This is a genomic window from Streptomyces sp. NPDC007088, from assembly GCF_042869355.1.
Taxonomy (GTDB): Bacteria; Actinomycetota; Actinomycetes; order Streptomycetales; family Streptomycetaceae; genus Streptomyces.
Genome location: NZ_JBIAFO010000014.1, coordinates 1 through 49,039, shown reverse-complemented (window position 1 = coordinate 49,039; position 49,039 = coordinate 1). Strand labels below are relative to the sequence as shown.

The 49,039-nt window shown below is 72.8% G+C and carries 39 protein-coding genes; 26 read left to right on the top strand and 13 right to left on the bottom strand.

From position 1 onward, the window contains the following. Positions 1-122 precede the first annotated feature (122 nt). Positions 123-1,187: a biotin/lipoate A/B protein ligase family protein gene (locus ACFYMP_RS22175; RefSeq protein WP_388860540.1), complete on the bottom strand. Its 1,065-nt coding sequence runs from the start codon at positions 1,185-1,187 to the stop codon at positions 123-125. Between the two features lie 435 nt (positions 1,188-1,622). On the opposite strand from ACFYMP_RS22175, the gene ACFYMP_RS22170 reads away from it, so the two are divergent. From ACFYMP_RS22170 to ACFYMP_RS22145, 6 genes are all read left to right on the top strand, one after another. Continuing rightward, the gene (locus tag ACFYMP_RS22170) at positions 1,623-3,128 is read left to right on the top strand and encodes an ABC transporter substrate-binding protein (protein WP_388860284.1); all 1,506 of its coding nucleotides are present in this window, start codon (positions 1,623-1,625) and stop codon (positions 3,126-3,128) included. Further along, the gene (locus ACFYMP_RS22165; RefSeq protein ID WP_388860281.1) at positions 3,125-4,078 is read left to right on the top strand and encodes an ABC transporter permease; all 954 of its coding nucleotides are present in this window, start codon (positions 3,125-3,127) and stop codon (positions 4,076-4,078) included. The genes ACFYMP_RS22170 and ACFYMP_RS22165 overlap by 4 nt, the downstream gene beginning before the upstream one ends. After that, positions 4,075-4,965: an ABC transporter permease gene (locus ACFYMP_RS22160; RefSeq protein ID WP_388860278.1), complete on the top strand. Its 891-nt coding sequence runs from the start codon at positions 4,075-4,077 to the stop codon at positions 4,963-4,965. The genes ACFYMP_RS22165 and ACFYMP_RS22160 overlap by 4 nt, the downstream gene beginning before the upstream one ends. Continuing rightward, a complete protein-coding gene (locus tag ACFYMP_RS22155) occupies positions 4,962-6,005 on the top strand; it encodes an ABC transporter ATP-binding protein (RefSeq protein ID WP_388860276.1) in 1,044 nt (347 codons plus the stop codon). The genes ACFYMP_RS22160 and ACFYMP_RS22155 overlap by 4 nt, the downstream gene beginning before the upstream one ends. Positions 6,006-6,051: 46 nt before the next feature. Further along, a complete protein-coding gene (locus tag ACFYMP_RS22150) occupies positions 6,052-7,098 on the top strand; it encodes an ABC transporter ATP-binding protein (protein ID WP_388860273.1) in 1,047 nt (348 codons plus the stop codon). Positions 7,099-7,264: 166 nt separating this feature from the next. Further along, positions 7,265-9,070, top strand: a complete 1,806-nt coding sequence (locus ACFYMP_RS22145) for a gamma-glutamyltransferase family protein (RefSeq protein ID WP_388860270.1) — start codon at positions 7,265-7,267, stop codon at positions 9,068-9,070. A 35-nt stretch (positions 9,071-9,105) separates the two neighbouring features. Here the strand turns inward: ACFYMP_RS22145 and ACFYMP_RS22140 are convergent, their stop codons facing one another. Beyond that, positions 9,106-9,840, bottom strand: coding sequence for a TetR/AcrR family transcriptional regulator (locus ACFYMP_RS22140; protein WP_388860266.1), 735 nt, complete (start codon positions 9,838-9,840; stop codon positions 9,106-9,108). Between the two features lie 128 nt (positions 9,841-9,968). Between ACFYMP_RS22140 and ACFYMP_RS22135 the strand changes: the two genes are divergently transcribed. Both ACFYMP_RS22135 and ACFYMP_RS22130 read left to right on the top strand, forming a co-directional pair. Next, positions 9,969-10,844, top strand: coding sequence for an NmrA family NAD(P)-binding protein (locus ACFYMP_RS22135; protein WP_388860263.1), 876 nt, complete (start codon positions 9,969-9,971; stop codon positions 10,842-10,844). Between the two features lie 141 nt (positions 10,845-10,985). Continuing rightward, complete coding sequence (locus ACFYMP_RS22130; RefSeq protein WP_388860260.1) at positions 10,986-11,897, top strand: inositol monophosphatase family protein; 912 nt, start codon at positions 10,986-10,988, stop codon at positions 11,895-11,897. Between the two features lie 289 nt (positions 11,898-12,186). Here the strand turns inward: ACFYMP_RS22130 and ACFYMP_RS22125 are convergent, their stop codons facing one another. Continuing rightward, positions 12,187-12,609 (bottom strand): winged helix-turn-helix transcriptional regulator, encoded by a 423-nt coding sequence (locus tag ACFYMP_RS22125; RefSeq protein WP_388860257.1) that lies wholly within the window; start codon positions 12,607-12,609, stop codon positions 12,187-12,189. Positions 12,610-12,696: 87 nt separating this feature from the next. Between ACFYMP_RS22125 and ACFYMP_RS22120 the strand changes: the two genes are divergently transcribed. The 3 genes from ACFYMP_RS22120 to ACFYMP_RS22110 all read left to right on the top strand — a co-directional run bounded on the left by ACFYMP_RS22120 (position 12,697) and on the right by ACFYMP_RS22110 (position 15,903). Beyond that, positions 12,697-13,512, top strand: coding sequence for an NAD(P)H-binding protein (locus ACFYMP_RS22120; RefSeq protein ID WP_388860254.1), 816 nt, complete (start codon positions 12,697-12,699; stop codon positions 13,510-13,512). A gap of 286 nt (positions 13,513-13,798) precedes the next feature. Beyond that, on the top strand, positions 13,799-14,371 hold the full coding sequence (locus tag ACFYMP_RS22115) for a GNAT family N-acetyltransferase (RefSeq protein ID WP_388860251.1): 573 nt from the start codon (positions 13,799-13,801) through the stop codon (positions 14,369-14,371). A gap of 104 nt (positions 14,372-14,475) precedes the next feature. Next, positions 14,476-15,903: a phytoene desaturase family protein gene (locus tag ACFYMP_RS22110; protein ID WP_388860248.1), complete on the top strand. Its 1,428-nt coding sequence runs from the start codon at positions 14,476-14,478 to the stop codon at positions 15,901-15,903. 43 nt (positions 15,904-15,946) lie between these two features. On the opposite strand, the gene ACFYMP_RS22105 is transcribed toward ACFYMP_RS22110, so the two are convergent. From ACFYMP_RS22105 to ACFYMP_RS22085, 5 genes are all read right to left on the bottom strand, one after another. Beyond that, positions 15,947-16,846 (bottom strand): LysR family transcriptional regulator, encoded by a 900-nt coding sequence (locus ACFYMP_RS22105; RefSeq protein WP_388860245.1) that lies wholly within the window; start codon positions 16,844-16,846, stop codon positions 15,947-15,949. A gap of 104 nt (positions 16,847-16,950) precedes the next feature. Beyond that, a complete protein-coding gene (locus ACFYMP_RS22100; RefSeq protein ID WP_388860242.1) occupies positions 16,951-18,150 on the bottom strand; it encodes a glycine C-acetyltransferase in 1,200 nt (399 codons plus the stop codon). A 54-nt stretch (positions 18,151-18,204) separates the two neighbouring features. Next, positions 18,205-19,233, bottom strand: coding sequence for an L-threonine 3-dehydrogenase (tdh, locus tag ACFYMP_RS22095; RefSeq protein WP_388860239.1), 1,029 nt, complete (start codon positions 19,231-19,233; stop codon positions 18,205-18,207). 216 nt (positions 19,234-19,449) lie between these two features. Beyond that, positions 19,450-20,016: a GNAT family N-acetyltransferase gene (locus ACFYMP_RS22090; protein ID WP_388860236.1), complete on the bottom strand. Its 567-nt coding sequence runs from the start codon at positions 20,014-20,016 to the stop codon at positions 19,450-19,452. A 114-nt stretch (positions 20,017-20,130) separates the two neighbouring features. Then, on the bottom strand, positions 20,131-21,216 hold the full coding sequence (locus tag ACFYMP_RS22085; protein WP_388860233.1) for a LacI family DNA-binding transcriptional regulator: 1,086 nt from the start codon (positions 21,214-21,216) through the stop codon (positions 20,131-20,133). 506 nt (positions 21,217-21,722) lie between these two features. On the opposite strand from ACFYMP_RS22085, the gene chvE reads away from it, so the two are divergent. The 10 genes from chvE to ACFYMP_RS22035 all read left to right on the top strand — a co-directional run bounded on the left by chvE (position 21,723) and on the right by ACFYMP_RS22035 (position 37,274). Continuing rightward, positions 21,723-22,835, top strand: a complete 1,113-nt coding sequence (gene chvE, locus ACFYMP_RS22080; protein ID WP_388860230.1) for a multiple monosaccharide ABC transporter substrate-binding protein — start codon at positions 21,723-21,725, stop codon at positions 22,833-22,835. 118 nt (positions 22,836-22,953) lie between these two features. Next, positions 22,954-24,540 (top strand): multiple monosaccharide ABC transporter ATP-binding protein, encoded by a 1,587-nt coding sequence (gene mmsA / locus ACFYMP_RS22075; RefSeq protein WP_388860227.1) that lies wholly within the window; start codon positions 22,954-22,956, stop codon positions 24,538-24,540. Then, positions 24,537-25,787, top strand: a complete 1,251-nt coding sequence (gene mmsB / locus ACFYMP_RS22070) for a multiple monosaccharide ABC transporter permease (RefSeq protein ID WP_388860224.1) — start codon at positions 24,537-24,539, stop codon at positions 25,785-25,787. Before mmsA ends, mmsB begins: the two co-directional genes overlap by 4 nt. Positions 25,788-25,927: 140 nt before the next feature. Further along, complete coding sequence (locus ACFYMP_RS22065; protein WP_388860221.1) at positions 25,928-27,640, top strand: ribulokinase; 1,713 nt, start codon at positions 25,928-25,930, stop codon at positions 27,638-27,640. A 65-nt stretch (positions 27,641-27,705) separates the two neighbouring features. Continuing rightward, positions 27,706-29,214, top strand: a complete 1,509-nt coding sequence (gene araA, locus ACFYMP_RS22060) for an L-arabinose isomerase (protein WP_388860218.1) — start codon at positions 27,706-27,708, stop codon at positions 29,212-29,214. A 98-nt stretch (positions 29,215-29,312) separates the two neighbouring features. Next, positions 29,313-30,047 (top strand): L-ribulose-5-phosphate 4-epimerase AraD, encoded by a 735-nt coding sequence (gene araD, locus ACFYMP_RS22055; RefSeq protein WP_388860215.1) that lies wholly within the window; start codon positions 29,313-29,315, stop codon positions 30,045-30,047. Between the two features lie 151 nt (positions 30,048-30,198). Beyond that, positions 30,199-31,197, top strand: coding sequence for a LacI family DNA-binding transcriptional regulator (locus ACFYMP_RS22050; protein ID WP_388860212.1), 999 nt, complete (start codon positions 30,199-30,201; stop codon positions 31,195-31,197). A gap of 377 nt (positions 31,198-31,574) precedes the next feature. Then, positions 31,575-33,740: a ricin-type beta-trefoil lectin domain protein gene (locus ACFYMP_RS22045; protein WP_388860209.1), complete on the top strand. Its 2,166-nt coding sequence runs from the start codon at positions 31,575-31,577 to the stop codon at positions 33,738-33,740. Positions 33,741-33,807: 67 nt separating this feature from the next. Beyond that, positions 33,808-35,715, top strand: coding sequence for a ricin-type beta-trefoil lectin domain protein (locus ACFYMP_RS22040; protein WP_388860206.1), 1,908 nt, complete (start codon positions 33,808-33,810; stop codon positions 35,713-35,715). A 248-nt stretch (positions 35,716-35,963) separates the two neighbouring features. Next, entirely contained in the window at positions 35,964-37,274 is a 1,311-nt protein-coding gene (locus ACFYMP_RS22035; protein WP_388860203.1) for a cation:proton antiporter, read from the top strand. A 179-nt stretch (positions 37,275-37,453) separates the two neighbouring features. On the opposite strand, the gene ACFYMP_RS22030 is transcribed toward ACFYMP_RS22035, so the two are convergent. The 4 genes from ACFYMP_RS22030 to ACFYMP_RS22015 are packed head-to-tail and all read right to left on the bottom strand — an operon-like array spanning position 37,454 to position 42,521. Next, a complete protein-coding gene (locus ACFYMP_RS22030) occupies positions 37,454-38,392 on the bottom strand; it encodes a carbohydrate ABC transporter permease (RefSeq protein WP_388860200.1) in 939 nt (312 codons plus the stop codon). A 2-nt stretch (positions 38,393-38,394) separates the two neighbouring features. Further along, positions 38,395-39,300 (bottom strand): carbohydrate ABC transporter permease, encoded by a 906-nt coding sequence (locus ACFYMP_RS22025; RefSeq protein WP_388860197.1) that lies wholly within the window; start codon positions 39,298-39,300, stop codon positions 38,395-38,397. Positions 39,301-39,324: 24 nt separating this feature from the next. Next, positions 39,325-40,638 (bottom strand): extracellular solute-binding protein, encoded by a 1,314-nt coding sequence (locus ACFYMP_RS22020; RefSeq protein WP_388860195.1) that lies wholly within the window; start codon positions 40,636-40,638, stop codon positions 39,325-39,327. Next, positions 40,638-42,521: a glycoside hydrolase family 2 protein gene (locus ACFYMP_RS22015; RefSeq protein WP_388860193.1), complete on the bottom strand. Its 1,884-nt coding sequence runs from the start codon at positions 42,519-42,521 to the stop codon at positions 40,638-40,640. Before ACFYMP_RS22015 ends, ACFYMP_RS22020 begins: the two co-directional genes overlap by 1 nt. A 589-nt stretch (positions 42,522-43,110) precedes the next feature. Between ACFYMP_RS22015 and ACFYMP_RS22010 the strand changes: the two genes are divergently transcribed. From ACFYMP_RS22010 to ACFYMP_RS21995, 4 genes are all read left to right on the top strand, one after another. After that, complete coding sequence (locus ACFYMP_RS22010) at positions 43,111-43,869, top strand: SGNH/GDSL hydrolase family protein (protein WP_388860190.1); 759 nt, start codon at positions 43,111-43,113, stop codon at positions 43,867-43,869. Between the two features lie 463 nt (positions 43,870-44,332). After that, complete coding sequence (locus ACFYMP_RS22005; protein ID WP_388860537.1) at positions 44,333-45,835, top strand: DNA-3-methyladenine glycosylase 2 family protein; 1,503 nt, start codon at positions 44,333-44,335, stop codon at positions 45,833-45,835. Positions 45,836-45,880: 45 nt separating this feature from the next. After that, positions 45,881-46,417, top strand: coding sequence for a methylated-DNA--[protein]-cysteine S-methyltransferase (locus ACFYMP_RS22000; protein ID WP_388860187.1), 537 nt, complete (start codon positions 45,881-45,883; stop codon positions 46,415-46,417). After that, the gene (locus ACFYMP_RS21995) at positions 46,414-46,938 is read left to right on the top strand and encodes a tetratricopeptide repeat protein (protein ID WP_388860183.1); all 525 of its coding nucleotides are present in this window, start codon (positions 46,414-46,416) and stop codon (positions 46,936-46,938) included. The genes ACFYMP_RS22000 and ACFYMP_RS21995 overlap by 4 nt, the downstream gene beginning before the upstream one ends. Before the next feature lie 39 nt (positions 46,939-46,977). On the opposite strand, the gene ACFYMP_RS21990 is transcribed toward ACFYMP_RS21995, so the two are convergent. Further along, on the bottom strand, positions 46,978-47,523 hold the full coding sequence (locus ACFYMP_RS21990; protein WP_388860180.1) for an NUDIX domain-containing protein: 546 nt from the start codon (positions 47,521-47,523) through the stop codon (positions 46,978-46,980). 259 nt (positions 47,524-47,782) lie between these two features. Between ACFYMP_RS21990 and ACFYMP_RS21985 the strand changes: the two genes are divergently transcribed. Further along, positions 47,783-48,895, top strand: coding sequence for a glycerate kinase (locus tag ACFYMP_RS21985; RefSeq protein ID WP_388860534.1), 1,113 nt, complete (start codon positions 47,783-47,785; stop codon positions 48,893-48,895). Positions 48,896-49,039 lie beyond the last annotated feature (144 nt).

The window sequence follows — 49,039 nt, the reverse complement described above, 5'->3', positions numbered from 1 at the left end:
TTCCTCCCCACCTCCCCGCCGGGCGGGGGGCCGCGGCCCCCCCCGGCCCGGGGGGGCCGGGGGGCCCCGGGGGGGGGTTGGGGGGGGGGGGGGCCCCGGGGCCCCCGGGGGCCCGACGCCGGTTACGGCACCCGGGCCGTCCACTCCTGCGAGTCGAACTTGGTGCGGGCGAGTTCCCGGGCCCTGGCCATCTCCTCCTCGGTGACCTCGCCCTTCGTCAGCCCGTAGCGGCTGCTGAAGGAGGCGATCATGTTCTCGATGACCTGCGCGCGCGGCAGCCCCGTCTGCCGGCGCAGCGGGTCGACGCGCTTCTTGGCGCTCGTGGTGCCCTTGTCGGACAGTTTCTCCCTGCCGATGCGCAGCACCTCGGTCATCTTGTCGGCGTCCATGTCGTACGCCATCGTCACGTGGTGCAGTACGGCAGGGCTGCCGCCCTGGGGCGCGGCGACCCGGCGCTGGGCGGCGCCGGCGATCTTCCCGGCCTCGGTCGCGATGTCGTTGAGCGGCTGGTACCACGCCCTGATGCCCATGTCGCCGAGCGCGGAGAGCACCCAGTCGTCGAGATAGGCGTAGCTGTCGGCGAAGGACAGGCCCTCGACGAGGGCGCTGGGCACCGCCAGCGAGTACGTGATGCTGTTGCCCGCCTCCATGAACATCGCGCCGCCCCCGGTCACCCGGCGCACCACGGTCACTCCGTGCTTCGCGGCCCCCTCGGGGTCCACCTCGTTGCGCAGGGACTGGAAGCTGCCGATGACGACGGCCGGGTCGGACCACTCCCACACGCGCAGCGTGGGCGGCCGGTGCCCGGCGGCCACCTCCTGCGTGATGACCTCGTCCAGCGCCAGGTGCAGGCCGACCGGCTGCGGACCTTCGTGGATGAGCTGCCAGTCGTAGTCGGTCCAGTCGGTCGCTCGCGCGAGGGCGCGGCGCACGGCGATCCCGATGCCCTCCGAGGTGAGCCCGTACATCACGGTGTCCTCGGGCAGCGCCGCGTCGACCAGCGCCGCGAGACCGGCCCCGTCGGTCGAGGCGGGCGCCCCCTCCAGGGCGGCGTTGATCACCTCGATGGCGTCGTCGGGTTCGAGGAAGAAGTCGCCCGCCACCCGGACGTCGCGCAGCCGCCCGGCCTCCGTGCCGAGGTCCACCACCACGAGTTTGCCGCCGGGGACCTTGTACTCACCGTGCACGGCCGTCGCCTCCATCGCTGCGCGCCCGGGGACGGGCGCTTCGGTCATTCCGGACAAGGTCAACGCTATCGCTCGCGCCGTGATTCCTCGTGCCCGGACCGTGGCCGAGCCGTTATCCGGGCCGAGGTGCCGTTTCCGGCGGGCCGGCCGGGGTGTAAGGGCGTTATGCGCGAATTTTATGTGCCGTATACACCTCAATGCCCGAGCCGGTTACGCGCAGTTCACCGAACGGCTCGTCCGGTATACGGACAACCCCCTTGCGGTGCGGACTGTATGCGAAATACGTTCTGCGGTATCCCTGATCAACCCCCTGGCGGGAGGTACTTCCTCGTGCGCCGAACAGCGGTTGCCTGCACGGCAGTTGCCCTGGTGTGCTCCACATTGGCCGGCTGCGGCTCGCTCCGGTCCTCGGCCACCGAGGTCGGGGGCGTCCGGATGACGGACGACCGGCCGGTACGGGACGGCGGCACGCTCACCGTGGCGCTCGCCTCCGACCCGGACAAGCTCGACCCCACCCTGTCCCAGACCCTCGTGGGCCGCACCGTCTTCGCCGGCATGTGCGAGAAGCTCTACGACACCGACGCGAAGGGCAGGATCGTCCCGCAGCTCGCGTCCGCGCCGCCGAGGATCTCGGCGGACGGCAAGGTCGTGACCGTCCCCGTACGCAAGGACGCCCGCTTCAGCGACGGCACCCGGCTCGACGCGCGCGCCGTCGTCACCTCCCTGCTGCGCCACCGCGACCTGGCGGGCTCCGCGCGCGCCACCGAACTCGGCCCCGTGCGCGAGGTCACCGCGACCGGACGCTGGACCGTACGGCTGCGCCTGCGCCAGGCGTACACCCCGCTCGCCTCCGTGCTCGCCGACCGCGCCGGGATGGTCCTGTCGCCCGCCGCGATCAAGAAGTACGGGAAGAACTTCACCAACCACCCCTCCTGCGTGGGCCCCTTCCGCTACGTCGAACGCGTCGGCGGCGACCGCATCGTCCTCGCCAAGGACCCCCGGTACTACGACGCCGACCGCGTGCACCTCGGCAAGGTGATCTACAAGCCCATACCCGACGGCAGCGTCCGGCTGGCCAACCTGCGCTCCGGGGACATCCAGGTCGGCGACCAGATGACCCCCGTCGACGTGCAGAGCGTGCTCACCGAACCCGAACTCCAGCTCTTCAACTCGCCCTCCCTCGGCTACCAGGCGATGGCGGTCAACATCGGCAACACCCAGGGCGTCGGCGAGAAGCCGGGACGCGTGCACACCCCGCTGGGCAGCGACCCGAGGGTCCGCGAGGCGCTCGACCTCTCCCTGGACCGGGACCTCCTCAACAAGGTCGTCTTCCAGGGCATGTACCAGCCCGCGTGCGGACCGATATCCCCGCAGTCCGCGACCGCCCCCGGCGTCGACCCCGGCCAGTGCCCCAAGCGCGACGTCGCGAAGGCGAAACGACTGCTCAAGGAGGCCGGCGTCAAGACCCCCGTCCCTCTCGAACTCAAGGTCTCCACCACCCCGGAGTCCAGCCGTGTCGGCCAGGTCGTCCAGGCCATGGCCAAGGAGGCCGGGTTCAGGGTCACCCTGCGCCCCACCGAGTACGCGACCCTCATCGAGCAGGGCGACGAGGGCGACTACCAGGCGTTCCTGACCGGCTGGTCCGGACGTCTCGACCCCGACGGCAACATCGCCAGCTTCCTCACGACGGCCGGCGCCATGAACGCGTACGGCATCGGCACCCCGTCCATGGACCGCCTCATCGCCCGCGGGCGCACCGAGCCCGACCCGGGGAAGCGGGCCGCGATCTACCGGGACATCGTGCGTGAGGCCACCGCCCAGCGCGGACTCGTCTACCTCTACCGGCAGGAGAACTACGTGGCCGCCCGCAAGGACGTCTCCGGCGTCCACGTCTACGGCGACGGGCTCGTACGGGTCAAGGACGCGGGGTACACCCGATGACCAAGTACCTGCTCCAGCGCCTGGGCCAGTCGCTGATCACGCTCTTCCTCGTCAGCGTCGTCGTCTTCGCCGGAATCCGCGCCCTGCCCGGCGACCCGGCCATCGCCCTGGCCGGCGAGGAACGCAGCCCCAAGGCCCTGGCCGCCGTCCGCGCGGCCTACGGACTCGACGACAACCTCGTGGTCCAGTACGGGCGTTTCCTCGGGCACGCGCTCACCGGAGACCTCGGCACCTCGGCGCGCACCGGGCTCCCGGTGTCCTCCGCGATCGGCGAGGCCCTCCCGGTGACCCTCGAACTCGCCGCGCTGTCCCTGCTGTTCGCGGTCGTCGTCGGCATCGGCGCCGGGGTCGTGGCCGCCGTACGGCGCGGCCGCGTCGAGGAGTGGCTCGCCAACGGCATCGCGCTGCTCGGCCTGTCGATCCCCACCTTCTGGCTCGGCATCGTCCTCGTCCTGGCCTTCGCGATCGCCCTGCCCGTCTTCGCCGCCTCCGGGTTCGTGCCCTTCGCCAGCGATCCGCTCGACAACCTGCGCCGCATGGTGCTGCCCGCGATCGTGCTCGGCTCGGGACTGGCCGCCGTCGTCATGCGGCAGACCCGGGCGGCGATGCTCGACTCGCTGTCCGCCGACTACGTCCGCACCGCCCGTGCCAAGGGACTGGCCAGGCGCCAGATCATCGGCGGCCACGCGCTGCGCAACTCCCTGGTCACCGTCGTCACCGTGCTCGGTCTCCAGCTCGGCCACCTCATCTCGGGCGCCGTCGTCACCGAGCAGATCTTCGTCCTGCCCGGCTTCGGGAAACTCACCATCGACTCCGTCTTCACGCGGGACTACGCGGTCCTGCAAGGCGTGGTGCTGTGCACCTCCGCCGCCTACATCCTCATCAACCTGCTGGTCGACCTCGTGTACTCGGTCATCGACCCGCGTATCCGGCTCGGAGGTGCCCGGTGACCGCAGCAGTGCCCACCGCGAGCGCGGCGGCCCCCGCCAGGCGCCCGCGCACCGGCTCCGGACGGCTGCGCGCCCTGCGCCGCAACCGGCTCGCCCTGACCGGCGGCGTCATCGCGCTCGTCTTCGTCCTCGTCGCCCTGTTCGCCCCGCTCCTGGCACCCTACGACCCGGCGCGGCCCGACTTCGGCAACGCGCTGTCCGCGCCCTCCTGGGCGCACTGGCTGGGCACCGACGACCTCGGGCGCGACCAGCTCTCCCGGGTCTTCTACGGGGCCCGCGCCTCGATGCAGGTCGGGGTCCTCGCCGTCGTCCTCGCCTTCGTCGTCGGGGTCCCGCTCGGACTGCTCTCCGGCTACTACGGGAAGCTCACCGACAGCGTGGTGTCCCGCGTCACCGACACCCTGCTGGCCTTCCCCTTCCTCGTGCTGGCCGTGGGCCTGGCCGCCGTGCTCGGCCCCTCGCTGACCAACGCGACCATCGCCGTGGGCATTTCGCAGATCCCCGCGGTCATCCGCATCACCCGCGCCGAGACGCTGCGCCTCAAGAGCGCCGACTACGTGCACGCCGCGATCGCCAACGGCGGCGGCGACGCCACCGTCCTGGGCCGGCACGTCCTGCCCAACGCGACCTCGGCGCTCATCGTCCAGGCCACCGTGGGCATCCCGACCGCCATCATCGGCGAGGCGCTGCTCAGCTTCCTCGGCCTCGGTGTCCAGCCGCCCGACCCCTCGCTCGGCGTGATGCTCTCCGGCGCCCAGTCCTTCCTCGCGCCCGCGCCCTGGATGGCGGTCTTCCCCGGCCTCGCCATCGTGGCCGCCACCCTCGCGTTCAACCTGCTCGGCGACGGGCTGCGCGACATCCTCGACCCCCGTGGAGCGACCCGATGAGCGAGCACAGCGCCCCCGGCGCCCCGACGAGCGGCCCGGACCGCGCGGGGGCCCCGGCCCCCGCCCTCAGCGTGCGCGACCTGTCCGTGTCCTTTCGCTCCGACACCCGCACCGTGCACGCCGTCGATCAGGTCTCCTACGAAGTCGCACCCGGCGAAGTCCTCGCGATCGTCGGGGAGTCGGGCTGCGGGAAGTCCGTCACCTCCATGGCCGTGATGGGGCTGCTGCCGCCCACCGCGACCGTCACCGGGTCCATCCGGCTGGCCGGGCGGGAACTCGTCGGCGCCCCGGAGAAGGAGCTGACCCGGCTGCGCGGCAAGGACATGGCGATGATCTTCCAGGAGCCCATGACCTCCCTCAATCCGGTCCTCACCGTCGGCCGGCAGATCGGCGAGGTGCTCCGCCGCCACCAGGGCCTGTCGAAGAAGGAGGCCCGCGAGCGGACCGTCGAACTCCTCGACCTCGTCGGCATCCCCGCGCCGCGCCGCCGCGTCGACGAGTACCCGCACCAGCTGTCGGGCGGTATGCGCCAGCGCGTCATGATCGCCATCGCCGTCGCCTGCGACCCGGCCGTCCTGATCGCCGACGAACCCACCACCGCCCTCGACGTCACCGTGCAGGCCGGCATCCTCGAGGTCCTGCGCTCCCTGCGCGAACGCCTGGGCACCGCCGTCGTGCTGATCACCCACGACCTCGGTGTCGTCGCCGACGCCGCCGACCGCGTCCTCGTGATGTACGCGGGCCGGGGTGTCGAGGAAGCACCCGTCCACGAGCTGTACGAGCGGCCGGGCCACCCCTACACCCACGGCCTGCTCGGTGCCGTCCTGCGCCCCGGCGGCGAGGGCAAACGCCGCCTCCCCGAGATCCCCGGCCTCGTGCCGAGCCTGGAGAGCCAGCCCGACGCCTGCACCTTCGCTCCGCGCTGCGCCCGCGCCACCGACACCTGCGCCTCCGGCCGCCCCCGCTTCGAGCAGCTGCGTACCGCGGGCGCCGGACACCTCGCCGCCTGCTGGCACCCGCACGCGGGGGCGGACGCATGACGAGCGACCGCACCCGCCCCACCGTCCCGACCCAGGAGGCCCGGCCGTGAGCACCACCTCGTCCAGCACCGCAGCCAAGGGGCCGGCCCCGGCCGCCACCGGAGCCGTACTCGAAGTGGACGGACTCAAGCGGCACTTCGCCGCCGACAAGGGGGTCGTACGCGCCGTCGACGGGGTGAGCCTGGCCATCGGCCGCGGCGAGGTCCTCGGCCTGGTCGGTGAGTCGGGCAGCGGAAAGTCCACCGTGGGCCGCTGCGTCGTCCGTCTCGACGAGCCCACCGAGGGCACCGTGCGCATCGGCGGGACGGACGTCACCCGCATGTCGCGGCGGGCGCTGCGGCCCCTGCGCGAGAAGTTCCACCTCGTCTTCCAGGACCCCTCCTCCTCGCTCGACCCCCGGATGACCGTCGGGCAGATCATCGCCGAACCCCTGCGGCTGCACGGGATCGCCAGGAAAGACGCGGCCCGCGAACGGGTCGCCGCGCTCCTCGCCCAGGTCGGACTGCGCCCCGAACACGCCGACCGCCACCCGCACGAACTCTCCGGCGGGCAGCGCCAGCGCGTCTCCATCGCCCGCGCGCTGTCCGTCGACCCCGAACTGCTCGTGGCGGACGAACCGACCTCGGCGCTCGACGTGTCCGTGCAGGCCTCCGTGCTGAACCTGCTCGCCGACCTCCAGCGCGAACGCGGCTTCGGCTGCCTGTTCATCACCCACGACCTGGCCGCCGTCGAGTTCCTCGCGGACCGCGTCGCCGTCATGTACCTGGGACAGATCGTGGAGGAGGCGCCCACCGCGGAACTCTTCGCCGATCCCAAACACCCCTACACGCAGGCCCTGTTGTCCGCCGCCCCGGTCCCCGACCCGGTCGACCAGCGCAGCCGCGAGCGCATCGTGCTCAGCGGCGACCTGCCCAGCCCGCTCGCGCCCCCGCCCGGCTGCCGCTTCCACACCCGCTGCCCCGTGGCCGTGGACCGCTGCCGTACGGAGATCCCGGAGGCGCGCACGCTGCCGGACGGCATACGCCGCGTCTCCTGCCACCTCGTGTCCGAGGAGGGCACGGCCCCCGTGGTGGTGGCGGGAGCCGCCCGGTGAGCGCGGGCGGGCCCCGCGCCACCTCCGGAACCGACCTCTCGTCCAGGACACGGTTGACAGCCTCCAGGGTGACCGGCAGGCCGGCGGGGAGAACCAGAACCCCGCCGGCCGCGCGGCCCGGCCCCTTCGCACCTTTCCCAACCGTCAACAGATAGGCTCAGCAGGTATGTTCACCACCCGCCCCACCCTTCAGGGCACCTTCGGGATGGTCTCCTCGACCCACTGGCTCGCCTCCCAGTCGGCCATGGCGGTGCTGGAGGACGGCGGGAACGCCTTCGACGCCGCCGTCGCCGCCGGCTTTGTGCTGCACGTCGTGGAGCCGCACCTCAACGGGCCCGGCGGGGAGGTGCCGATCATCCTCGCCCCGGCCGGCGGCGAGGTGCGTGTCCTCAGCGGCCAGGGGCCGGCGCCCGCCGGGGCGAGCGTCGCCCACTACCGCTCCCTCGGCCTCACGCTCGTGCCCGGCACCGGCCCGCTGGCCGCCGCCGTACCCGGTGCCTTCGACGCCTGGATGACCCTGCTGCGCGACCACGGCACCAAGACCCTCGCCGAGGTGCTGAGATACGCCGTCGGGTACGCCGAGGACGGCCACGCCCCCGTCGAACGCGTAGGAAAGACCGTCGAGACGGTGCGTGCCCTCTTCGAAAAGGAGTGGACCTCCTCCGCCGAGGTCTACCTCAAGGACGGGCGCTCCCCGCGGCCCGGCGAACTCTTCCGCAACCCCGCGCTCGCCGCGACCTGGCGCCGCCTGATCGCCGAGGCCGAGCAGGCCGGCGGCACCGACCGCATCGCGCAGATCGAGGCGGCCCGCACCGTCTGGCGCGAGGGCTTCATAGCCGAGGCGCTGGTCCGCCAGTCCGCCCGGCCCACCCTCGACACGAGCGGAGAGCACCACACGGGGACCCTCACCGCCGACGACCTCGCCGCCCACCGCGCCTCGTACGAGGAACCCGCGCGCCACGAGTGGAACGGGTGGACGGTGTGCAAGGCGGGTGGCTGGAGCCAGGGCCCCGCCTTCCTCCAGCAACTCGCCCTGCTGCCGCCCCAGCTCCCCGCGTACGGCTCGGCCCGCTACGTCCACCGGCTCGTCGAGGGCTGCAAACTCGCCATGGCCGACCGCGAGGCGTGGTACGGGGACGCGCGGGAGGTGCCGCTGGACGCGCTGCTGTCCGAGGAGTACAACAGCGAGCGGCGGTCCCTCATCGGGGAGAGCGCCTCGCGTGAACTGAGGCCGGGCCGTCCCGGGGGGCGTGAGCCGAAGCTGTCCGCGCACGCCCGCGCCGTCGCGGCGGGGGAGCGGGGGCTCCCCGGCCAGGACGGGCCGGTCGCCGGGGCCGGTGAGCCGACCGTCGCGAAGGACGGCACGACGCGCGGCGACACCTGCCACCTCGACATCGTCGACCGCTGGGGCAACATGATCGCCGCCACTCCGAGCGGCGGCTGGCTCCAGTCCAACCCGGTCGTGCCCGAGCTCGGCTTCCCGCTCGGCACCCGGCTCCAGATGGCCTGGCTCGAAGAGGGGCTGCCCAACACCCTCACGCCCGGCCGCCGCCCGCGCACCACCCTCAGCCCCTCGCTCGCGCTGCGCGAGGGCGTGCCGGTACTCGCCTTCGGCACCCCGGGCGGCGACCAGCAGGACCAGTGGCAGCTCCACTTCTTCCTCGCCGTCGCCCTGCGCGAACAGGTGCGCGGCGGGCTCGACCTCCAGGGCGCGATCGACGCGCCCAACTGGCACACCGACGCCTTCCCCGGCTCCTTCTACCCGCGCGCCATGACGCCCGGCAGCCTCACCGTCGAGGAGCGCATGGACGAGGAGACCGTCGCCGAACTGCGCCGCCTGGGCCACGAGGTGACCGTCGGCGAACCGTGGTCGGAGGGCCGGCTGTGCGCGGTGGCCCGCGATCCGCGCACCGGAGTGCTCTCGGCCGCCGCCAACCCGCGCGGCATGCAGGGGTACGCCGTGGGGCGCTGACCCGGCAAAGGACCCGCGGAACGGCGGGGCGCGGGCTACGGCAGGACCGGGCTCGCGCCCCGCTCCCGTTCCCGGGCGACACGGTCGAGCCACTCCGCCAGCAGTCCGCGTTCCGGAGCGCTGAGCGAGGAGACCTCCGGCAGGGCGGCGCGCAGGGCGATCGCCGCGCCCGCGGGGCCGGGGGCGGCAGCGGCCGGGGCGTCGGTCGTGATCGCCGCGATGACCGCCTCGCGCGCCATGACGGACAGCTCCGTGTCCCGCTGGTCCTGCGGCATCGAGATGAGCGAGAGCGTCGTACCGCAGCCCGCCGCGTGGACGAGTCGCGCCGCCCGCTCCTCGGGGACCCGCAGCCGGCCCGCCTCGGCCACGCGACGGATGTGCCCCGCGAGGTGTGCGGCGGCGGCGACCGCCGCGGCCGGCCGCTCCCCGGGGTGCGGCTCGCCGTACATGAGTGAGTACAGCGTCGGGTTGGCGAGCCCGAAGGCGACGTTCAGGTCCCAGCCGTCGCGCAGGTCCTCGACCGGGTCGCCGCTCGGCGCGATGTCCGCCTTGCTGTCGAGATGGGCCTGGAAACCGTGCGCGACGACCGCGTCGAGCAGTCCCCGCTTGTCCCCGAACAGCCGGTAGAGGGTGGGGGCCTGCACGCCCGCGGCGCTGCTCACCGCGCGGGTCGACACGGCCTCCCGGCCTCCCTCGCTCAGCAGCCGGACCGCGGCTTCGACGATACGGGCGCGGTTGCCGTCCGCGACGGTCGTGGCACGAGACTCCATGGTTCCGATGGTAACAAGATACTGTTACCGATTCTCCGGATCGTCCGTTAACGTGGAAGTGTTAGCGATGGAAACGGCGTGCGAAAGCGGCGCCGCGGAATCAGCCGGACCAAGGCCGGGAGGCCCTCATGATCGTCGTCACCACCCCCACCGGCCAGGTCGGCCATCAGGTGCTCGCCTCGCTCGTCGGTGCCGGGGAGGACGTCCGGGTCGTCGTCCGCGACCCCGCCCGCCTCGATCCCGCCCTGCGCGCACACGCCGACGTCGTCGAGGGCTCGCACGACGACCCGGACGTCCTGAAGCGCGCCCTCGCGGGGGCTGAGAGCCTGTTCTGGCTCGTGCCGCCGAACCCGCGCGCGGACGACATCCTGGAGCACTACCTGTCCTTCACCCGTCCGGCCTGCGCGGCGATCACCGGGCAGGGCGTGCGCCGCGTCGTGGCCGTCTCCAGCCTCGGCCGGGGCTACGGCAAGGACGCCGGGCAGCTCACCCCGGCCTTCCGGATGGACGAGCTGATCGAGAGCACCGAGGTGGCCTACCGGAGCCTCGCGATGCCCTTCTACATGGAGAACCTGCTCGGTATGGCCGGGGCGATCCGCGAGCAGGGCGTCTTCTCCCTGCCGAGCCGGGCCGACCGCGTCCTGCCGGTCGTCGCCACTCGCGACATCGCCGACCGCGCCGCGGGCCTGCTGCGTGACGACTCCTGGGGCGGCCAGGAGAGCGTCGTCGTCTCCAGCGCCGACGAACTCACCCCCGACGACCTGGCCGAGGTCATGTCGGAGGTCCTGGAGCGCCCGGTGCGCTACCGGCAGGCCGATGCCGGGACGTACCGGTCCGCGATGGAGCGGTTCGGCACGCCCGCCTGGGCGCAGGGCATGGTCGCCATGGGCGAGGCGCAGAACGACGGGGCCTACGACGCCGAGCTGAACGCCCCGTACACCCCCGCGCCCACGGGCTTTCGCGAGTGGTGCGAGACGGTGCTCAAGCCGGCCGTCACGGGCTGATCCGCCTCTGCGCTGCGCTGATCCGCCTCTGCTTTGAGAGGGGCGAGCGCGCGGGAGACGGAACCAGGAGTTCGGCCACCCGCCACCCGCCCTTCACCGGGGAGCGGGGGGCTGTCAGTGGCGCGTGCTCTCATGGAGGGCATGATCGACGACATGAACGAGAGCGCCGTGACCGCTGGGAACCCCGCGAGCGCCGCGAACGGAGCGAGCGCGCGGAGCGCCGCGGACCGCGTGGCGGCGTTCCTCAAGGACGGCGGCGTGGCGGCGGTGGAGGCGGCCGTCCGGGAGGCGGTGGCCTCGGCCGTCCTGCCGCGGTTCCGGCGGCTCGCGGCCGAGGAGATCAGCGAGAAGTCCGCGCCGCACGACCTCGTGACCGTCGCCGACCGCGAGGCCGAACAACTGCTCACCGAGGCCCTGCCCGCCCTGCTGCCCGGCTCGCGCGTCGTCGGCGAGGAGGCCGTGGCCGCGGACCCCGCGCGCTACGAGGCGCTGCGCGGCCCCGACCCGGTGTGGATCGTGGACCCGGTCGACGGCACCCGGCAGTTCGTGCGGGGCGACACCGGCTTCTGCACCCTGGTCGCGCTCGCGGTGCACGGGGAGGTCCTGGCCTCCTGGACGTACGCCCCGGTCCGCGAGGAGATGGCGATCGCCGTGCGGGGCGGCGGAGCGACGCTCAACGGGCAGCCGCTGACCGCGCCCGCCCCGGACCCGCTCGCCCCACTCGACGTGGCCACCTCCCACCCGGACTACACGACCGACGACCAGAAGCACGCCCTGGCCGGGCTGCGCACCGAAGGCGTCAGGCCCCGCCCCTGCGGTGCGGCCGGACTGGAGTACCTGGCCGTGGCGCGCGGGGAACTCGCCGCCGTCGCCTTCAGCTGGGAGCTGGCCTGGGACCACGCGGCGGGCCTGCTCCTGGTCACCGAGACCGGCGGCGAGCACCGCACCCGCGACGGGGAGCCCTTCCGCGTCACCGGCGGCAACGCGCTGCCCTTCACCGCCGCCCGCGACGCGGCGACCGCCGAGCGGATACGGACCCTGCTCGCCGGATGACCGGCCTGCGGGCCGGGCTCACGGAGCGTCGCGCGGGGAGTTCGGGACCGCCGCTGTCCGGCGACGCGTCGCCAGGGGCGGAGATGGGCCGCGTCCCGGCGGCGACGGGCGTCGACGCCCCGAGGAGCGCACCCGGAAGGGTGAGGCGCGGCCTCGACCGGGCCGTTCAGTTCGCGCGGAGCCCGGCGAGCGGGGCGCTCCCCATACGCTCAGGACGAACACAACTCACGGAACTCCAAACTCGCTTGTGCGGATGTGGCGGTCCGGTAGGCGTTACCGGCTCACCGGCTCACCGGATCTCGTGGTCGGGGTGGTCGACGTCGTAGCTCCGGCGGGCGTGAGCGATGGCGTCCCGGTGCTCCAGTGACCAGTCGGCGAGCGCCCTGACGAGATGGGTGAGGCTCGCGCCCGTATCGGTGAGCCGGTAGTCGACCTGAGCGGGCACCGTCGGATAGACGGTCCGCAGCACCAGGCCGTCCCGCTCCAGCCGGCGCACCGTGAGAGTCAGCATCCGCTGTGAGATCCCGTCGATGGCGCGCTGGAGCTGCCGGAAGCGCCGCGGCCCGTTGGCCAGCTCGACGATGACGAGGACGGACCATTTGTCCCCCACCCGGTCGAGAACATCACGGATACCGCAGTCCGGGTGCTCCGGCTGCCCGCACGGCTCCAGCTCGGCGGTCCCGGCGGTTACCTCGGTGTGCGTCACTGACACGAAACTGCCTCCTTGTGGCCCGGTCGTGGCCGGTTCAGGATCTCACCGTAGTTACGGAAGAGAACCACGACAGGAGACAGAACCGCGATGATCATGGTTACCGGCGCCAACGGACAGCTGGCCTCCCTCACGCTTCAGGCGTTGGCCGAGCGCGAGACACCCGCCGTCGGTGGCAGCCGAACGCCTGCCGACGGGCAGCGCCCCCTCGACTTCGACCACCCCGCGAGCCTGGACCTCACCGGCGTCTCGACCTTGGTCCTCGTCTCGGCGGGGTACGCCGAGGACGATCGGGTGCTCGCTCGTCACCGGGCGGTTGTCGACGCCGCGCTCCGCGACGGTGTCGCTCACGTGGTGTACACCAGCCTGACCGCCTCCGGGGACCACCTCGGGTTCGCGCTCGCGCACAGGGGTACCGAGCGGATGATCCGGGCGAGCGGTCTCGGGTGGACGATTCTGCGTAACGGGCTGTACGCCGAGCTGTTCGGCGCCCTGCTGGCCTGGACGCCGGACGGCCTGGAGTCGGCGTTCGGCCAGGGCGCCCTCTCGGCGGTGGCGCGGGCGGACCTGGCCGCTGCCGCGGCCGTCGTCGCCGGCGACCCGGCTTCGCACGCCGGCCGGACCTACGAGCTGGTCGGCGAACCGGTCACCGCCTCGGACATCGCCGAGCGTCTCACCGTCACGCACCGGACGATCGGGCTCGGGGCGTACCGCGCCCGGCTGCTCGCCGACGACACCCTGCTGCCGTTCCAGCCGCCGATGCTCGCCTCGATCGCCACGAGCGTGCGCCACGGGCTCCTCGGCGACACCGGCCCCGACCTCGCGCGGCTGCTCGGCCGGCCGCTCACCGATCCGCTCACCGTCGCCGCGGACGCCGCTGCCGCGACGCGTCCGGGTGGGCGCTGACGCGGAAGACGCGGCGCGCGACGCGCCCCTGTCCGTCGAGGGGGCCGACGCCTGGCCGAGCGCTGCCGCGTCCGGCCGCACGCGCCGGTCGTCGCGGAGACGGGCGGGTCTCGCGCGGGCGCCTCGAAGGGCGGCAACCACCGTGCCGGCGCGGAGAGTTCCCCTTTCCCCGACCGGCCGCCGACGCCGTTCCGCCGGCCGGCCACGGCGAGCGCGGACGCCGTGGGGAAGGGAAATCCGGACGCCGCGCGCTCCGTCCCGGCCTCGAACACCTAGAGTGCCGCCCATGACTGAAGCAGACGCGTCCCGGGTCCGTCTCGAACCCTGGACGGAGGACGACTTCTGGCTGCTGCGAGCGGCCAACACCCCTGCCATGACCGCGCACCTGGGCGGGCCCGAGAGCGAGGAGAAGCTCCTCAGCCGGCACGCGCGCTACCTCGACCGCTCACAGCCCGGCGGGGTCTTCCGCGTGGTCCGCGCCGACACAGGGGAGACCGCGGGCTCCATCGCCTTCTGGGAGCACACCACCGGGCCCGGGGGCACCGACTCCGTGGACCCCCTCCCCGGGCCCGCCGCCGACGGGGCGGCGGGGCACGTCGTGTGGGAGACCGGCTGGGCGATCCTGCCCGGCCACCAGGGCAGGGGCCTCGCTTCCGAGGCCGCCCGTGCGGTGGCCCGCCACGCCGCCGAGGACGGCCGCCACAGCGAACTGCACGCCTACCCCCGCAGCGATCACCCCGCCTCCAACGCGGTGTGCCGCAAAGCCGGGTTCACCCTCCTGGGCACCGTGTCCACGGAGTACCCCAAGGGCCACTGGGAGGATGCCGAGGACTGGTGCCTGCGGCTGGACACGCTCTGAGCCACCCGGGGGTGCCCCCCGCCCTGCCGCGTCCCCCGGCAGGGCGGCCCGCGGCCGGGCATATCCTGGCGGTCGGAGCCGTCGGCTGACGAAGGAGACCCGAGGTGCCGTCGTTGCTGGACGTGGTCGTCGTCGGAGCCGGACCCAACGGGCTGACCGCCGCGGTCGAACTGGCCCGGCGCGGACGGTCGGTGGCTGTCTTCGAGGCCAAAAGTACGGTCGGCGGCGGCGCCCGCACCGAGGAACTGACCCTCCCCGGCTTCCGCCACGACCCGTGTTCCGCCGCCCACCCGCTCGGCATCAGCTCCCCGGCCTTCCGGGCCCTGCCCCTGGAGCGCTACGGCCTGCGCTGGCTGCACCACGAACTGCCCATGGCCCACCCCTTCCTGGACGGCAGCGCGGCCGTGCTGGCCCGCTCGGTGGGGGAGACGGCCGCCTCCTTCGGCGCGCGCGACGCCGGCGCCTACCGACGTCTGGTGGCCCCGTTCCTCGGTCGCTGGGACAGCCTCCTGCGCGACTTCACGGCGCTGCCCGGCACCGCGCTGCCCCGGGACCCGCTGACGCTCGCGCGCTTCGGTCTCGCCGGGCTGCCGCCCTCCACCGTGCTGCTGCGCCGCTTCCGGGACGAGCGGGCCCGCGCCCTGTTCGCCGGACTCGTCGCCCATGTCATCGCCCCGCTCGGCGGGATCGCCACCGGCGCGGTCGGGCTCGTCTTCGCGCTCGCCGCGCACACCTACGGCTGGCCGGTCGCCCAGGGCGGTTCCCAGGCCGTGCCCGACGCCCTCACCGCGTACCTTGAGGACCTCGGCGGCTCGGTGCACACCGACTACGAGGTCAAGCGCCTCGACGACCTGCCGCCGGCCCGCGCCTACCTCTTCGACACCTCCCCGCACGCCGCCGCCCGCATCGCCGGTCTCGGCCGGGCCTTCGACGGGTACCGGTACGGGGCGGGCGTCTTCAAGGTCGACTACGCGCTCGACGGGCCGGTGCCGTGGACGGCGGAGGAGGCCCGCCGCGCGGGCACCGTGCAGATCGGCGCGGACAGCGCGGAGATCTCCCGGGCCCTGAAGGCGGTGTCCCGCGAGCGCCGCGCCCCCTCGCCGCCCTTCCTCATCACCGTCCAGCCCAGCCTCGCCGACCCCTCGCGGGCGCCCGAGGGCAAGCACGTGTTCTGGGCGTACGGCCACGTCCCGAACGGCTGGGACGGGGATCTCACGGACGCGATCGAACGCCAACTGGAGCGGTTCGCACCCGGGTTCAGGGACCGTGTGCTGGCGCGCGCCACGGCGGGCCCGGCCCTGCTGGCCCAGCGCAACGCGAACTACGTCGGCGGCGACATCGCGTGCGGAGCGGCGAGCGGGCTCCAGCTCCTGCTGCGGCCCCGCGTCTCCGCCCGCCCGTACGCGACCGCCCACCCGGCCGTGTTCCTGTGCTCCTCGGCGACCCCGCCGGGCCCCGGGGTGCACGGCATGTCGGGCCACAACGCGGCACGCGCGGTGTGGAAGGCCCTGCGCGCTTCCGAGGCCCGCTGAGGGGAGCGGCCGTTGAGGAAGTGCCGCTCCCGGGCGCGCCCGCCTACCCCGCCACCTTCCCCAGCGCGTCCAGCACCGGGCGGATCAACGGGTGTTCCTCCGCCCCGCACCGTACGGCGGCGAACACGCGGCGGGTCGGGGCGATGCCGTCCACCGGGCGGACCACGACGTCCGTGAGGTCCATGCCGCGCAGCGCGGAACGCGGTACGAGCGCCACGCCCACCCCCGCCGAGGCCAGCGCGACCACGGCCCGGAAGTCGTCCGACAGGTGCTCCAGCGTCGGCTGGAAGCCGGCGTGCTCGCAGGCCAGCACCACCACGTCGTGGCAGGGGTTGCCCGGGAAGGGCCCGATCCAGGTGTCCCCCGAGAGGTCGGACAGCGGGACGCGGGGCGCGGCGGCCAGCGGATGGGCGAGCGGCAGCACCGCGTCGAAGGGCTCGGCGTACAGCGGGACCCGGGTCAGCCGGGGATCGTCCGCTCCGGGCGCGCCCCGGTACTCCACGGCCACCGCGATGTCCGTCTGCCGGTCCAGGACCATCGGCAGGCTCGCGTCCCCCTCCGCGTCCCGCACCCGTACCCGTATGCCCGCGGCGGTGTCGGCGAGGACGGCGAGGGCGGGGGCGACGACGAGGCCGATACCGGTCGCGAACGAGGTGACGGTCACCGTGCCCGAGGCCCCCGAGCTGTACGCCGCCAGCTCCGCCTCCGCCCGCTCCAGCTGGGCCAGCACCACGTGCGTGTGGGAGAGCAGGATCTCCCCGGCGGGGGTGAGCCGCACCCCGCGCGCCGAGCGTTCCACGAGCCGGTGGCCGGTCTCCTGCTCCAGGGCGCTGAGCTGCTGGGAGACGGCCGAGGGGGTCAGGTAGAGGGCGGCGGCGGCCGACGTCACCGTGCCGTGGTCCGCGACCGCACGCAGGATGTGCAGCCGACGCGCTTCAATCATGGACCGATTGTCCCAAACCGGTCGGTGGTCCCGGCCGGAGGCCGCCCGCGGGAGCCGTGACAGCTGCGGGGCGGCCCCGGCCGGTCCGTGCGGGTGCCTCGGGCTCAGCCCTCGGCGCCCAGCGCCTCGCGGGCCGAGACGAAGGCGTCCACGGCCCGGTCCACGTCCTTCGTCGTGTGCGCGGCGGACAGCTGGACCCGGATGCGGGCCTGGCCCTGCGGAACCACCGGGTACGAGAACGCCGTGACGTAGACGCCGCGCTCCAGCAGCAGCTCCGCCACCCGCCCCGCGACGCTCGCGTCACCGAACATGACGGGCACGATCGCGTGCTCCCCGGGCAGCAGGTCGAAGCCCGCCGCGGTCATCCGCGAACGGAAGCGCTCCGTGTTCGCGATGAGCGCCTCGCGCTGGCCGGAGGCCGACTCCAGGAGGTCGAGCACCTTCAGGGAGGCGCCCGCGATGACCGGCGCGAGGCTGTTGGAGAACAGGTACGGGCGCGAGCGCTGACGCAGCAGCGCGACGATCTCCGCGCGGGCCGCGACGTAGCCGCCCGAGGCCCCGCCGAGCGCCTTGCCGAGGGTCCCGGTGAGGATGTCGACGCGGTCCGTCACGCCGTGCAGTTCCGGGGTGCCGCGCCCGCCGGCGCCGACGAAGCCGACCGCGTGCGAGTCGTCGACCATGACCATCGCGTCGTAGCGCTCGGCGAGGTCGCAGATCTCCGGCAGCGGGGCGAGGTAGCCGTCCATCGAGAACACGCCGTCGGTCACGATCAGCTTCCGGCGCGCGCCGGAGGCGTCCTGGAGCTGCTTCTCCAGGTCGGCCATGTCGCGGTTGGCGTACCGCAGGCGCCGGGCCTTCGACAGGCGGATGCCGTCGATGATCGAGGCGTGGTTGAGCGCGTCGGAGATGACCGCGTCCTCGGCGCCCAGCAGCGTCTCGAAGACCCCGCCGTTCGCGTCGAAGCACGAGGAGTAGAGGATCGTGTCCTCCTGCCCGAGGAAGGCCGACAGCCGCGCCTCCAGTTCCTTGTGCACCTCCTGGGTCCCGCAGATGAACCGCACCGAGGCCATGCCGTAACCCCAGCGGTCCAGGGCCTCGTGCCCGGCGGCGATCACCTCGGGGTGGTCGGCGAGGCCCAGGTAGTTGTTGGCGCAGAAGTTGAGCACCTCACCGGGGCGGCCGCCGCCGGTGACGTCGACGGTCGCCGACTGCGGGGTGCCGATGACCCGCTCGGGCTTGTGCAGACCGGCCGCGGTGATCTCGTCGAGCGTGGCCCGCAGGCTGTCGCGCACGGAGTCGAACATGGAGGTGTCTCCCGGGGTGAAGAGGTGGAAGGAGGGGGCGGGAAGCGGGACGGCTCAGACGGTCCAGTCGAGGATGACCTTGCCGCCCCGGCCGCTCGCCGCGTCCGCGAAGGCGGCCTCGAAGTCGGCGGCCGGGTAGCGGCCGGTGATCACGGGGGACAGGTCGAGCCCACCCTCCAGCAGCACCGACATCGCGTACCAAGTCTCGAACATCTCGCGGCCGTAGATGCCCTTGATCGTGATCATCGAGGTGACGATCCGCGCCCAGTCGACGGCGAAATCCCCGGACGGCAGACCGAGCATGGCGATCTTCCCGCCGTGCGTCATGTTGGCGATCATGTCGCGGGTGGCGGCCGGGTTCCCGGACATCTCCAGGCCCACGTCGAAGCCCTCGCGCAGGCCCAGCTCGCGCTGGCCCTCGGCGATCGAGGACCGCGACACATCGAGCGCGAGGTCCACGCCGACCTTGCGGGCCAGCGCGAGCCGCTCCTCGCTCACGTCGGTGACCACGACGTTGCGGGCCCCGGCGTGCTTGGCGACGGCCGCCGCCATGAGGCCGATCGGTCCCGCGCCCGTGATCAGGACGTCCTCGCCGACCAGCGGGAAGGACAGCGCGGTGTGCACGGCGTTGCCGAAGGGGTCGAAGATCGCGGCCACGTCCAGGTCGACGGGGGAGCGGTGCACCCACACGTTCGAGGCGGGCAGCACGACGTACTCGGCGAAGCAGCCGTCCCGGCCGACGCCCAGGCCCACGGTCGCCCGGCACAGGTGGCGGCGGCCGGCCAGACAGTTGCGGCAGGTGCCGCACACGAGGTGCCCCTCGCCGCTCACCAGATCGCCGACGGAGACCCCGGAGACGTTCCGGCCCGTCGAGACCACCTCCCCGGCGAACTCGTGGCCCACCACGAGCGGGGCGCGGACGGCCTGCTGGGCCCAGCCGTCCCAGTTGCGGATGTGCAGGTCGGTGCCGCAGATCCCGGTCCTGGACACCTTGATCAGCACGTCGTCGGGGCCGGCCTGCGGCCGGGGCACCTCCACGAGCGAGAGACCCGGCTCCGCCTTCTCCTTGACCAGCGCCTTCACGGGGCGGCTCCTGTTCTGTGCGCCGGGTGCGACGGGGCCGTCGTACCCCGGCAGGGGTGGGGGTGCGGCGGGACCCCGCGCCCGGCCGGGCACGCACCGCCTCTGCGGGCATCCTGCCCACCCACGGGCGCCGGGTCCATCGAGGTTTTCTTAACCGCCCGCGCAGCTTTCCTTCAGACCCCGCGCTGCCGGGCCCCGCCCGCACCCCCGGGCGGGTCAGCGCGGCGGACCCTCGTGCAGGACGCGCTGGAAGAGCCGGTGGTCGCGCCAGGCCCCGTCGATGTGCAGGAACCGCGGGGCGTCGCCGATGACGGAGAACCCGCACTTGGCGAGGACGCGCTGCGATCCGAGGTTGTCGAGCAGCGTCCCGGCCTCCACCCGGTGCAGACCGAGCCCCTCCTTCGCGTACGCGCACGCGAACCGTGCCGCGGCCGAGGCCAGCCCCCGGCCCCCGTACCCCTGGTCGATCCAGTAGCCGAGGTTCGCACTACAGAGCGGGCCGCGCACGATGTGCGACAGCGTCACCGTCCCGACGACCCGTTCCCCGTCCACGAGCACCCAGCCGAACAGCGCGCCCGCCCGCTGCGCGGAGAGCTGGTCGCTCAGCCGCCGGGCCTGGCCGTCGAGGGTGTAGAACTCCTCGTCCCGGTGGGGCTCGAAGGGGCGCAGATAGGCGCGGTTGCGTACGTACGCGTCCAGAAGGGCGCTCGTGTCACCGGGGGCGAGCGGACGTATCCGGATGCCGTCGGCGAGGACGGCCTCTGTGTGGGGCTTGGTCGGCATGGCAGGAGATTACGCTGGTCAGCGCGGCCACCGTCGGGCACGTCGGGTCCGGGGCCGGCAGCGCGGGACGCCCGCGGCAGGTGCGGACCGGCGGCAGCCGCGCAGCCGCCGGGATCAGCCCCCGGCCGGGCGGGTGCTGGCCCTGACGATCAGTCGTGGGGCGACCGTCAGATGTGCCACCTCCTTCGCCCGCCCCTCGATGTGCTCGACGAGCAGGGCGATGCTCCTGCGCCCGATCGCGGTGAAGTCCTGGCGCACCGTGGTGAGCGGCGGCGGGAAGAACCCGGCCTCCGGGATGTCGTCGAAACCGGCGACCGCGACGTCCTCCGGGGTGCGCACCCCCGCCTCGCGGAAGGCCCGCAACACCCCGAGCGCCATCTGGTCGTTCGCGACGAACACCGCCCGCACGGGCACGGCGGCGGGCCCGCCCCGGGGCGCGGGGCCACCGCCGCGAGGTGTCCCCCCGGGCCGTTCCACCAGCCGGGCGAGTGCCTGGCCGGCGCGGTAGCCGGACTGCGGACTCCAGTCGCCGTACAAGGGGTCCATCACCGGGGCGCCCGCCTCCTGGAGGGCCGCGCGCCAGCCCGCGGTCCTCGCCTCGCTCTCCAGCCAGTCCCGCGGGCCCGCGACGTGCCAGACCGTGGGATGGCCGCAGCCCAGCAGGTGAGCGGTCACCAGCCGGGCCCCGCCCGCCTGGTCCACGGACACGCCCGGTAGCGGCAGCCGGTGCCCGCCCTCCACGGTCACCACGGGGAAGGGGGTGCGCAGACCGGCCAGCGCCCGTACGGTCTCGCGCTGCGGGGTGATGGCCACGGCCCCGTCCACCCCCCAGGCGGCGAGGTGCTCGACGGCCTCGGCGAGTGCGGCGCCGTCGGTGGTGCGCAGGGTCACCACCGCCACGAGATAGCCCTGGTCGCGGGCCGCCTCCTGCACCCCGGCGAGCGTCGAGGCGGGTCCGTGCAGGGTGGTGTTGACGGCGATCACCCCGATGGTCCTGGTGCGCCGGGTCACCAGCGCGCGGGCCGCCGGGTTGCGGCGGTAGCCGAGCCGCGCGACGGCCGCGTGCACCTGCTCCCGGGTCGCCTCGCGCACATGGGGATGGCCGCTCAGGACCCGCGAGACGGTCTGGTGGGACACCCCGGCCACCCGGGCCACGTCCGCCATCGTCGGCGGTCGCGAAGACTCCGCGGAGCGTGACACAGCCCCTCCTCCCGATCGGCCTTCAGCACGTTACCCGGGGGTTCACCACCCGGGCGCCCCCGCGCGGCGGGCCCTTCCGGGCACGTACGCGCCGCCCCGGCCGCCGGTGCGGCGGGCGGCCACCGTACCCCGGCATTACGGACACCGGTCCCGCCGGGCGGGCGTCACCTGCCTCCGCGCTCGTGCGGGCACCTCAATTTCCATCACGGCTGGACCCAAAAACCCTCAATCGGCGGTAAGTTGCCGCATGACTTCCATCAAAGTCGCTCACAGGCAAGCGCGTTCGCTCGCGGAGTGACAGAAATCCACGCTTCCTCACCCGAATCGGCGCCCCGAAGGACACGGTCCGGAAACATTCCGGCCCGGTGGAGGAGAAAGCTCGCGCAGACCCTTGCCCCAGCCGATTGTTAGCGCAAACATGCGTCTGCGCACCCAGTCGCCGCAGGGGCGGCGCCCCCTTCGCATGCACCTCCCCGACCTCTCGACGACGAGAACGACAAGGACTGATGACGATGCGTCAACGCCACACCCTGCCCGCGCTGCTCTGTGCCGCCGCCCTGAGCCTGAGCCTGGCCGCCTGCGGTCAGGACAGTGAGGGCGGCAGCAAGGAGGACAAGAAGGCGAACGACGCGACCGTCGGGATCGCGATGCCGACGAAGTCGTCGGAACGCTGGATAGCCGACGGCAGGAACATGGTCTCCTCGCTCAAGAAGGCCGGCTACAAGACGACCCTCCAGTACGGCGAGGACGATCCGGACCAGCAGGTCTCGCAGATCGAGAACATGATCACGCAGGGTGTGGACGCGCTCGTGATCGCCGCCATCGACGGACGGGCCCTGGGCAACGTGCTCCAGCAGGCCGCCGACGCCGACATCCCGGTGATCTCCTACGACCGGCTCATCCTCGGCAGCCCCAACGTCGACTACTACGCCTCCTTCGACAACGAGAAGGTCGGCCGGCTCCAGGGCGACTACATCCTGGACAAGCTGGGCCTGGCCGACGGCTCGAAGAAGGGCCCCTTCTCCATCGAGCTGTTCGCCGGCTCCAACGACGACAACAACACCCGCTACTTCTTCGACGGCGCGATGGAGGTCCTCCAGCCGTACATCGACAAGAAGCAGCTCGTGGTGCGCTCGAAGCAGACCAGGCTCAACCAGATCACCACCCTGCGCTGGGACGGCGGCACCGCCCAGAAGCGCATGGACGACCTGCTCACCTCCAGCTACGCGCACAGCAAGGTCGACGCGGTGCTCTCGCCGTACGACGGCATCTCCATCGGCATCCTCTCCGCCCTCAAGTCCGACGACTACGGCAGCAAGAGCAAGCCGCTGCCCGTGGTCACCGGGCAGGACGCCGAACTCGCCTCGGTCAAGTCGATCATCGCGGGCCAGCAGACGATGACCGTCTACAAGGACACCCGCGCGCTCGCCAAGGTCGCCGCCGACATGGCCGACGCCGTACTCAACGGCAAGAAGCCGGAGGTCAACGACACGAAGACCTACGACAACGGCAAGAAGGTCGTGCCCGCCTTCCTGCTCAAGCCGGTGGGCGTCGACAAGACCAACTACACCAAGGAACTGGTCGACTCCGGCTACTACAAGCAGAGCCAGCTCGACTGACGGCCCCTCCCGGCCGGTCACCCGCCGGCCGGGCCCCGTACCGGTCGCCGCTCACCCCGGCCGCACCGGAGCAGCCGATCACACAGGAGTAGTGCTGACCACCAAGAAAGGCGCAGCCATGCCGGCACCCGTCCTGGAGATGCGCTCGATCGTCAAGTCCTTCACCGGCGTCAAGGCCCTCTCCGACGTCTCCCTCTCGGTGCGCGCCGGAGAGGTGCACGCCATCTGCGGGGAGAACGGCGCCGGCAAGTCGACGCTGATGAAGATCCTCAGCGGGGTGCACCCGCACGGCAGTTACGAGGGCGAGGTGCTGTTCGAGTCCGAGCCCTGCCGGTTCCGCGACATCCGGGCCAGCGAGAAGCGCGGAATCGTCATCATCCACCAGGAGCTGGCGCTCGTCCCGTACCTGTCCCTGGCCGAGAACATCTTCCTCGGCAACGAACGCGCCAGCCGCGGGGTCATCAGCTGGCACCGCACCCTCGGCGAGGCGTCCCGGCTGCTGCGCCGCGTCGGCCTGGTGGACAACCCGCAGACCCGGGTCTGTGACATCGGCGTCGGCAAGCAGCAACTCGTGGAGATCGCCAAGGCTTTGGCGAAGGAGGTGAAGCTGCTGATCCTCGACGAGCCGACCGCCGCGCTCAACGACGAGGACAGCGCCGCCCTGCTGCGCCTGATCCTGGAACTCAAGGAACAGGGCATCACCTCGATCATCATCTCGCACAAACTCGGCGAGGTCGCCGCCGTCGCCGACTCGGTGACCATCCTGCGCGACGGGCGCACCGTCGAGACGCTCGACGTCAAGGCCCCCGAGACCACCGAGGAACGCATCATCCGGGGGATGGTCGGCCGCGACCTCGACCACCGCTTCCCCGAACGCAGCCCCTACACCGCGGACTCCGGGGAGCGGCCCGCGCTGGAGATCCGGGACTGGACCGTCTTCCACCCCGTCGACCAGCAGCGCAAGGTCGTGGACTCCGTCTCGGTGAACGTGCGCCGCGGCGAGATCGTCGGTATCGCGGGACTCATGGGAGCGGGCCGCACCGAACTCGCCATGAGCGTCTTCGGGCGCTCCTACGGCCGGCACGCGGGGGGCACCGTCCTGCGCGACGGCGCCCCGGTGCGCACCCGCACCGTGCCCGAGGCCATCGGGCACGGCATCGCCTACGTCACCGAGGACCGCAAGCACTACGGGCTCAACCTCATCGACACCGTCAAGAGCAACATCACCCTCGGCGCGCTGCGCAAGGTGGCCAGGCACTCGGTCGTGGACGCGCACGAGGAACGCCGCGTCGCCGAGTCCTTCCGCACCTCGATGAACATCCGGGCCCCGCACATCATGGAGCCGGTCGGCCGGCTCTCCGGTGGCAACCAGCAGAAGGTCGTCCTCAGCAAATGGATCTTCGCGGGGCCCGAGGTGCTCATCCTCGACGAACCCACGCGCGGGATCGACGTGGGCGCCAAGTACGAGATCTACACGGTGATCGACCGGCTCGCCGCCGAGGGCAAGGCCGTCGTCTTCATCTCCTCCGAGCTTCCCGAACTGCTCGGAATGTGCGACCGCATCTACACGATGGCGGCCGGCCGGCTCACCGGCGAGGTGCCGCGCGAGCAGGCCGACCAGGAGACGCTGATGCGGCTCATGACCAAGGACACCCGGGCCGCCGAGAGCCGCGCCGGGGCACACAGCGAGGGACAGGACTCATGAGCGCCAACCTCACCGAGGGCAAACCGGCCGGTACCCCGCCCACCGGAGCGCGGAAGCCCGGTCCCGGCGGCCCGGGACTGCTCGGGCTGCTCGCCGACGCGATGCGCCGCAACATGCGCCAGTACGGCATGCTGATCGCGCTGGGGCTGATCGTCGTGCTGTTCGAGGTGTGGACCGGCGGCGACCTGCTGCTGCCCCGCAACGTCTCCAATCTGGTCCTCCAGAACAGCTACATCCTGATCCTCGCCATCGGCATGATGGTGGTGATCATCGCCGGGCACATCGACCTGTCCGTCGGCTCACTCACCGCGCTGGTCGGCGCGGTCGGCGCGGTCCTCATGGTCGACCACGACATGGCCTGGCCCCTCGCGGTCGTCCTGTGCCTGCTGCTGGGCGCGGCGGCCGGAGCCATGCAGGGCTTCTTCATCGCCTACCTGGGCATCCCCTCCTTCATCGTGACGCTCGCCGGAATGCTGCTCTTCCGCGGCTTCACCGAGATCTTCCTCAAGGGGCAGACCCTCGGCCCGTTCCCCGACGGCCTGCAGAAGGTCTCCAACGGCTTCTTGCCGGCGGTCGGCCCGGACACCAACTACCACAACCTCACCCTGCTCCTCGGCCTGCTCCTGGTCGGTTTCGTCGTCCTCCAGGAACTGCGCGAGCGGCGCAGGCAACGGGAGTTCGAGCTGGCGCCGCTGCCCGCCGGGCTGTTCGCGCTCAAGCTGACCGCGCTGGTCGCCGCCGTCCTCGTCGTCACGATGCTGCTCGCGAGCTACAAGGGCGCCCCCGTGGTGCTGCTGATCCTCGCGGTTCTCGTGGTCGGCTTCGGCTACGTCATGCGCAACGTCGTCATCGGCCGCCACGTCTACGCCCTCGGCGGCAACCTCCCGGCCGCCAAGCTCTCCGGCGTCAAGGACAAACGGATCACGTTCGCGGTCTTCCTCAACATGGGGGTCCTCGCGGCACTCGCCGGACTGGTGTTCGCCGCGCGCTTCAACGCGGCCTCCCCGAAGGCCGGGATCAACTTCGAACTGGAGGCCATCGCGGCCTCGTTCATCGGCGGCGCCTCCATGAGCGGCGGGGTCGGCACGGTACTGGGCGCGATCATCGGTGGTCTCGTCCTCGGAGTCCTCAACAACGGCATGAACCTCGTCGGTATCGGCACCGACTGGCAGCAGGTCATCAAGGGCCTCGTCCTGCTCGCCGCCGTCGGCTTCGACGTCTGGAACAAGCGGCGCGGGGTGTCCTGACACCCGGTGCGGGGTGTCCTGACACCGAAACCGCCCTACCGGCGCCGGCCGCACCAGCCCCGAGACCACCCGCGCACCACGAGCAGCCGGGGGCGCACACCGCCCCCGGCGGCCGCGAACCGCAGAACGGAGCCACCCACGTGACCGACGCAGCAGCGCCCCGCCCTTCGCACCGCCCCGTCGACGGAACCGGACCCTGCACCGTGGGAGTCGACTTCGGGACCCTGTCCGGACGGGCCGTGGTGGTCAGGGTCCGCGACGGCGAGGAACTGGGCTTCGCCGTGCACCCGTACACCCACGGCGTCATCGACACCCGGCTGCCCGACGACGGTGCCCTCCTGCCGCCCGACTGGGCGCTCCAGCACCCCGAGGACTGGCGGGACGTCCTGCGCACGGCCGTCCCCGAGGCGCTCGCCGCCTCCGGAGTCGACCCCTCCCAGGTCATCGGGATCGCCACCGACTTCACCGCCTGCACCGTGCTCCCGGCCCTGGCCGACGGCACCCCGCTGAGCGAGACCGCACTCGGCCACCGGCCGCACGCCTGGCCCAAACTGTGGAAGCACCACGCCGCTCAGGGCCAGGCCGACCGCATCAACGCCCTCGCCCACGAACGGGCGGAGCCCTGGATCGGACGCTACGGAGGCAGGATCTCCGCCGAATGGCAGTTCGCGAAGGCCCTCCAGCTCCTGGAGGAGGACCCCGAGGTCTACGCGCGCACCGAGCGGTGGATCGAGGCCGCCGACTGGATCGTGTGGCAGCTCACCGGCACCGAGTCCCGCAACACCTGCACCGCGGGCTACAAGGGCATCCACCAGGACGGCGCCTATCCCGACCCGGAGTATCTCGCCGCCCTGCACCCGGAGTTCGCGGACTTCGCGCGGACCCGGCTCGACCACCCGCTCTCCCCGCCGGGCACCCGCGTCGGCGGCCTGAGCGCGCGGGCCGCCGCCTGGACCGGACTGCCCGAGGGCATCGCGGTCGCCGCCGGGAACGTCGACGCCCACGTCACCGCGCCCGCCGCGCAGGCCGTCGAGAACGGCCGGCTGCTCGCCATCATGGGCACCTCCACCTGCCACGTCGTCAACGGACCCGAACTCGCCGAGGTGCCCGGCGTATGCGGAGTGGTCCGCGACGGCATCGTCACCGGCGCCTACGGCTACGAGGCCGGGCAGAGCGCGGTCGGCGACGTCTTCGCGTGGTGGACGCGCACCGCACTGCCCCCCGAGTACGCCGAAGAGGCCGCCCGCACCGGAGAGGACCCGCACACCCTGCTCAGCCGCAAGGCCGCCGGGCGCCCGGTCGGCGCGCACGGGCTGATCGCCCTCGACTGGCTCGGCGGCAACCGCTCCGTCCTGGTGGACCACCGCCTCTCCGGCGTCCTGATCGGCCTCACCCTCAGCACCCGGCCCGAGGACGTCTACCTGGCGCTCCTGGAGGCCACGGCCTTCGGCACCCGCGTCATCGTCGAGGCCCTGGAGGCGGGCGGGGTGCCGGTCACCGAGTTCGTCGTGGCCGGCGGGCTCAAGAAGAACGCCCTGCTCCTGCAGATCTACGCCGACGTCCTGCGCCGCCCCGTCTCGGTCGCCGTCTCCGACCAGGGCCCCGCCCTCGGTTCCGCGCTCCACGCGGCCGTCGCCGCCGGCGCCCACCCAGACGTCCGCGCCGCCGCCCGCGCGATGGGCCGCGCCGAGCACGCCGCCCACCTCCCCGACCCGGCCCGCGCCGACGCCTACGAGGCCCTGTACGCCGAGTACCGCCTCCTGCACGACCGCTTCGGCGCCGGGGACGACCACCAGCTGCACCGCCTGCGAGCCCTGCGCGACGCGGCGCTCGCGACAGGCACCGGCCACTGACGACAGCGGCGACCGGACCGCCCTCCCGCCACCCGCACGCACCCCGCCACACAAGGAGTCCGCCCATGCCCCCCTCCCAGCCGGTACGCGAGGTCTGGTTCCTCACCGGAAGCCAGCACCTGTACGGCGAGGAGACCCTGCGCCAGGTGGCCGGCCAGTCGCGGCGGATCGCCGGACAGCTCTCCGCCGAGGCGCAGATACCGCTGCGCGTGGTCTGGAAACCCGTCCTCAGCGACGCCACCGCGATCCGCCGCCTGTGCCTGGACGCCAACGCCGACGACACCTGCGCCGGGCTCATCGCCTGGATGCACACCTTCTCCCCGGCCAAAATGTGGGTCACCGGACTCGACGCCCTGCGCAAACCACTGCTCCACCTGCACACCCAGGCCCACCGCGAACTGCCCTGGTCCACGCTCGACATGGACTTCATGAACCTCAACCAGGCCGCCCACGGCGACCGCGAGTTCGGGTACGCGCAGACCAGGCTCGGCGTCGCCCGCAAGACGGTGGCCGGTCACGTGAGCGACCCCGCCGTGGTGCGCCGGATCGCCGCCTGGACCCGCGCCGCCGCCGGCCGCGCCGACCTCGACGGACTGCGCCTGGCCCGCTTCGGCGACACCATGCGCGACGTCGCGGTCACCGAGGGGGACAAGGTCGAGGCCGAACGCCGCTTCGGGGTCTCCGTCAACACCTACGGCGTCAACGATCTCGTGGCCGCCGTCCGCGCCGTACCCGAGGAGGCGGTCGGGGCACTCGTCGAGGAGTACCGCGACACCTACCGGCTCGCCCCCGCGCTCGCCCCCGACGGCGCGCGCCACGAGGCGCTGCGCGAGGCGGCCCGTATCGAGGCGGGACTGCGCGCCTTCCTCGACGAGGGCGGCTTCGGCGCCTTCACCACCACCTTCGAGGACCTGGGCGGGCTGCGCCAGCTCCCCGGCATCTCCGTGCAGCGCCTCATGGCGGAGGGCTACGGCTTCGGCGCCGAGGGCGACTGGAAGACCTCCGTCCTGCTGCGCGCCCTCAAGACCATGGCCGGGGACCTGCCCGGCGGCACCACCTTCATGGAGGACTACACCTACCACCTCGTGCCCGGGGAGGAACTGATCCTCGGCGCCCACATGCTGGAGGTCTGCCCCTCGGTCGCCGCCACCACCCCCAGCTGCGAGATCCACCCGCTGGGCATCGGCGGCCGGGAGGACCCGGTGCGGCTCGTGTTCGACGCGGCGGCCGGGCCCGCCGTCGTGATCGGCATGAACGACCTCGGGGACCGCTTCCGGCTCGTCGCCAACGAGATCGACGTGGTGCCCCCGAGCGAGCCCCTGCCCGCCCTGCCGGTGGCCCGCGCGGTGTGGCGGCCCCGGCCCGACCTGCGCACCTCCACCGAGTCCTGGCTCATGGCGGGAGGCCCGCACCACACGGTGCTCACCAGCGCCCTCGGCATCGAGGAACTCGACGACCTCGCCGAGATCCTGCGCACCGAACTGGTCGTCGTCGACGCGGACACCACCCCGCGCGCCCTCCGGCGGGAACTGCGCTGGAACCAGGCGTACCACCGGCTCGCCCAGGGCCTGTGATCCGCGACCGGGGGTCTTTGGCAGGAGCCGGAGGCACCGACCCCGGCCCCCCCGGCCGCCCCGCCGGTCCGCACACCAGCACCAGGAGGGAAGCCCTCATGACCATCCGTACGCCCGCCGGTTCTGATCCCGCGCCGGCCGCCCTGCGCCGCGAGGTGCTGGCCGCGAACCTGCTCATCCGAGACTCCGGTCTCGCCACCCTGACCTGGGGCAACGTGAGCGGGGTGGATCGCGAGCGCGGGGTCTTCGTCATCAAGCCCTCCGGCGTCCCCTACCGCGAGCTGACCGAGGAGCATCTCGTGGTGGTCGCCCTGGAGGACGGCCGCGTGGTCCACGGCGACCTGCGGCCCTCGACCGACACCGAGACCCACCGCTGCCTGTACCGTGCCTTCCCGTCCATCGGCGGCGTCACCCACACCCACTCCACCCACGCGGTGGCCTTCGCCCAGGCCCGCAGGGACATCCCGGTGCTCGGCACGACCCACGCCGACACCTTCGACGGGCCGATCCCGGTGACCCGCGACCTGAGCCCCGAACAGTGCGCCGGGGACTACGAGTTCCACACCGGCCAGGTCATCGTGACCGAGCTGGCCGGGGAGGACCGCCGGGCCCGCGAGGTGCCCGCCGCGCTGGTCTCCCGGCACGGTCCCTTCACCTGGGGAGCGAGCGCCACCGCCGCCCTGGAGCACGCCGTGATCTGCGAGGCCGTCGCCGAGATGGCCCTGCACACGCTCGCCCTCCGCCCGGACCCGCTGGACCCACCGCCCCGGCACCTGCTCGACCGCCACTACACCCGCAAGCACGGGGCGGGCGCGTACTACGGCAACGGCTGAGCCGTACCGTCCTGTTGGGGGCCGGGGAGCCGTTGCCCGCTCCCCGCGCCAAGAAGCGGGCTTGTCTTCGGCGCGGTGGTGACAGAGGGTAGGCGCAAGGGCGTGGCGACGACGGGGGCTGAGGGGCATGGGCAGACGGCCGGGTGGGCGGGTGACGTTCCGGGCCATCGCGGACGAGGCGGGTGTGTCCATCGCCACGGTGTCCCGGGTCGTCAACGGAAGCGCCCAGGTCGCCGACGAGACACAGCGCCTCGTGCGGCAGGCCGCGCAGCGGCTCGGGAGCGGGTTCGCGCGGGCGCCGGGCGCCGCGCCGCCGGTCCTCGTGTACTGCCCGTACGCGCTGACCGACTACTTCGGCACCATCGTGACCTCCGTGGTCGAGACGCTGGCCCTGCACGGCCGACGGGCCCTCGTGCTCGCGGGCGAGAGCGCGCAGGACGACTCCTCCGCGCTGCGGGCCCTGCCGGAACAGCGGGGGATCGCCGGGGCCGTGCTCGTCCTCCCGCCCGGCCCCACACCCGACCTGGAGGCGCTGCACGCGCGGCGCTACCCGCTCGTGGTGGTGGACCCGCGCGTCGAGCTGCCGGAGGACATCGCCTCGGTCTCGGCCGCGCACGCCGCCGGGGCGCGGCGGGTCGCGCAGCACCTGCTCGCGCTCGGACACCGCCGTATCGGGTTCATCGGCGGCCCCCGCGACTGGCTCGCGAGCCGCAACCGCCTCGTCGGGCACACCGCCGCGCTCGCCGAGGCCGGGATTCTTCCCGAGCCCGAGCTGCTGACCGAGATCACCGAGCCCACCACCGATCAGGGCCACGTCGCCGCCCGTCTGCTCTTCTCGCGCACCCCGCGCCCCACCGCGCTGGTCGCCTTCAACGACAAGACGGCGGCCGGGGCGGTCCGCGCGGCGCGCGAGGCCGGCCTGCGGGTCCCCGCCGACCTCTCGGTCACGGGGTTCGACGACAGCGAGCTGGGCCAGAGCATCACGCCCGCCCTCACCACGGTCCGGCAGCCCCTGGCGGAGATGGGGCGCATCGCGGTCTCCCTCCTCGTGCGTCTCGTCGCGGGCCACGCGGTGGACACTCTCCACGTCGAACTCGCGACCCCCCTGGTGGTCCGCGACTCGACGGCACCGCCTCCGCCCGCCGCGTAGCCCGCCTCCGCACCGTGCCCGCGTCCCCCGCACCCCGCGCCGGCGTGCCCCCTTCCGTCTCCGTCTCATGCTGCGTTTGAAACAAAAGACGTCGTGTTACGGGCTTCTTTCCTCCGCGCTGACGCCACCCCTTGCACGCACGGGCCGTCCGGGGAGCCGCCGCGACCCCGTACGGGGCGGGTTGAGCGCTGTTGCGACCTGTATGTTCGTCAATTCGGCCGCGCGTACATGTCATTACTCTTGACGGCCCCCCGGCGGCGCTCTAACTTCACCGGTTGTACGCAGTGGTTCGCACGACCCATGTAAATGTTTCACGGACGCCGTCCCCTCGGCCGGTCCTCCTTCCCCACCTCCACCGCCACAGGAAGGACACCCGCATGTCCCCTGCCCCCACGCGCTCCAGACGGCGCCCCCGTTCCCTGACGACGCTCGCGACCGTCGTGCTGCTCGGCGCCGGGACGCTCGTCGTGGTCGACGGCCCCGCCGCGAGCGCCGCGACGCCGAGTCCGGTCGTCAACCAGGGCAACGGCAAGTGTCTCGACGTCAAGGACGGTTCGACGGCCGACGGCACCCCGGCCCAGATGTGGACCTGTGCCTCGGGACCGAACCAGAGCTGGACGCTGAACGACAACGGCACGCTCACCGCGCGGGGGAAGTGCCTCGATCTGGTGAACGGCGGGACCGCCAACGGCACCGCGGTGCACCTGTGGACCTGCTACGACTCGCTCGCCTCCCAGAAGTGGCAGTACAGCGGCGGCCAGTTCGTGAACCAGGCGGCCGGGAAGTGTCTCGACGTCAAGGACAACAACAACGCCAACGGCGCCGCGCTCCAGGTCTGGGACTGTGCCGGGACCGCGAACCAGAAGTGGGACTACGCGGGCGGCTCCACCACTCCGCCGAACGGCAACGACCCCGATCTGGGGCCGAACACCGTCGTCTTCGACCCGTCGATGTCCGCCGCGACCATCCAGGCCCGGCTCAACTCGATCTTCAACCAGCAGCAGAGCAACCAGTTCGGCAGCCAGCGGTACGCGGTGCTCTTCAAGCCCGGTACCTACAGCGCGGACGTGAACGTCGGTTTCTACACGCAGGCGGCCGGGCTCGGGATGAGCCCCGACGACGTGACGATCAACGGCAGCGTGCACGCCGAGGCGGACTGGTTCCAGGGCAACGCCACGCAGAACTTCTGGCGTGAGGCCGACAACATGTCGGTCAACCCCACGGGCGGCTCCGACCGTTGGGCGGTGTCGCAGGCGGCCCCGTACCGCCGGATGCACGTGCGCGGCAACCTGAAGCTGGACGACGGCGGCTGGTCGAGCGGCGGCTTCATCTCGGACAGCAAGGTGGACGGGCAGATCCAGTCCGGCTCGCAGCAGCAGTTCCTCACCAAGAACAGCACGATGGGTTCCTGGTCCGGGTCGAACTGGAACATGGTCTTCGTCGGCGCCCAGGGAGCACCCGCGCAGAACTTCCCGACGTACACGACGGTCGCCTCCGCGCCGGTCAACGCCGAGAAGCCCTTCCTGCACGTGGACGGCGCGGGCGCGTGGAAGGTGTACGTGCCGGGGCTGCAGACCAACGCCTCGGCGACGACCTGGAACGGCAAGACGCAGTCCGGGCGTGACCTCCCGCTCGACCAGTTCTACATCGCGAAGCCCGGTGCCTCGGCCGCCGACATGAACGCGGCGCTCGCCGCGGGCAAGAACCTCCTCGTCACCCCGGGTGTCTACCACCTGAACCAGACGCTGAAGGTGACGCGACCCGACACCGTGGTCCTCGGCATGGGCCTGGCGACCCTCGTCCCGGACAACGGCATCACGGCGCTCAGCACGGCCGACGTGGACGGCATACGTCTGGCCGGACTGCTCATCGACGCCGGCACCACCAACTCCTCGACGCTCATGGAGGTCGGCCCGAACGGCTCCTCGGCCAACCACTCCGCCGACCCGACCGTCCTCAACGACGTCTTCCTGCGCATCGGCGGCGCCACCGTCGGTAAGGCCACCACCTCGCTTGTGGTCAACAGCAACAACACGGTCATCGACCACACGTGGGCCTGGCGCGCCGACCACGGCAACGGCGGCACGGTCGGCTGGAACACCAACACCGCCGACACCGGCCTCGTCGTCAACGGCCAGAACGTCACCGCGTACGGGCTCTTCGTGGAGCACTACAAGAAGACCCAGGTGGTGTGGAACGGCAACGGCGGGCGCACCTACTTCTTCCAGAACGAGCTGCCCTACGACCCGCCGAACCAGGCCGCCTGGATGAACGGGTCGACGCAGGGCTACCCGGCCTACAAGGTCGCGAGCGGTGTCACGACGCACGAGGCGTGGGGCCTGGGCAGCTACGCCTACTTCAACGTGAACCCGTCCGTCGTGGAGGACCACTCCTTCGAGGTGCCGCAGACCAGCGGGGTCCGCTTCCACGACATGGTGACCACCGTGCTCGGCGGCGCGGGGACCATCAACCACATCATCAACAACGCCGGAGCCAGGGTGACGCCGAGCAGCAACGTGGCGTACCTGACCAACTACCCGTAAAGCGCGGCTCGTCGTCCCCGGGGGCGCTCCCGCGGGAGCGCCCCCCGCCTACAGGAGGGTCCCCCACATGCTCCGCAGACCGCGGCGCCGCACCGGCCCCGGCGCCCCGTCCCACTCCCCGCACCGCTTCGTCCGCCTCCTGCTCACCGGGGCGCTCGCCGCCGCCGGGCTCGGTGCCGCCGGGAGCGTTCCGGCGCAGGCCGCCGGAGAGCAGGTCACCGCGTACCTCACCACGACGGACGACTCCGGCGGGCGGCACGTCACGCGCGGCCTGGAGAAGCAGGCGCCGTTCGCCTTCCAGCCCGGCACGGCGAACAGCGGCACGACCGTCTCGGTGGACGAGGGCACCCGCTACCAGACCTTCACGGGCGGCGGCGCCTCGTTCACCGACACCGCCGCCTACCTCATGAAGGAGAGCGGGGCGCTCTCGCAGGCGACGCTCGACCAGACGATGACGAAGCTCTTCTCGCCGACCGACGGCATCGGGATCTCCTTCATCCGCAACCCGATGGGCGGCTCGGACCTCGCGCGCTCCGGCTACACCTACGACGACGTGCCGGCCGGGCAGAGCGACCCCTCGCTCGCGAGGTTCTCGATCGCCCACGACCAGGCGGGCGTCCTGCCGCTCACCCAGCAGGCCAAGCGTCTCAACCCGCAGCTCACGACGGTCGCCTCGCCGTGGACCGCGCCCGCGTGGATGAAGGACAACGGGCAGCTCAACGGCGGCTGGCTCAAGGCGGAGAACTACGGGGCGTACGCGAACTACTTCGTCAAGTACATCCAGGCGTACCAGGCCGCCGGGGTGCCCATCGACTACGTGACGGCGCAGAACGAGCCGACGTGCTGCGCCGGTTACCCGTCGATGAGCTGGAACGGCTCCGGGCTCGCGTACTTCACCAAGAGCGAGCTGCTGCCCAAGCTCCAGACCGCCGGGCTCAGGACGAAGGTGCTCGCGCACGACTGGAACTGGGACACCTATGACGCCTACGCGGCGCCCACCGTGGACGACGCGGCCGTGCGCAGCCACCCGAACTTCGGTGGCATCGCGTGGCACGGCTACGGCGGCGACGTCAACAAGCAGACCCAGATCCACGACAAGTACCCGCAGCTGGACGCCTTCCAGACCGAGCACTCCGGCGGCACCTGGATCGCCAACCAGCAGACCGAGGACATGCGCAACATCATCGACTACACCCGTAACTGGGCGAAGTCGGTGACGAAGTGGTCCCTGGCCGTGGACCAGAACAGAGGCCCGCACAACGGTGGTTGCGGCACCTGTGACGGGCTGATCACGGTGCACAACGGCGACAGCCGCAGCGGACAGGTCGACTACACCGTCGAGTACTACACGATGGGGCACCTCACGAAGTTCGTCCGTCCCGGGGCCAGCCGCATCGCGTCCACGGCGAGCGGTGACGTGCCGAACGTGGCCTGGCGCAACACCGACGGCTCCAAGGCGCTGATCGCGTACAACGCGTCCTCCTCGACGCGCGCCTTCACCGTCAACTGGGGCGGCCAGCACTTCACCTACCAGCTTCCGGGCAAGACGTCCGCGACCTTCATCTGGTCGGGGACGCAGAGCGGCAGCGGGGAGCGGGCCGGCACGCTCTCCGGCATCGGCGGCAAGTGCCTCGACGCCTCGGGCACGGCCAACGGTTCGGCCGTGCAGACCTGGGCGTGCACCGGCGCCGCCAACCAGCGCTGGACGCTGGGCGCGGACGGTACGGTGCGCACCAACGGCAAGTGCCTGGACGTGACGGGCGGTTCGGTGGCGGACGGCGCGAAGGCGCAGCTCTACGACTGCAACGGGACCGGCGCCCAACGGTGGACGTACGACGCGACGAGTCATGACGTGGTGAACACGGCCGCGAACAAGTGCCTCGACGTCGCCGACCGTTCCACGGCGGACGGGGCACGGGCACAGATCTGGTCGTGCACGGGCGCCTCCAACCAGAAATGGACGCTCAACGGCTAGGACGCTTCGCGCAGGGAGGGGCCCGTCGCACCGGCGACGGGCCCCTCCTCGCGCCGGGACCCGGCGGTGCGGCCGCGCGGATCGGGTCCCGGGGACGCGGTGTGGGCGGCGGGGACACGGCCGCACGGGTGCGCGAGCCGGTCACGGGGTACAGGGACGTGCCGGGGAGGCGATGCCGCCTCCCGACATGGAGGACGGCTGACCTGGGGAGTCGCCGCTCCCGCGGACCGAGACCTGGGTGTGAACTGATGGAACTGGCAGCCACGGACCTGACCTACGCGTGCCTCGGGCTGGGCGCCCTGTGCGCCGCGGTACTGCCGAGGATGGTGGCGAGGCGTCCGCTCTCGGTGCCCATGGTCTTCCTGGCCCTGGGCTTCGCCGTCTTCCTGCTGCCGCTCGACCTGCTGCCAGAGGTGGACCCGGTCGCGACCGGCCCGGCGGTCGAGCACCTCACCGAGATCTGCGTCATCGTCGCCCTGATGGGCGCCGGACTGGCCATCAACCGTCCCTTCGGCCGGCGCTCCTGGTCCACCACCTGGCAGCTCCTCGGGATCGCCATGCCGCTGACCGTCCTCGCGACCGCGGTGCTCGGCTGGGGCCTGCTGGGACTGACACCGGCGGCGGCGCTGCTGATCGCGGCCGTCCTCGCCCCCACCGACCCGGTACTCGCCGGTGAGGTGCGCGTAGGTGAGCCGACCGACGAGGAGTTCGACGAGGACGAGGTCCGCTTCGCCCTCACCAGCGAGGCCGGCCTCAACGACGGCCTCGCCTTTCCCTTCGTCATGGCGGCCCTCGCGCTCTGCGCCTCCTCGGCCACCGGCTGGTCGGGCGGGTGGATCTGGCACTGGGTCTGGTACGACGTGCTTCTGCGGGTCGGCGTCGGCGCGCTCGTGGGCCTCGGCTTCGGCGGACTGCTGGGGCGGCTCCTCTTCCGGGCGAGGACCCGGGCCCTGCGCCTGTCCGAACACAGCGAGGGCTTCGTCGCCCTGGCCGCCACCTTCGCCGCGTACGGACTCACCGAACTGCTGCACGGCTACGGCTTCCTCGCGGTCTTCGCCACGGCCGTGACCATCCGGGCCGCCGAGCGCACGCACGGGTACCACCGTGTGATGCACTCCTTCATGGAGCAGACCGAGCGCCTGCTCACCGCGGCCATCCTCTTCCTGGTCGGCGGCTTCATCGCCCAGGGCGGGCTGGCCTCGCTGAGGTGGCGGGGCGTGGTCCTCGCCCTCCTCCTGCTGCTGGTGATACGCCCGGTCACCGGGTTCCTGTCGCAGCGCCCGAAGGCGGGGGCCGCACGCGAGCGGATGGTCACCGCCCTCTTCGGCATCCGCGGCATCGGTTCGTTCTTCTACCTCGCCTACGCCCTCGGCCATCAGGATTTCGGCGTCCCGGCCGAGGAGCTGTGGGCCACAGTGGTCTTCACGGTGCTGGCCTCGGTGATCCTGCACGGGACCACGGCGTCCCCGGTGGTCAACCGCCTGGACCGTCGCGCCCGAGGGGAGCGGGACGAGACCCGGCAGCCGGACCCCGGCCACGAAGAGCACCGCGCGTACTGACGTCCCGCGCCCGCTGATCAGGTGTTCGGCACCTTTCCCGTCCGGCCGGCCACTCGCCGCACCCGGTGCGCCCACCACCCGGCACCCGCGCCGAAGGCCCGGCGCCGCACCCTCGCCTGGACGGGGTGGAGGCCGGGCCCTCGGCAGCCGGGCACGGGAGGCCGCGGACGGCGGACGGCTTACTGCCCGCCGAGGCCGGTCGTGGCCACCGACTTCACGATCTGCCGCTGGAAGACCATGAAGACCACGATCAGCGGGACGGCCGCGAGCAGTGCGGCGGCGGCCGACTGGGCGTACTGGAGCCCGTAGGAGTCCTTGACCGTGGACAGGCCGATCGGCAGCGTCATGAGGTTCGGGTCGCTCGTGCTGATGAACGGCCACAGGAAGTTGTTCCAGGTCGTGATGAACACGAAGATCGCGACGGCGGCGAGGATCGGCCGCGACAGCGGCAGGATGATGTTCCAGAACACCCGGAAGCTGCCCGCCCCGTCGATGCGCGCGGCCTCCTCCAGCTCCTTCGGGATGCCGTCGAAGAACTTCTTCAGGATGTACACCATGGCCGGGGCGACGACCTGCGGGAGGATCACCGCGGCGTAGGTGTCGGTCAGGTGCGCGATCACCATCTGCCGGAACAGCGGCACGATGAGGATCTGCGGGGGCACCATGATCGAGGCGAGCGTCACCGCGAGCAGCACCTTGCGGCCGCGGAAGACCGTCCGGGAGAAGCCGTAGGCGGCCATCGCGGAGATCACCACCGTGACGGCGGTGACGCACACCGTCACGATGAGGCTGTTGAGCGCCCACAGCGGCAGGTTCCCCTGGTCCAGGATCTTCTGGTACGCGTCCAGGGTGAAACCGTGCTCCGGTATCCAGCCGTCCCCCGCGGAGGCCGCGTCGGTCTCCGTCTTGAACGAGGTGACCAGCGCCCAGGCCAGCGGCAGCAGCCACAGCACCGTCATGACCAGCAGTGCGAGAGAGGCGACGATCTTGGGCAGCGGCCCCGTGCCCAGGACCGGCTGCGGCTTGGGGGAGCGGTGCCTGAGCCCCGAGGGCGCCCGGCCGGGCCTGCGGGCCGGCGGCGTCGTGGCGCGGGGCGGGGTGAGGGTGTCACTCGTCATGGTCAGGACTCCCTGCGCGAGAACAGCTTGAGCTGGGCGATCGACAGGATGATCAGGATCGCGAAGAACACGTACGAGATCGCGGAGGCGTAGCCCAGCCGGTAGCCGGTGAACCCCGTGTCGTAGATGTACTCCAGGACCGGCCGCGTCGAGTTGTTCGGCCCGCCCCGGGTGAGCAGGTAGATCTGGTCGAACACCTTCAGCGAGGCGAGGACCTGGAGGACCGCGATCAAACCGGTGGTGCGCCGCAGTTGGGGCAGCGTGATCGACCACAGCCGGCGCCAGGAGCCGGCCCCGTCGATCGCGGCGGCCTCGTAGAGGTGGTCGGGCACGGCCTGGAGCGCGGCGAGGTACAGCAGGAAGTTGAAGCCCACCGTCCACCACACGGTGACCAGGACGACCGCCCACATCGCCCACTTCTCGTCGATGAGCCAGCCGACACCGTCCAGGCCCACGGCGTCGAGCAGCGAGTTGAGCAGGCCGAGGTCGGGCTGGAACAGCATCGACCACACCTGCCAGACCACGGCGACCGGCAGCAGGTAGGGCGCGAAGAACGCGAGCCGCCACAGCCACTGGCCCGGCAGGCCCGTGTGCACGAGCAACGCCATGACCAAGGCGAACAGCACCAGCGGCACCGAGGACAGGACGGTGAAGACCGCGGTGTGGCCCAGGCTCGACCACACCTGCGGGTCGGTCAGCGCCTCGCTGTAGTTGTCCAGGCCGGCGAAGGACGATCCGCCCTTGCCGGTCAGGCTCGCGTCGGTGAAGCTCATCCACACGCCGTACAGCAGCGGCACGACGAGGAACAGGAGGAAGAAGACCAGGAAGGGGAGGACGAAGAGGAGACCGGAACGGCCCTTGACCGAACGGCCCCCGGCCGGCCGGAGGGCGGAGGGGACTGAACTCATGACAGAGCGCCTTTCATGTCCCGGTCAGGCCGGATTGGGCTTGGACAGGAAGAAGTCGAGTTCGGAGAGCATCTTCTTGACCGTGCTCTCCGCCGAGGCGCCGCTCACACCGGTGAGGAGCGCGCCGCACATACGGGCCTGGAAGTCGGACCCGGCCCCGGTGAACCACGCGGGCGGCTCCAGCGCCGGATGGTCGGCGGCCGGGGCGTAGGAGGACTGCGGTTGCAGCTTCCCGTACGCCTTCGACTCGACCACCGGCAGGTACGCCGGGATGTGCCCCGCCTCGGCCCAGGTGAGGCTGGACTTGAGGATCTCCGCGACCATCTGGTGGGCGGAGCGCCTGCGCGCCTCGTCGACGTCGTCCTGGTGCGGGAGGACGAAGGAGTGGCTGTCGGCGTGTGTGGCCGGCGTGCCGAACAGGGTCGGCATCGGCGCGGCCCCCAGGTCGAAGCCGGCGCCGCGGAAGGTGGGCGACTCCCACTCCCCGGAGAAGATGAACGGCGAACGCTTCGTGGTGAAGGCGGCGATCGCGGCCGGGTAGTCCATCGAGCGGCAGTCCGGGTGGGTCAGCTTCTTGAAGAAGTCGACGACCCGCACCATCTTGTCCCGGTCCACCACGGGCTTGCCGCCCGAGAGGTCGAACTCGCCGCCGGTCTGGCTGTACAGCCCCCAGAACATCCGCCACGCCTGCGCCGTGTCGGCGAAGAGCCCGATGACCGGACCGAGCTTCCCGGTGTCCTTGCGGAGCTTGTCCGAGACCTCCAGGAAGTTCTCCGGCGACTCCATCGGCAAGAGCTGGCCGTCACTGTCCAGCAGCCGCGCCCGGTCCATCACGTCGCGGTCGTAGAAGACCACGAACGGGTGGGTGTCCAGCGGCAGCGCGTACTGCCCGCCCTCGTAGCGGCCGAGTTCCAGGACCTTCGGGTTGACGGCCTTCCGGGGGACACCGAACTCGGCCAGCAGGTCCAGATCCCAGGGGTCGAGGAGACCACCGGGCGCGTACCCGGCCAGCCGGGACATGTGCATGATCGCCACATCGGGCGCGCGACCGCCCGCGGAGGCCATCGCGAGCTTCGTGTAGTAGGCGGAACCCCACTCCAGCACGGTGTCCTCGGGACGCAGCCCTGGCACCCGCTCGCGCGCCCGGACGAGCATGTCCTTCATCAGCGCGCCGTCACCGCCGGAGAACAGGTGCCAGAACTGGATGTCCCCCTCGGAGGAGACGGCACCCGCGACCGAACCGCACGCGCTCAGCGCGGGCGCCAGCGCGGCGGCGGAGGCCCCGAACAGCGCGCCGCGCAGCAGGGCGCGCCGGCCGGGGGAGAAGCTACCGGCCATCACCGCCCGCCCTTCGCCTCGGAGCCGTCCGCCGCCACCTCGAACGCCGCGGGCCGCGCCTGGGCCGCACGGACCCGGGACACGTCCAGCTTCTCGGAGCGGTCGAAGCGGTAGATGCCGTTCTGCTCCTGGAAGACGTCGGTGAGCTGCGTGTAGCAGTAGCCGAACATGTCCGGGTCGTCCAGCAGCACCCCGGTCAGCCCCGCGAAGCGCTCCTGGAAGGCCTCCTCGTCGCGCGGGCGCTGCCCGTAGCCCCAGGACACGTCCCGGTCCTCCCCTGCGGCGGCCGCCTCCTCCGGGTTCCACCAGATCCCGCCGAACTCGCTGACGAAGTAGGGCTGTCCGCGGTACGGCAGCGACCACCGCGGGTCCGCGTCCCGCTCCGGGTTGACGTAGGGGTCGTTCTTGTCGAGGCCCGCGACCTGGATGCGGAAGGCGGCCGGGTCCTGCTCGTAGGAGTGCGAGTCGTACACGTCGGTCTCCGCGACCCGGTGCGCGTACCCGGAGGCGTCGACCACCGGACGCGAGGTGTCGGCGGCCTTCGTGGCGAGGAACATCGCGCGTGTCACGTCGTCCAGCACCGTGTGCCGGTCGTGCAGGAGCTGGTGGGTCTCGTTGAGCGGGCACCAGCCGACGATCGAGGGGTGCGAGTGGTCGCGCTCCAGCGCCTCCAGCCACTGCGCCACGTAGCCCGCGGTGGGCTGCTGGTTGTTCCAGGAGGTCCCGCCGCCCGTGTGGCAGCCCCAGTCGCCGAACTCGCCCCACACCAGATAGCCGAGGCGGTCCGCGTGGTGCAGGAAGCGCTCCTCGAAGACCTTCTGGTGCAGCCGCGCCCCGTTGAAGCCCGCGGCCATGGACAGTTCGATGTCCCGTACGAGCGCCGCGTCGTCGGGCGCGGTCATCAGCCCGTCCGGGTACCAGCCCTGGTCGAGCACGAGCCGCTGGAAGACGGGGCGGCCGTTGAGGAGGAGCCGCTTGCCGTCGATGGAGACCGAGCGCAGACCGGCCGTGCACACCGCGCGGTCCACGACCCCTCCGTCCGCGTCCACGACCTCCAGCAGCACCCGGTACAGGTGCGGGTCCTCGGGCGACCACGGGCGGCTGCGGTCGGCGGGCACCGGCAGGACGAGCCGCGGCGCGAGGTCCAGGTCGGCGCGGACCGTCGCCTGCGACACCGTTCCCCGCGCGTCGCTCAGCCGGGCCCTCACCCGGTGGCCGGGGCGGTTGGCCGACAGCGGCAGCTCCAGGTGGAAGGCGCTGCCCGCGAGGTCCGGGGTGATCCGGGGACGGCGCAGGTGCACCGCGTCCACCGGCTCCATCCACACCGTCTGCCAGATCCCGGTGGTCCGCGTGTAGTTGCACGCGCTGTTGGCGTACTCGGTGGCCTGCTTGCCGCGCGCCTGCGGCCCGCGCGCGGTGTCCCGGGCCCGGACCACGATCACCGCGTCCTCACCGGCGCTCGCGACCTCGCCGAGGTCCACGCTGAAGGGCGTGAACCCGCCGCTGTGCCGCGTCACCTCGGTGCCGTTGACCCACACCGTCGCGTCGTGGTCGACCGCCCCGAAGTGCAGCACCGGCCGCCGTCCGGCCCACTCGGCGGGGACGGTGACGGTGCGGCGGTACCAGACGGCGTGCAGGAAGTCGGTGTCCCCGACGCCGGACAGCTCCGACTCGGGACAGAAGGGCACGGTGATGCTGCCGGGCAGCGTTCGCTGGTGCAGTCCGCGCTCGAATCCGCTGTCGCCCGGGTCCTTCGCGAACTCCCACGTCCCGTTCAGATTCAGCCAGTCGGTCCGGGCGAAACCGGGCCGCGGGTACTCGGGACGCGGGACGGCGGGGTCCGCGGACAGCGGAGCGGGGTGATCGTCGATCTGACCGGACATGCGACCTCCAGCGAGTGTTCTCGGCGAGACCACATGTCAGCACTGGATTACATCGATGTAAAGACCCGGGGGCAGGGAAATGTTTACGCTCACTCCGCGCGGCTCACGCGTGCGCGGAGGGTGACGGTGGGATGCCGGGCGCGCTGGACTCCCCGAGGGCGCGGCTGAAACCAGCGGTTCGGCTCCCGGCTGCCCGGACCGGCTGCGCGCCGAGTGTTGACGCGGGCGCGGCAGGCGCGTAGAAAACTCGACTACATCGATGTAACCGACCGCTACGGATGCCGTGCCGCGGGCCGGTGCGCGCGGGGCGCGGTGCACGAGGACCCGCGCCTCCTCACCCGCGACGCCCTCGACGCACCACGCACGCCTCGCCCTCGACGACCGATCCCTCGCTTGCTTCGCGACGAAGCACGCCTCGCCTTCGACGAACGACCCCCTCGCTTCGCGGCGAAGCACGCCTCGGCCCCGACGAACCCGGCGACTCCGAGCACCACGGCCGAACGGCTCCTGTGGCCGGCCCCGCCCCCACGCACCCCCGGCCCGCTCCGCCCGGCGCACCACCTCCCCCCACCCCCCCAGGAGGAACACCGTGCACCCCGACCCCGCTGCCCCGCGCGACCGTTCCCGAGCGACGAAGGACACCCGCCCCTTACGCGGAAGACGGCTGAGCCTGCTGTGCGCCTCGGCCGCCACGGCCCTCGGCCTCCTGCTGGCCGTGCCGGGAGTGGCGAGCGCCGAGTCCAACGGCGGGCTGCGGATCATGCCGCTCGGCGACTCCATCACCGACGGGTTCACCGTGCCCGGCGGCTACCGCACCCCGCTGTGGCACCGCGCGGCGGCCGACGGCCGCGTGGACGACTTCGTGGGCTCGCAGTTCAACGGCCCCGCCGACCTGGGCGACCACGACCACGAGGGCCACTCCGGCTGGCGGATCGACGAGATCGACGCGCAGGTCACCGGCTGGGTCCAGTCGACCACGCCGCGCACCGTCCTGCTGCACATCGGCACCAACGACGTCGCCCAGAACTTCGACCTGGCCCACGCCCCCGAGCGGCTCTCCGCGCTCGTCGACCACCTCACGACGGCCGCCCCCGACGCGGACGTGTTCGTCAGCGACATCATCCCGCTCGCCGACCCCACCCTGGAGGAGCGCGCCCGGACGTACAACGCGGCCGTCCCCGAGGTCGTACGGCAGTGGGCCGACCGGGGACGCCGCGTGCACTTCGTCCCGATGCACGACGCGCTCGGCACCGACGACCTCGCCGACGGCGTCCACCCCAACGCGAACGGCTACTCGGCGATGGCCGACCGCTGGTACGCGGCGCTCACCGCCGGACCCTGGATCTGACCCCGGCACCCGTCCGCAAGCGGTCCCGGCCGCCCACCCGGTAGCCGCGGGCCCGGCCCACGGGCACGCGCCGTGAGACCGCCCGACTCCGGGCCCCGGCCGCGCCGGGCGCCCCGCCCAGGACGCCCGCGGAAGAGCGCACCGGCACACTCGGCTCGCGGGTCACCCGGTGTCCTTCCCGCACGGCGGCACGTGCGGGAAGGACACCGCCTTCCGGTGCGGGCCGGGGCGGGCCGTGCGGGGAGGACACCGCTCTCCGCGCGGGCCGGGGCGGGCCGTGCGGGGAAGGCACGGCTCTCCGTGCGGTCCGGCGCGGGCGCGCTGCCCGCGCGCCGACACCGATGTCGGAAACCTGCCAGCGCCCACCCCGCCGATGACCGATGCTGGAGGCATGCCAGCCACCCCCCGGGCCCCCGAAAGGGCCTTGTCCGCCACCCCGCGCACGGTCACGGCCGACCCGCCCCTGCACAGCGACCGCGAGCGCTGCGTCCGGGCCGTCCAGTCCAGGGACGCGCGGTTCGACGGGTGGTTCTTCACCGCCGTCACCACCACAGGGATCTACTGCCGGCCCAGTTGCCCCGCCGTCCCGCCCCGGCCGGAGCACATGCGCTTCCTGCCGAGCGCCGCCGCCTGCCAGCAGGCCGGCTTCCGGGCCTGCAAACGCTGCCGCCCCGACACCAGCCCCGGCTCCCCGGAGTGGAACCACCGCGCCGACCTCGTCGCCCGCGCCATGCGCCTGGTCGCCGACGGGGTCGTCGACCGCGAGGGCGTCCCCGGCCTCGCCCGGCGGCTGGGCTACAGCGACCGGCAGATCGAACGCCAGCTGCGCGCCGAACTGGGCGCGGGCCCCCTCGCGCTGGCCCGCGCCCAGCGCGCCCAGACGGCACGCCTCCTCGTCGAGACGACCGCCCTGTCGATGGCCGACGTCGCCTTCGCGGCCGGCTTCGCCTCCGTGCGCAGCTTCAACGACACCGTGCGGGAGGTCTTCGCCCTGACCCCGACCGCGCTGCGCACCCGGGCCGCCCGCTCGGGACCGCCCGTCGCCGGGGCCGGCACGGTCGCGCTGCGCCTTCCGCTGCGTACCCCGTTCACCCCCGACAACCTCTTCGGCCACCTCGTCGCGACGGCAGTCCCCGGAGTCGAGGAATGGCGCGGCGGCGCCTACCGCAGGACCCTGCGCCTCCCGCACGGCCCCGGCATCGCCGCGCTCACCCCGCGCACCGACCGGATCGACTGCCGGCTGACCCTGCACGACCTGCGCGATCTGCCGACCGCGATCAACCGCTGCCGCCGCGCCCTCGACCTCGACGCCGACCCGGAAGCCGTGGACGCCGCGCTGAGCACCGATCCGCTGCTCGCCCCGCTCGTACGCAAGGCGCCGGGGCGCCGCGTCCCGCGCACCGCCGACGAGGCCGAGTTCGCCGTGCGCGCCGTCCTCGGCCAGCAGGTCTCCACCGCCGCCGCCCGCACCCACGCCGCGCGCCTGGCCGCGGCGTACGGGGAGCCCGTCGAGGACCCCGAGGGCGGGCTCACGCACGTCTTCCCGAGCCCCGAGGCGCTCACCGGACTCGACCCGGAGACCCTCGCCATGCCGCGCACCCGCCGCGCGACGCTGCTCGGCCTCGTCGGCGCCCTCGCCGACGGCAGCCTCCCCCTGGGGCTCGACAGCGACTGGGAAGGCGCCCGCGCCCGGCTCGGCGCACTGCCCGGCTTCGGCCCCTGGACCGTCGAGATCATCGCGATGCGCGCCCTCGGCGACCCCGACGCCTTCCTCGCCTCGGACCTCGGCGTGCGGCGCGCCGCGAGCGCCCTCGGACTGCCCGCGACCCCCGGCGCCCTCACCCGCAGGGCCGCGGCCTGGCGCCCCTGGCGCGCCTACGCGGTCCAGTACCTGTGGGCCACCGACGACCACCCCGTCAACCTCATGCCGCGCGAGGACACCCCGCACGACGTCCCCGTCGTCTGAGAGCCCTCCGCACCCCGACCGCCGACAGAACAGGACCCGCGCACCGTGCGCCGAGAGCACACCGTCATCGACAGTCCCTACGACCCCCTGACCCTCGTCGCGACCGACGGGGTCCTCAGCGGGCTCCACATGACCGGACAGCGCCACCGCCCCGCCGAGGAGACCTTCGGAGAGCGCGTCCCCGCCGGACGCGGCCCCTTTGGCGCGGTCCGCGAACAGCTCGACGCCTACTTCGCGGGCCGGCTCACCACCTTCGACCTGCCACTGAGCCTCGCGGCGGGCACCCCCTTCCAGCGCGCCGTCTGGGAGGCGCTCACCCGCATCCCGTACGGGCAGACCCGCGGCTACGGCGAACTGGCCACCCAGCTCGGCAACCCCCGCGCCTCGCGCGCCGTGGGCCTGGCCAACGGCAAGAACCCGATCGGCATCATCGTGCCGTGCCACCGCGTGGTCGGCGCGAGCGGCGGCCTCGTCGGCTACGGGGGCGGACTGGACCGCAAACGCGCCCTGCTCGACTTCGAACGCGGAGAGGGGGACGCCCTGTTCGCCGTCCCACCCCGATCCGGCACCATGACCGCGTGACCGCCTCCCCTCCCACGCCCTCCGCCGCCTGCCGGACCGAGGCGCTCGACCGAGCCGTACGCCTGCGGGACGCCGGAGAGGCCGGGCAGGCCAGAACCCTCCTGCTCGGCCTCGGCGCCGCCCACCCGCAAGACGCCGACATCGCGTACCAGACGGCCTGGACCCACGACGTCCTCGGCCTGGAGGCCGAAGCCGTCCCGTTCTACGAGCGCGCCCTCGCCGAGCCGGCCGCCCTGACCGTCGAGGACCGGGCCGGGGCCCTGCTCGGCCTCGGGAGCACCTACCGCGTCCTGGGGCGCTTCGAGGACGCCGTCCGAGTCCTGCGCCAGGGCGTCACCGAGTTCCCCGGCGACGGGGCCCTGCGCACCTTCCTCGCCATGGCCCTGCACCACACCGGTGAGCACACCGAGGCCATGGGCCTGCTCCTGGCCCTCCTCGCCGACACCAGCGAGGACCGGCGGGTACGGGAGTACCACAAGGCGATCAGGCACTACGCGCAGGACCTCGACGCGCTCGGCTGAGCGCCCGGCGCCCCTACCGGGGCACGGGGACGCGAGGGCTCAGCGCGAGGACTCGGTACCGGCCCCGCCGGGAGCCCCGGGCAGGTCGCCGTCCGTGACCGCCGGCAGCCGGCCGTCCTCCAGCTCGACCGTCCCGCCGCCCCGCGACAGGACGTCCAGCGCCGCCAGCACCCGCGCGGCGGTCGGGCCGGGCAGCAGATCGGGCAGCTCACGGACCGGGACCATGCGCCAGGACAGCAGCTCCTCCTCCTGGAGCCGGACACGGCCCAGCTGCGCCGAACTCAGCACGCCCCCGTCATAGAGGTAGGCGACGATCGGCGGCCGTCCCGGACCGCGCACCCAGTCCACGGCGAGCAGCCGCCCCACCGGCAGATCCAGCCCGATCTCCTCCAGCGCCTCACGGTGCGCGCCCTCCCGGGGGCTCTCCCCGAGGCCGGACTCGACGGTGCCACCGGGCAGGCCCCAGCCCTCCCGGTAGTTCGGCTCGACGAGCAGCACCCGGCCCTCGGTGTCCCGCAGGACAAGAGCCGCCCCGGCGAGCACACGGGGCAGACCGGCGATGTACGTGGCGTAGTCAGTGGTCACGCGTCCCGACCCTAGACGACACCCGCCCGCACCCGGGCGCCTTTCCGTCCCGCTTCCCCGGACGATCCGCCCGGCGGCCCACCGGCTAGGGTCGCAGCGGCGCGCCGGGCTCCGCCCGCGCGCGAGGCCCGACCAGCGAGGGGAAGATCAGGTGGCTGACGCCGTGCACCGCACGCCTACCGGAGCGGGAGAGCCCGCGGAGACCGGAAGGGGGACGCGGGCGGCGGACCGCGCCGACCGCAACCCGCCCGCCCGCGTACTGATCGCCGCCGACAAGTTCAAGGGCTCGCTCACCGCCGTCGAGGTGGGCCGGCGCCTCACCGCCGGACTGCGCTCCGTGCACCCCGCGCTCACCGTCGAGGCCCTCCCGGTCGCGGACGGCGGTGACGGCACCGTCGCCGCGGCCCTCGCGGCCGGTTTCGAACGCCGGGAGAGCGTGGTGAGCGGACCGCTCGGCACGCCGGTCACCGCCGCCTACGCCCTGCGCGGGGACACCGCCGTCGTCGAGATGGCCGAGACCTCCGGCCTCCAGCATCTGCCGCCCGGCCGCTTCGCCCCGCTCACCGCCACCACCCGGGGCTGCGGCGAACTGCTCCGCGCCGCCCTCGACGCGGGAGCCCGTACCGTCGTCCTCGGCGTCGGCGGCAGCGCCACCACGGACGGAGGCGCCGGTCTGCTGACCGCGCTGGGCGCCCGCCTGCTCACCGCCCGGGGCGAACCCGTGCCGCCGGGCGGCGGGGGACTGGCCGCCCTCGTGAGCGCCGACCTCTCCGGTCTCGACCCGCGGCTGGCCACGACCGAGGTGATCCTCGCGAGCGACGTCGACAACCCGCTCACCGGGCCCACCGGCGCCGCCGCCGTCTACGGGCCGCAGAAGGGCGCGGGCCCCGAGGACGTCGCCGCACTCGACGCCGCCCTGCGCCACTACGTCACCGTCCTGGACCGGGCCGGCGTCCCCGGCGCCGCCGCCCTCGCCGAAGCCCCCGGCGCGGGAGCCGCGGGCGGGCTCGGCTACGGGGCGCTCGTCGGCCTCGGCGCCGCCTTCCGGCCGGGCATCGAGGTCATGCTCGACGTCCTCGGCTTCGCCGCGGCCCTGGACCGCGCCCAGCTCGTCATCACCGGGGAGGGCTCGCTCGACGCCCAGACCCTGCACGGGAAGGCGCCCGCCGGGGTCGCGGCGGCGGCCCGCGCCCGGGGCGTCGAGGTCCTCGCTGTGTGCGGCCGGCTCGCCCTGACCCCCGAGGCCCTGCGGGAGGCGGGCATCCGCCACGCCTACGCCCTCACCGACCTGGAACCCGACGTGGAGCGCTGCGTCGCCGAGGCCGGGCCGCTCCTGGAACGACTGGCGGCCCGCCTCGCCCAGGACCTGTGAGCCACTCCGGGGCCCTGGAACGGGTGTGGGCCCCCGCCCCCGGGGCCCCCCCCGGGGGGCCCAACCCGATATAAGCCCCGGCACCCAAACGAATCCGCGCCCCGCCCGCCCCCCCGCCGGTTGCCCCCAACGGTGTGAACCCCC

Bases quoted from the DNA above. Each gene is read 5' to 3' on its own strand.
- ACFYMP_RS22170 (WP_388860284.1), top strand. From the start codon at position 1,623: ATGACGGACGACCGGCCGGTACGGGACGGCGGCACGCTCACCGTGGCG.
- ACFYMP_RS22165 (WP_388860281.1), top strand. From the start codon at position 3,125: ATGACCAAGTACCTGCTCCAGCGCCTGGGCCAGTCGCTGATCACGCTC.
- ACFYMP_RS22155 (WP_388860276.1), top strand. From the start codon at position 4,962: ATGAGCGAGCACAGCGCCCCCGGCGCCCCGACGAGCGGCCCGGACCGC.
- ACFYMP_RS22145 (WP_388860270.1), top strand. From the start codon at position 7,265: ATGTTCACCACCCGCCCCACCCTTCAGGGCACCTTCGGGATGGTCTCC.
- ACFYMP_RS22140 (WP_388860266.1), bottom strand. From the start codon at position 9,840: ATGGAGTCTCGTGCCACGACCGTCGCGGACGGCAACCGCGCCCGTATC.
- ACFYMP_RS22135 (WP_388860263.1), top strand. From the start codon at position 9,969: ATGATCGTCGTCACCACCCCCACCGGCCAGGTCGGCCATCAGGTGCTC.
- ACFYMP_RS22130 (WP_388860260.1), top strand. From the start codon at position 10,986: ATGATCGACGACATGAACGAGAGCGCCGTGACCGCTGGGAACCCCGCG.
- ACFYMP_RS22120 (WP_388860254.1), top strand. From the start codon at position 12,697: ATGATCATGGTTACCGGCGCCAACGGACAGCTGGCCTCCCTCACGCTT.
- ACFYMP_RS22115 (WP_388860251.1), top strand. From the start codon at position 13,799: ATGACTGAAGCAGACGCGTCCCGGGTCCGTCTCGAACCCTGGACGGAG.
- ACFYMP_RS22105 (WP_388860245.1), bottom strand. From the start codon at position 16,846: ATGATTGAAGCGCGTCGGCTGCACATCCTGCGTGCGGTCGCGGACCAC.
- ACFYMP_RS22100 (WP_388860242.1), bottom strand. From the start codon at position 18,150: ATGTTCGACTCCGTGCGCGACAGCCTGCGGGCCACGCTCGACGAGATC.
- ACFYMP_RS22090 (WP_388860236.1), bottom strand. From the start codon at position 20,016: ATGCCGACCAAGCCCCACACAGAGGCCGTCCTCGCCGACGGCATCCGG.
- chvE (WP_388860230.1), top strand. From the start codon at position 21,723: ATGACGATGCGTCAACGCCACACCCTGCCCGCGCTGCTCTGTGCCGCC.
- mmsA (WP_388860227.1), top strand. From the start codon at position 22,954: ATGCCGGCACCCGTCCTGGAGATGCGCTCGATCGTCAAGTCCTTCACC.
- mmsB (WP_388860224.1), top strand. From the start codon at position 24,537: ATGAGCGCCAACCTCACCGAGGGCAAACCGGCCGGTACCCCGCCCACC.
- araA (WP_388860218.1), top strand. From the start codon at position 27,706: ATGCCCCCCTCCCAGCCGGTACGCGAGGTCTGGTTCCTCACCGGAAGC.
- araD (WP_388860215.1), top strand. From the start codon at position 29,313: ATGACCATCCGTACGCCCGCCGGTTCTGATCCCGCGCCGGCCGCCCTG.
- ACFYMP_RS22045 (WP_388860209.1), top strand. From the start codon at position 31,575: ATGTCCCCTGCCCCCACGCGCTCCAGACGGCGCCCCCGTTCCCTGACG.
- ACFYMP_RS22040 (WP_388860206.1), top strand. From the start codon at position 33,808: ATGCTCCGCAGACCGCGGCGCCGCACCGGCCCCGGCGCCCCGTCCCAC.
- ACFYMP_RS22035 (WP_388860203.1), top strand. From the start codon at position 35,964: ATGGAACTGGCAGCCACGGACCTGACCTACGCGTGCCTCGGGCTGGGC.
- ACFYMP_RS22030 (WP_388860200.1), bottom strand. From the start codon at position 38,392: ATGACGAGTGACACCCTCACCCCGCCCCGCGCCACGACGCCGCCGGCC.
- ACFYMP_RS22025 (WP_388860197.1), bottom strand. From the start codon at position 39,300: ATGAGTTCAGTCCCCTCCGCCCTCCGGCCGGCCGGGGGCCGTTCGGTC.
- ACFYMP_RS22020 (WP_388860195.1), bottom strand. From the start codon at position 40,638: ATGGCCGGTAGCTTCTCCCCCGGCCGGCGCGCCCTGCTGCGCGGCGCG.
- ACFYMP_RS22015 (WP_388860193.1), bottom strand. From the start codon at position 42,521: ATGTCCGGTCAGATCGACGATCACCCCGCTCCGCTGTCCGCGGACCCC.